We start from the raw sequence: 56387 nt of genomic DNA, 5'->3' as shown, positions 1-56387 counted from the left end.
CGTGGCGCATGGCCTGAAAGTGATGCAACGCGCCTTTCCGCTGCTCGACGAGGGCCGGCCGATCGAGCGCCGCGAGGTGCGCATCGATACGGCGTTTCCCGGCCCCGGCGGCCGCGACGCCATCGAATTCGTCACGCGCGCCCTGACGGACGACCGCTACACGGTTGACCGGTCGCTCGGTTGGGATGGCATCGAGGAAAGCCCCAAGGGCAAATACTACTTCCGCTTCACCTATCGGGGTACCGTCGTTGAGGTGACGATCCGTCCCGGCCATGTCCGCCCCGAGTTTATCACGCTGGCTCGCAAGGAGGACAGGACAGCCGAAGACGAGATACAGCTTGCCGCGTTGAAGCGCGAAATGGGTGATCGTCTGGTGCCACTCTCTCCCGAGGATGTCTATGACGCCAAGGTCAGCCGTGCCTGAGCACTGTTCCACCGAGGGCGGGCGTCGTGAATGGATGGGGGTGCTTGCCCGCGCCCCTATCGACCTCTTGAGATCGGCCTTCGACGGCAGCCGGCAGCGCCATGCGGCGCGCCGGTTTGTCGGACCGGAGGTCGGCCTTCTTCAGTTGTGTGCGAAAGCGCCCGTGACGGGAACGCCCTTCCATCTCGGCGAGGCGACCATGACGCGCTGCATCGTGGAGATCGACGGTCGGCGCGGTTATGCCGTGGTGCTCGGCCGCGATCCGGAGCGGGCTGAACTCGCCGCCTTCTTCGACGCGCTGCTGCAGGATCCGCAGTCGCACGCCCTGCTCGCATTGGAGCTGCTGCAGCCGGCCGAAGACGCCATCATGGCGCGGCGATGCCGCAAGGCCGAGGAGGCGCAGAAGACGGCGGCGCATTTCTTCACCGCGGCGAGACAAGGAAGTGCACCGTGAAAATCGAGATCGACCGGCGAGGCACGGATCGTATCCACGAGGACCAGCGCGTATTCCGCCGGCTTCTGGAAGCCTTCTCCTACCCCGGCAAAGTCGTGGTCCTTGCTGAAGGCAAGGCGGCGCACGCGGTCGTTCTGTCAACATTGGCCGACACTACGACACCGCTCTGGATCGACGAAAGCTTCGTGGATATTCGGGATCGCGCAATCGCGGCGCGGTGGCCGATGGTGGATAGAAAGTCCTGCACCTTTGCCCTCTGTCGTGGCGAGATGCTGGATCGGATCGATATCTTTCCGAAGGGAAGCCCGGCCGACCCGCATCTTTCCGCCACGGTCATTGCGGAGGTCACGGGCCTTTCGGGCGGTGCGGCGCTCAACCTTTCGGGGCCGGGAATCGGACCCGGGGGTCGGACCCTCGCCCCCCTTGGCCTGCCGGCGACGTTTCTCGCGCAATGGACGTGCAACAACGCTGCCTATCCGCTCGGCGTCGACCTCATCCTGACGGCGGGAGATTGGTGCGCCTGCCTTCCCCGTAGCGTGAGGCTGGAGATATCCGATGTACGTTCCCGTTAAGGGCGGCGAGGCCGCTATCGCTGCAAGTCTTGATGCGCTGGCGCGCAGGCGTCGGGGTGATCCCTCCGTGCCGGAGCTCACGGTTGCCCAGATAGGTGAGCAGATGCGCGGTGCAGTGGACAGGGTTATGACCGAAGGTGCGCTTTACGATCGGGACCTCGCAGCCCTTGCGCTTAAACAGGCACAGGGCGACGTGGCAGAGGCGACGTTCCTGCTGCGCGCCCATCGTGCGACCTTGCGGCGTATGGGCCATAGCGCGCCTATCGACTTTTCGGCCATCCGTCACGACCGGCATATCTCAGCCGCGGTGAAGGAACTGCCGGGCGGCCAGATTCTGGGGGCGACCTACGACTATACCCACCGGCTGCTCGATTTCTCGCTCATGGAGGAGGCGGCTTTTTTTCCTCTTCCCGAGGAGGTTGCGAGCACTCCATGCGCGCCTTCCTCATCCCGCTGCCGCGATCGCCTTCCCGGGGAGAGTCAGGAGCGGGAGGAGGCGCCGGTCGACATCACGCGGGTGCCGCTGCGTCCTCCCTACGGTGCATCCGAAACGCTCGGCCATCTGGTGCGGGGCGAGGAAGGCTTCTTGACGGGCATTGCCTATACGCGCCTTCGCACCGCCGGCGCGTCCCATCCCTATGTCGAGGAGCTTTCCGCAGGGGAAGTCGAGGTTTTCGTCGAGTTGGAGGAGCTCGGCCTCACCGTCTCTGTCGGCGATATCGAGGTGACGGCCTGCCGCATGGTGGCCCCGGTACTCGACGGGCGGCAATCGCATCTGTCCCCGGGCTTCGGCGTTGCCTTCGGCGCCAACGAGCGCAAGGCCGTGGCGATGGCGACAGTCGATCAGGCGATGAAATCTGGGCTCGACCCGGACCTGGTGCTGACGCATGGCGACGGGGTCGAGGCGAGCGGCTACGTCTCGCATCTCAAGCTGCCGCACTACTCCGATTTCCAGGCCGATCTCGAAACGATCCGGAGGCTTGCCGACGATGACTGAGACCTTCGCCTATCTCGATGAAGACAGCAAACGCTCCGTCCGTCGTACCATTCTGAAGGCACTAGCCGTTCCCGGTTACCAGGTGCCCTTCATCGCGCCGGAAATGCCGATCGCCTATGGTTGGGGTGTTGGCGGCATGGTCGTGACCGCAAGCCTCATCGGTGCAGACGACCGTCTGAAAGTGACCGACCACGGCTCCGACGAGACCGTGAATGCCGTCAATATCCGCGCCTTCTTCACGCGCACCGCCTTCGTTGCCACCACGACCCGGACCCGTGAGGCAACGCTGATCCAGGTCCGCCAGCGCGTGCCCGAGGCGATGCTCGCAGAGGGACAGGTCGTCGTCTACCAGGTGCCGCGGCCGGACCCGCTGCGCGCCTTCGTCAATTCAGCCGGCGAGGCGGCCCGCATGCACGCGGCATCTGACTACGGTCGGGTCTATACGCGGCTCTTCGAGGAGAGGGCGGGAAGCGGAAGCGTCGCCCAGCCCGGCTATGACTATCCCGTCATGGTGGAAGGTCGCTATCTGATGTCACCTTCTCCTATCCCCAAGCGCGACAATGTCCGCCTCGACAATTCACCGGCCATCCAGATCTTCGGCGCGGCACGCGAACGCCGACTCTATGCGCTGCCACCCTATACGCGCGTGGAAAGCATCGCCTTCGAGGACGTTCCCTTTAACACCAGTCATCCCTCGGACGGACGGCAATGCGTGATATGCGGGTGCGCCACGAGCCATCTCGACCACCTTCTCCTCAAGGACGACGGAACGAGCGAATGGGTCTGCTCCGACACGGAATGCTGTGCCGAGCGTGCGGAGGAAGCCGCCAGTGCCTGACCTACCGCAGCCCCTCCTGACGCTTGACCATATCTCCTTCGGCGGGCGCATCGTGCGAGGTGCTTCGCTTTCGCTCTATCCAGGCGAGGTTCTTTGTCTCGTTGGAAAATCCGGCGCGGGAAAGTCGACAATGCTGCGCACGGCGGCCGGATGCCTGCCTCCGACGAAGGGTCAGGTCCTGCTCTCCGTCGATGACGGGACGCCGCTGTCTCTCTACGATCTGCCGGAGCAGGCCCTCGTCCCGCTCCGCCGCCGGCGGTTCGGCTTCGTCGCACAGGATGCCCGCGAGACGCTCGACCTGGCCGCGAGCGCTGCCGCCAACATCGCCCAGACGCTCTTCGACAATGGCGAACGCCACTTCGGCCGGGCCTTGGAGGCTGCACGGCACTGGTTTGGGGCACTGGACCTTGATGAAGCGCGGATGCGGGACCTGCCAGGCGCCTTTTCCGGCGGCAAGCAGCAGCGGCTGCAAATCGCTCGCGCGCTCGTGCACGAGCCGGACATCCTGCTCCTGGACGAACCGACGACGGGCCTCGACACGTCCGCCCAGGCGCGGCTCCTGAGGCTCTTGTCCGAACTCCAGCGCCGGACGGGCGTGGCGATGCTGCTCGTGACCCACGACTTGCGCATAGCCCGACTCCTCGCGCACCGCGTCATCGTTCTGCACGAGGGGCGGATCGTCGAGGAAGCGCCGCCGGACCGATTGGTTGCCGATCCCTGCCATCCAGCAAGTCGCGATCTCGTCGCGTCGATGATTTGAGTGTTCGAATGACGATCCTGTGTGTCGAAGGCCTTGCGAAACGTTATGGCGACCGGACAATCGGCCCGGCGACCTTCACGCTGACGGCGGGCGAGGTGGGACTGGTCGTCGGCGGCTCGGGCTCGGGAAAATCGACGCTGCTGGACCTTATCTACGGTACTCGCGTGGCGAGCGCGGGCACGGCGATCCTGGATACCGGCGGGTGGCGGCGCGATCTTCTCACCCTTTCCGTGGTGGAACTGATCTCGATCAGGCGTTCGACCATTGGCTATTGCACGCAGTTTCTGACAGCTATTCCGGGCAAGTCCGGACTCGACCTTGCCCGAGAGATGGCCGCGCCCGGCACTTGCCTCACCGAAATAGAAGGGCTCTTTGAGCAGTTGGCGCTGCCGCCACATATCTGGGACCTGCCTGCCGTGACCTGGTCCGGTGGAGAGAAGCAACGTCTCAACATCGCGCTCGCCGCCTTGCGGCGACCGCGAATACTTCTACTCGATGAGCCCTTCGCCTCGCTCGATCGACCGCTGCACCCCCATCATTTGGTCTTTCCTATCGGACTTGGCGAGAGCGGGCACCGCGTCGCTCATCGGCGTGCACCAAACCGAGGACGGCATCCCAACGGCAAGGACAGCGATCTCACTGGATCTAACAAAAGGGTAGCGTCCGCGCACGTGGTGTAATTTCGGAGGCGCATTGAGGCGGAATCGGCGGTGGAGAATGAGCTGCCGTATTCGTTGAGCGCAAGGTGGGCACCGGGCCTGTCGGAGAAGGTGGAGTTGCAAGACTTCAACCAGCCGAAAGGAACCCCGATGACCGACGACAGATTAGCTCTTTCCGAGCTTGCCGCGAAGAGCGGCGACAGCGATTTCCTGCGGGCCATTGCCGAAAGCGTGCTGCAACTGATCATGGAGGCCGACGTGGATGGCCTGATCGGCGCTGGGCGCTATGAACGTGGCGATGGCCGCCAGACCTGGCGCAACGGCTACCGCGACCGCTCCCTCGACACCCGGCTCGGCACGCTCAACCTGAAGATACCGAAGATGCGGCAGGGAGCCTACTTTCCCGGCTTCCTGGAGCCAAGGAAGATGGTGGAGAAGGCACTGGTGGCCGTCATCCAGGAGGCCTGGATCAACGGCGTTTCGACGCGCAAGGTCGATGAGCTGGTGCAGGCCATGGGCATGACGGGGATTTCCAAATCCTCCGTTTCCAAGCGTCGGCAGCCGGGATACGGCCTTTCCGCTTCCGCGCGGCCGGGGCGACGAGTTTCATCATGGATCGCCGGCGCCTGATCCGCGCGGGATGCCGAAGCCGCGCGATATGTTCGACCCGTATGGGCATATCGATGAGATCAACGTGAAGACGCGGGATTTTCGATGATCGCTGCGAACCCTACATGGAGAGAGTGCTTTCGATTGGGCTTTGATAGACACGCCCCCTGCTTCGTTGTCCATCCGGACTGTTTTCTTTCCAGTTGCGGCGCTTTTTGCGCAAAGCTGATGCAAACTGCCATGGCGTAGGACTGTCTCGCCGTTGTTGTTGGGATCAATTGACGATGGGACTGTAAGGCCCGGTGTCTGTCAGCAACGTCCCCGCCCAAAAAAGACGGTTTCCGCCTTCGGCAAACCCTCCGTCTTTTTGTGTTCTCCGCCGTCCTTCGCTTCGCTGCGGCCCCGAAGGGTGCAGTCATCCTTTTCCGGTCCTTCCTGGCGTCCCTGTCAATTCGATCAAACAACGGAGACATACCAATGGCAGACCTGATCAACTTCATCCGCTTCAACGACAACGGCACTTTGGAAGGCAACATCGCCGCGCTGGACTTCGACTTCGACATCACCGGCGAAGAGCTCAACAGCACGAACCCGAAAGCGCCTGTCTACCGCTTGTATGGCGTGTCCCCGCGAGGCCGGAAGATCGAGGTTGGCGGCATCTGGCGTCAGACGAACCAGAACGGCGAAGAGTACCTGCAGCTGACTGCTGCGACCCCGAGCCGGGCCTTCCGTGCAAACCTCGGCAAATTTCCCGGCCAAGACGACGATGACCTGCTGACCGTGATCCCCTGGAGCTAAGGCTCCACCGGCGCGGCGGTATCCGCCGCGCCGGTTCTGGCAAATCCGGGCCGGCCCGAATAGTCCGCACTTGTGTCCCAGCTCTACTCAAATTAAGTATCATGCCTTGAGAAATGCCCGCCATTATCAAGTCAACGACCGACACCCGTGGGGGTGTCGTGGTTCATGACGGGCGTTGACGCATATAGAAGAAGCACTATGTGGGCTTTAATAGCTGTCGCGAGAGAATGACCAGAGACGAAATCATCAAAGGATTGGGCGCGCAACCGCATGACCCGTTTGTGTGGTTCGACGGACCACCTGTACTGGAGCAGATTCCGCCTGGTACAGTGGGCGTGAACTCGATCAAGATTGCGAGTGTCATCGAGAACCGGCCAAGCCGGTATGTGAATCTGTTGCCCATGTTGCGAATGAGCCTGATCGGGCTGATCTATGATCCGCAGCTCGATGGCGGCATCCTGCCTCTCCAAATGCTTGCCGACCGTCTTGGTGTCAGCCGGTTTACGATCCCGCGCAACTGCGTCGTGCTCGAGGAAATGGGGCTGTTCTATAAGGTCACGAAGAACGGCCGCTACGCTGTCGAGCCTGATACGGCGTTGGTCGTGTTTCATGACCTGTTCGTTCCGTTGCCAGCGAAACGGCTCCGCAAAGACGATTGAGGCACCCGATAACCGGGTCAAACATATAAAAAACAAGAGAATTATTCTTCTGGTTCTGGTAAAGTTGGCGTGGTCAATAGACCTACGCTGGATTTGTCGACCAAGAGCGAGAGTGGATAGCAGGACCGTGCCGGTTCAAGGGTTGAGAGATTCCAGGAAGACCGGCCTGACTGCAAAACCTCACCGATCTGAAGAAGGAAAAGACCATGGCGAGCACCCTTGAAAAGACGCGCATCTCCGATGCCGAAATGGAACAGCGACGCCGGCTGGTCGACAGCGCCGATCATTCCAATACCATGGAAGGCCTGAAGCGCGATCCTGCCACCGACCACATTTTCGAGGCTTTCATTCGCGGCGAGATCGAGGCCACCGACATCGTTCCGATGCTCAAAGAGTTCCGCGCCGCCAACGGATGACGAACTACGCTTACGAAAACGGCACCCTCAAGAACATCGATGGCTTGACCGATCCCGACAAGCTCTCTGCCGTTGAGGCGGAACGGGTCGCGGGCCGGCTGATCGAACTGCGTCTTGGGGGCGGGCCGCAGCCGACCTTTGATACGCGGCACCTGAAAGCGCTTCACCATCATCTTTTTCAGGACGTCTATGAATGGGCCGGGCGCACCCGAGACGAGCGGGTTCAGCTTTCTGATGGCACTGTCGCGACAATGCCGACCATGCAGAAGATCGACGGCGAGCAATTCGCGATCGGTCCGGCCATTTCCAGCGCACTGGACCGATTTTCCGAGGACCTGTGCGGTCAGAACTTCCTGCGCGGTTTCAATAGGGAGACGTTTGCCGACCAGGCCGCAGTTTACTTCAATCGGCTCAACTCGATTCATCCGTTTCGCGAGGGCAATGGCCGGACGCAGAGGGAGTTCATGATCGCGCTGGCGAGGAACGCCGGTCACGAACTGAACTTTGATGTCGTGTCGGCCGAGCGCATGGCGCAGGCCAGCATTGCCGGTCATGAACGCGGCGATGTCGATGCCTTCAAGCGAATGTTCCGCGAGATTTCTGATCCGGAACGTGTGCAGGCGCTGGAGAAGGCGCAGAAGTTCCTGACCTCGCAAGGCTTTGACTGGCAAAATCGCTATATGGCAACGACCGAGCCTGGCCGCCGCTATGATGGCGTTCTTGTCGGGGTTGGTGGGTCGGATTTCATGATGCATGACAAGAAGAATATTCTCGTCGGCAAGACAAAGGACCTGCCACGGCCGTTGCCCGAGCAAGGCCAGCATGTCGTGTTCGAAACGCCACAGAAGACCCCCGCGAACGCCCGAGAGAGTAGGGGGCGTGACGACGACTTTGGGCACGGCCTCGGCTAGAATCCCATCTTCGCGGTCTCGCGGCGTAGATTGCCGGTTGGACGCCGGATTCGGTCGCGGCCGTTGAGGCCGCGGTTCTCTTCTTTTTCTGCCGGGATAGCGAACGGCTCCTTGGTGAGCGTCAATGACGAACGGTTCCCCCATCAATTTTGCCGCTGCCCTGCGGGCAGTAACAAAATCGGCACCCCCATCCTCCGGCGCTGCCGGTCGCTTCGCGATCATTGACACTGCCCTGCGATCACCCGTGTCCGGTTTCCGTTAACAAAAGGAGACGGAAACATGACGACCATCGATCAGATCAATGAACTTCGCACCGAGCTGATGAACTGCGACTTCTCGAAGGGCGAGCGGCAGGATGCTGAAGCAGAACTTGAAAAGCTTGAAGCACTGGTAGCGGCAGAGGAGCGTCAGTTTGAGCAGGACATGGCGGCTTGGAACGCTGACCTCGAATGAGGCCAGTTTCAGGAAGGCTGTCAGCCTTCCTGTTCTCTGGCCGACACCCGAAAAGCCGAATATTTTGAGCGCGGAAGCTGCTATTGCGCGCGCTAGTTCAAAAAAGAAAGCTCAAAGCCAGGAAAACCATTGAACCGACAAATCGAGCATTGCTGAATGAACAGGTGACATGAGCAGGCTGTGACTTATAGTTTGCAATTTAGTCCAGTGTGACCTATAGTAGGCATATGGTCGAGTTAATCAAAACGGCAACATTTGATCACTGGCTTTCGAGCCTGAAGGATCGAACTGTGGCCGCAAAGGTCGCCGCTCGCCTCGTGCGACTTTCAATGGGCAATCCCGGTGATGTGCAGCCCGTGGGATCGGGGATTTCCGAGCTCCGAATTCACTACGGCAAGGGATATCGCGTTTACTATATGAGGCGCGGCGAGTTGATTATCGTTTTGCTTTGCGGTGGCGACAAGTCGACGCAGAAAAAGGACATCAAGGCCGCAAAAATGCTGGCCGACGAATGGAAGGATTGAAACTATGGCAAAGGAAGTTTTTAGCCGTTTCGATGCGGCCGATTACCTGAAAACCAACGAGGATATTGCCGCCTTCCTGGATGCCGCGATGGAAGAAGGGGGAGACGACCCTGAATATATCGCTGTCGTTCTTGGAACCATTGCGCGGGCGCGCAATATGAGCCAGTTGGCGCGTGACACCGGGCTTTCTCGGGAAGGTCTTTCACGCGCGCTTTCCGGCAACGGGAACCCGACAATGGCAACTTTGATGAAAGTGGCCAAAGCGCTCGATCTTAAAATTCAGGTTGTTCCAGCCGTGTCTGCAGGAGCAGCTTCGAGCGCTTCAGAACATCGAGCCGCTTCCTAAGTGTATTTCTGCCGACCTGCTGCGCGGAAGGCCGTTTGATGCCTGTTGATGGCGTGACCACCGTGCGTGAACCACGCGTCAGCCGCGGTAGCCGCGCTTGCGCTTGCTTTGCTCCAGAATGGCGAGTGCGTCATGGGCCTGTCCGGCCGAGGTGAACCAATCGAGCTTCAGTTGACCGCTGGTTCCGATCCGGCCCCAGCGGCGCACAAGGCACCAGTCTCCGAACAGGCCGCCCTCGATGCTGAGATGATAGAACCGCCACTTGTTCGTGGCCGGCTCGATGCGGCGCAGGAGCACTTCTGTCGGGAAAAGGTCAAACTGTCCCAGCATCTTCAGATCCCCGGCAATCGTTCATCGAACAGGTCGAGCGTGTCGCCTTCTACCATCGTTGTATTCCTGGGCGTGCCGACCGGCTCCATTCCCTTGAGAACGTCAATGGCCTGTTTCGGATAGTTTGCGTCACTGTCCGTCTGACCGGTCTCAGTATCGTCGTCAGTCGTGAAACCTTCAACTCGGCTGGCAGTGATAAGGTCGAGGGTCCATTGCGCTGGCGCTTGGGCATCGCGCGCATGGGGGAGGGTGGTATAGGGAACGCGCACCTTGTAGACGTCCTCGCCAATGCCGGTGACGAGGACATCGATACCGTTCTTGCGAGGCCCGAGTTGCGTCTCGAATTCGGAGCGCTCAATCGTGTTCTCGCGCCGCTCGTCGCGCACCCATTCCAACCCGTTTCCTCTCGGCTCACGACGATTATAGACCACTGTGGCCTGACCGACATCGCTTTCAAGTCGCTGAGCGGTCGGCCCCGAATTCACCTTGGCGATGATCTTCGTTCCGACGATCGACATCCACGCATCTGCGCGTTCGCGCCCATAGGTGTCACGGATCTGTGCGATATCCTGCACGCCGAGACAGACGCAAACACCTTTCGACCGTCCGATATCCAGCAGCGCCGAAAACCGGCTGATCTTCGGCAGCTGGGCAAACTCATCGACGAAAAACCAGATGCGACGGAGCTTGGCGTCGCCAAGTTCCGGATCGGACACGATGCCGGAGGCAATGGTAAGAAACGCACTGATCCAGCCGTCAGACTGGTCAGAAAACCGGCCGGACTTTTGCAGGATGACGGTGCGCCGATCTGTTTTGTAGAGCAGCCAGTCGCGCAACGAAAAACGTTCCAGACCTTCATAATTCGCCCAGGCCGTTGCAAGCAGACGCAGCGTGTTCGTATCAGCGGTGAGCGTCGAAAGCGTCGAGGCGACTTGTCGATAGTCAGCGTCCAGAAATCGAACTGCATCGGGATGATAGCGATGCGCGACCTCAAGAAGTTCAAGATGGTCACGGCGCGTCTCGGCTACCAGATCGGCCCACGTCCACCTTCCAGGGTTCTCATGCATAAGGCGTATGGTGCACGCGGCCAGCACGGCACGAGCCGAGTTGGAAAAGAACCGATCTCTTGATTCAGGGATCAGTCGCGTGGCCAGCTCAACGGCATCCTCTGCAATGCGCAGATCCTTGGCGATATCCCAAACATGGGAACGCCGATCCTGCGGAGCAATGATGATTGGCTGCACCTTGGAGCCATTTGGCTTGATCGTTGGAGGCAGCTTCTCGGTAAAGTCTCCCTTGATATCGAAGACGAGAACCTTGTCATGTCGCGCGATCGCGGAGACGATCAGCCCGATCATGGTCTGTGTCTTGCCGCCGCCAATGGAGCCAAAGATGATGAAGTGTCGCACCTCACGTTCGAGCGCCAGCCGCCATCCATTGAACCAGTGCAGGCCGTCTCTGCTGTCGATTTTTTCCGCCTTTGCGGCCCGCAGCAGTTCGGGCATTCCGGCGACAGTTCGGCCGGATTTGATCCATTTATCCGGCGGCATGAGGAAGGCAATATAGCCGCCGATCGAAATAGCAATGATGCCCGCCACAAGCGTGGCAGCCACCAACCATTGCAGTTTAACCAGATCGGCCGGGACGTAGCCAAGAGCCTGAGTAAAGCGACTGCGGCAAAGATCGGAGGACCAGAATTTGAGGCAGTCGATCGCCTGCGAAAACGATAGGCGGTAGGCCGATCCGCTCGTGGCGTTCCATGAACGAAGCGCAAAAAAATAAACCCAGACAAGTGCCGAAATGCCCACAAGGAAGAGACCGGCATAGAGCAGAATAGCAAATTCGGAACGTCTGGGTTTGGTGATCATTGGCGCAACGCCTCGCGACCCAGCTTGATCATTTGTTCGCGAAGTCGAGCGTCACCCTTTCTCCGATTTCCTGTCAGCAGAACGCCAAGAATGTAGGCGCGGTCCTCATCTCCGAGGTTTGCTTTGATGACCAGTCCACCAAGCTCGATCTTCTGGCGGGTGTCTTCGCTTCGTTCGCGCTTGCGCATTTTTCTATACTCGCTTTGCAGGTTGCTAAGCGTTCTGCGCAACGTCAGAAGGTCGCTGCTCATTCTTCCGCCCGGAACGAAAGGAGTGAACCATCTCGGCAAATGCCGCCTCAAGTTCATTCTCCGAAAGATCAAGGGTTTCGACGCCGGCCTTCATGGCGACTTGTCCAATCCTGAGCGCTTCCTTGTCTTCAGCTTCACGCAGCTGCTTTTGCAGAGTTCTGATCTGGTCACGGATCGCGGAAGGGGATTTGGCGCGGGCCATGTCTTTTCTCCTTTTCGGCATTGAACGGTGAGAAGATTGCAGAGATGTTCTGTGTTTGTAAACACCGATGATGCATCAAAATGGACCCATCAAGTGTTAGGTGGATCGGCGCAGCCGATGCCGCACTCCGTCATGCGAACAAAACGATGGTTTTGTTAAATGCGCACTTATACATTGTTTTCAACAATGTAAGATGGTAGGTCCGTTCCATGGCGATCTATCATTTGCGCGCTCATCAGATCTCTCGTGGTAAAGGGCAGAGTGCGGTTGCTGCGGCTGCATACCGCCACGCGACACATATGAACGTCGCGCGCTCCGGAGAGATTGCCGACTACAGTCGAAAGAAGGGCTGTATCCACAGTGAAGTCGTGTTGCCCGAAGGTGCGCCGCGGTGGATACATGCCTGGCATGATCGATATTCGCCACATGAGTTTGCCGAGCGTTTCTGGAACCGTGTAGAAGCCAGTGAACAGCGCGATGACGCCCAGCTCGCGCATGAGTTCGTCGTCGCACTGCCCGTTGAGTTGTCCGTAGAGCAGAATAAGGCTCTGGTTCGTGACTTTGTGCGCAATCAGTTTGCGGCGCGTGGGCAGGTCGCAGATTGGAATTATCACGACGCTACAGGCAATCCGCATGTTCACATCATGGTTTCGTTGCGGCCGCTGACCGAGACAGGCTTTGGGCCAAAACGGGTTCCGGTTCTTGATGGTGACGGTGAACCGGTCCGAAGGCCGCCAAAGGTGGAGGGTCAAAAAGGGGAAATCGTCTATCGCCACTTCGCGGGTTGGAAGGATCGGCTTCCCGAGATCCGCGCGGCGTGGTCACAGGAGGTCAATCGTCATTTGGTCGAGCATGGCTATGATGTGACGGTTGATCATCGCAGCTTTGAAGATCGGGACATTCCGCTGGAGCCGACGACGCATCGCGGTCCCGCCGTTGACGACATGGAGGCGCGCGGCATTCAGACCGAGATGGTGCAGCAGCACCAACAGGTCATGCATGAGAATTTCCGCAAGCTGGCGGAAGATCCTTCGCTTGTTTTGAAAATGATCACGGCGGAAAAGTCCGTGTTCGATGAGCGCGATGTTGCAAAGTTGATCCACCGGTATGCGTCAACGTCTGAAGAATTTACCGGGCTTTTCCTCCGGGTTGGCGCGCTCGAAAACCTTGTGACGCTTTCTCAGGAAATCCGCGACCCGTTCACGAACAAGCTTCTTGAACGGGAGAAGCTGACGACACGAGAAGTTCTGCAGATGGAAGCGAGTATGATTGACGGCGTCCGCCAGCGTGCGACGGATCAGTCTTTCGGCGCCCTACCGCGTCACGTTGACAAGGCGATCACGGACTTCTCGAAGTCGCATGGGTTTTCCCTTTCGGACGAACAGGCAATGGTTGTTCACGCCGTCGCTTCCGATCGCGGCGTATCGACGGTGGTCGGCTATGCGGGCGCGGGTAAGTCCACGGTGATGGATGTCGTGCGTCAGGTTTACGAAGGGCAGGGACGTCGTGTGGTTGGCGGTGCGCTTGCCGGCAAGGCGGCCGAGGGCTTGTCTGAATCGGCGGGTATCGAGAGCCGGACGCTCGCGTCCTGGCGAATGTCCTGGGAGCACGATAAACGCCGCCTTCAAAAAGGCGACGTGTTCGTTCTTGATGAAGCCGGAATGGTCTCATCAAACGACATGGCGATGTTGGTTGATGCGGTGAACGCTGCACAGGCCAAGCTTATTCTTGTCGGAGATGCGCGGCAGCTTCAGCCTATTCAGGCTGGCGCTGCGTTTCGCGCCATTGCCGATAATACCGGGTTTGTCGAACTGACGGAGGTGCGCCGTCAAAGCGAAACATGGATGCGGGACGCTTCCCTCGCATTCGGGCGCGGTGAGAGCCGCGCGGCGCTTGAAGCTTATGCAGACAACGGGCACATTCGTCTTCAGGGCCATCGTGACGATGCCATGTCCGAGTTGGTTGGTGCGTGGGGAGCTGATTGGCGCGCCGGCGCCGATACGCTGATGCTGGCGCACACCAAGGACGCGGTGTTCAGTCTGAATGAGCGGGCACGCCAGACCATCAAAGCCCACGGGGGGCTTCAAAACGAAGTGTCGTTTGACGCGGTGCGTGGCCCGCGCGCTTTCGCCGTTGGCGACCGGCTGTTGTTCCTGGAAAACAATCGTGACCTTGGCGTCAAGAACGGAATGCTGGCAACCGTTGAGAAAACGAATGACGGCATTCTTGACGTTCGGCTCGACAACGGCAGGACCGTTTCGGTCAACCATGAGCATTACAACAACGTTGATTATGGCTACGCGACGACGATCCATAAGTCGCAAGGGTCGACCGTCGATCGGGTGCATGTGCTTGCCACACAGATGATGGATGCCCAGCTTTCCTATGTCGCGCTTTCGCGTCATCGCGAGGCGGTCACGCTTTATGCCGGACGGAATGACTTTCCTGAAACCAGGGATTTGCTGGACACGCTGTCGCGCGATCGGCTCAAGGATTCTACGCTGGCCTATGAGCATACGCCCGACTATCAGCTCGAACGTGACGCGTTTGTGCGTCGGCGCGACCTTCCGGACATTGGCGAATTGCGCGGTCTTTGGCGTCGATCACTCGATGCCATGCGTTCGCGGTTCTCGGATGTTGCGGAACGGTTCAGGACTATTTCCGAACGGCTTTCGCTTGCGCGTCCGCAAGCGGTTGAAGTCTCGCCGAATGTCCCGCCTGCCGAAGGCGCCCGGCCTGTTGAAGCTGAAAGTGAAATCAGGCTTCCCGAATTGACGCCAGCGGTCAGTCAGGCGCTTTCGCGGCTTTCGGAAGTGGACCACAACACGAAAGGCTACAGCGGCAAACGGGGACGCTGGTTCCGCGCTGCCGAAACCGAGCTGACGCAGATGTCGTCATCGGTCGATCTGGTCATGTTCAATGACCAGATCGCAGCGCTCGTTTCCCCGGTGGAAGTTCGATCTCTTGGTCGCAATCCGGATGAGGATAAGCTTCAGTCGCTTGTCGCGCATCTTCCGCCATTGGCGCAGACCTTCATCAAGGAAAACTGGCAGCTGGTGCATGTCGGTCAGCTGGCCGCCGCCGACAAGAACCGCGTGGATGTCGCGTCCGTCATGGTCACGGAGCGGCGCGATGCTGGCCTTGAGGCCGATTATGAAAAAGAACGGGCACGTTATCGCCTTCCGGATGAACCGCTTATTCCGGCCGTGACGCAATGGTCCGTTTCGGTCGAAGCTGTAGCCCGTGATCCGGCCAATTACGCGGCGGTCACCAAGTCGCTGCGCCAAACCGCGCTTACGAACATGGGCAAGGTCTGGCGCGATCCTGCCCCGATCCTCGACAGATTGGCCGCTGCGGTAATGAGTGGCGGTGATGTCACTCAGGTACTGAGAGCGATGGATGAGAACCCGGTATCGCTAGGCGAGCTGCATGGTAAAACAAGCCTCCTGGGGCGTCCTGATGATGAGCGGAAAGCAGCACTTGCGGCGGTGATGCCGGCAACCAGTAGCGCTGATGCCTTTATCGGGTCTTTGAGGGTGAGCATTGCGGGTGCCGAAAAGTTGGAAAGGAAGCTGCGGAGCCAGATGGCCGAGCCGGTTGGCGGGCTGTCTCCGGCCGCCAGGGACGTCGTGGCGTCTCTGTCGAAAGCTTCTAACCTACCGGAAGGCTCTGACGAACGTCGCGCGCTTGAAAGGGCGGCGATCGAAGACAGTGAAGCGGTCGGTCAACTGCGGGGTCTAGCGCGTGAGATCAGGGCACGGTTTGGTGACAGCAGCGGTGTGCCGGACCGAGACATGATCGCGCGTGCTATGCCGGATCTTTCTCCAGAAGAAAGATCGGGTATCTATCATGATGCCCGCCAGGTCTGCGCTGCCTATGACAGGTGTGTCGAGATCGATCGGACACAACGGCGCGAAATTCGTCTTGAGCACGCGAAGTCGCAGTATCATTCGATTGGGAGATAAGCGCTCCAAAATCGGCAAGAATGGTGACTAATCGCCCTTTTGTTCTCTTGGATGTTGCATCAAGGCGGCCAGTGTGGTGAATTGCAGATGTAATACGCTGCATTTTCCGCACCGCAAGAGGTTTCCCCATGCGCATCGCGATCAGCCTGGCACTGGCTGTGCTCGCTGGCTGTACCAGCACAAGAGACATCCCGTCGGATTCCCCTACGATCAATTACATCGACAACCAAGTCCATCTCGTTCGAAGCGAATTGAACGACGCAGCGCTCTATCAAAATGTCCTGGAACCGCGCGCAACGAATACGGTTGAGGTGCGCAATCCGGAGATTGCCCAAGGTCCGCTTATGAAGATCGTTGATGCCGAATGGCAGGGAACATTGGATGAGCTGACAACGCGGGTTGCCAGCGAAGTGGACTATAGCGTGTCAGCGTCCGGGGAAAGGTCCGGCGCTCCGATTTTGATCTCGACCAATTTCTACAATCTGACGGCTTTGGGATTGCTTCGGGAAGCCTACGGACAGGCGAAGGGGCGGGCGCGCCTTGTGATCGATCAGGGCGCCAGACATATGACGATCTATTACGCTCGCCCTGAGCAAAGCCCGATCCCGCATCAGGAGGACCTCAAGCCGTGAGCCAGCCCCTTTCTCACCGTCGCCTTCGTGCCATGACGCTGACAGGCATTCTTATGGCCGCGCTTTTGTCTTCATGCGCAACAATGAAGGACGAAACCCCGGAACCGCCGCCCATCCCGCAGCTCGGCGGCCCTGACGACCTCACCAGTCCGAGATATGCGCCTTTGTCCTACAAGCAGTTTGCTTCCCGGGCCAAACGCGGAAAACTTGGCGGGACCGAGGTTGAGGAGCAACGCTATTCGGTCCTTCGGGACGCTGCCCTTGCCTATGGGGCACAAGCAGGATTTGAGCGGCGCAGCTGGGAGATCATGAACGATCTGGAGCGTGAATCGGTCAAGCTCTCTGAAACCTTCAATTTCAACCGGGTCGCGTTCAAGGCGCCGCGGGAAACAGGCTACGTGTTGCCGCCGGTGATCACCCGCGCAACGGCTGCGATCAACGTCACCGACAACGGCCGCAAGAGCGTTGCCGCCGACGAATACTACCGCATCGAGGAGCCCGGCCGACTGGTCGCCATTCTGCCGACCTGGCGCGACTATCTGGTGTTGCCGCTCGATACGCCGCGCGAGCCTGACGATCGGCTGTTGCCGCAGGATGCTGATGAAACGAAAATCTGGTCGCAATATCTCGATGAAGGCTGGGCGCAAGGTGTGCAACAGGCCGATGCCGCTTTACAGGAAAACATGAACCTGTTGCGGCGTGACTATCTCGGGATGGTCGAGTATCGCAAGGCAGTGGAAGCCGGCCTTATTACCAACCTCGTGCTGAAGTCGAGCGAGACCCGCGCGGCCGGCGACGTCAACGAGCTCTATATTGGCGAGCGCCGTGTCGAGATCGATGATGCCGCCCGGTTTGTTAAAAACCCGGCCCGATGGAAGCCAATCCAGAGACGTTTTCAGGTGGCGAAGTAATGCCGGCGGTTGATCTATCGAATTTGACCGAAGACGCCTATGACCCACAGGAGCCCTATGCTCGCGTCCTGAACCATGAGCCGTTGCGCTTTGACGGCGATATGGAGCCGTTTCAGCAGTTGCTGGTCGGGGCCTCGATCAAAGGGGCGTCGGACATCAGGATACAGACCGACAGTCGTATCCGGATCAAGATGCACGGCACGCAGCATTTTGCGACGGCAAAGCCACTGAACGCTTCCGAGGTCTTGAGTATCCTGAGCCATATGTGGCGGTCGGAAGATGCGTTCAGCATCCTGCGTCAAGGGCGGCCCCTGGACTTCTCGTTCGAGGTTCCGATTGATCGTCACCGGCGTCAGCGTTTCCGCGTAAACGCCAAGGGCGTGATGAAAGGGGCTGGCGACGGCATTTCCATGACGATGCGGCCGTTGCCGACAAAGACGCCAACGATCGATGACGTCGGCCTCGACAGTGAGGTGCGCCCGTACATGTCGCCTCAGCATGGCATTGTCGTGGTCGCCGGCGCGACCGGCCAGGGAAAGTCCACGACGCTTGCCGGGATCACGCGCTTTCATCTTGAAAACACGGCTGATCCGAAAGCGATCGTCGATCTGCAGGCGCCTATCGAGTTCACCTATTCAGACGTGCTGACGGATCACAGCGACTGTGCATCCTCCATCGAGCAGTCGGAAATCGGCGAAGGTCGCAACCTGCCATCTTTCGGCGACGGGGTGTGGGCGGCGCTGCGCTGTGCGCCTGATATTATTTCGCTGGGCGAGGCCCGAGACAAAGCCTCCCTCGAGGGTTGCCTGGAGGCCAGTCTGACCGGCCACTTGGTGTACACCACCACGCATGCCGGATCGGTGGCGGAGGGCTTGCGGCGCATGGTCGTGAACTTCCCGGCCGAAGAACGCGATGCGCGCGCGTTCGACCTGATCACGTCGCTCCAGCTCTTTGTCGTTCAGCACCTGGTCCGCACCAGCGACCATCGCGGCCGAGTACCATTGCGCGAGTATCTGCTGTTTGACGACTATGTGCGCGATCAGTTTGTCTCGGCGCCTATCGGGGACTGGCCGAAGGTCGTGAGCCGTCTGATGCAGGAGTCGGCCGACCGCGTTCTTGCCCGCTCCATGCATGATGCGGCCCAACAGAACGTCGATGAGGGCAAGGTTTCGTATGACGACGTCAGGCGATTGCTGCCGCGCCACTGACGGCCGCCGATCAGGAAGGAGGAAAATATGCAAATTCCAAAGTACCTTCGCCCCGTCCGGGATCAGAAGAACTATGAGGCCGGCGTCGGAGAACGTGCTGTTCGAAAGCTTGTCTATTGGCCAATCATCTTGCTTCTATGCTTGCCAGCCGCCGCCGTGATGGCGGCTGTTGCTCTATCCTTCGGCCTGTTGTTCTTGAAATTTCTGAACATCATTGAGACTGCTATTACAAATCATGACTGGCTTATGCTGTTTTTGATCGCTCTCGCCGCAGCGGCTATCCTGTCGCTATGGAAGCTCGCCTACGTGATCCATCGGTACTTCATTCTTTAATTGGCATTTGCAGAATGGGTGATGGTCCTCACTCTATTCAGATTCCATAGTTGGCCTGGTTTTGGAATGACCGGAATGGGGCCGTAACCTGACAGGCACCTTGTTGGAACGAACTCAGGAAAGCGGACGTTCCGCGTTGACAGGAGCGGCGTCATTTTCGGCCCTTAGCTGCCGTTCGTGTCCATCGCAGTGAAAGGCAGCACTGAGCCCAGAGTGACGAATGCTGCACGATGGGCGAATGTCGATTACCGACCTCATTACGCCGGCGTGCGCGTCATCTGTAAGCGACAAGCTGGCCCCATCTGGCCGAGTGGTCTGGCGTTGAGATAACAGTATCAGACATATTGAACTGCAGTGAGCTTCTATGTCTGCGCCTGGTCCTGAAACTAGAACTTTCCATATGATTGAAGCTGTCGCCGGCCGCTTCGAGGGTGCGCCTCGGCAGCTACGTCGACGCTGGTCTGATGATTTTAAGGCCCAAGCCGTGGCGGAGGCGCTCGAGCCAGGAGCAAATGTTTCGGCAATCTCGCGTCGACTGGACATCCATCCATCCCAGCTCTTTGGCTGGCGTCGTGCAGTCCTGAATGCCCGGGCGGGTTTGACGGAACCGACACGTCGTGAAGCTGCAGTGACAGAAGCCAGCGACACATTGATCGAAGTTGTCATCGGCGAGGCGGTCATACGTGCTCGGGCAGATGTCAGCGAAGCGCACTTGCGTCGGGTTATCCGTGCGGTGCGTTCGTCATGATCCCTGCGGGTGTGAAGGTCTTCCTTGCCAGCTATCCCGTCGACTTCCGCAAGGGACCGGACGGTTTGCTGTCTCTGGTGCGGGATGCCGGTAGCGATCCGTTCAACGGCGCGCTGTATGTCTTCCGGGCCAAACGTGCGGACAGGATTAAGATCGTCTGGTGGGACGGGTCCGGCGTGTGCCTTTACGCCAAGCGGCTGGAGAAAGCGCAGTTCTGCTGGCCCCGCATCGGCCATAACCGGATTCATCTCAACCATGCTCAGCTTCTGGCTCTCATCGATGGCATGGACTGGAAGCGGGTTCGATCTCGGCCTGTCAGGCCACCGGAGATCGTTGGATAAGGTCCTGCGGCGAAGTGAATCACCAGCCTGAAAAGGCAGGAAAACCGGTAAAAAGTGTGCTCTGGTAGCTCCATGACACCGCCCGCCCTCCAGCTTCCTGATGACATTGAAACGCTGAAAGCGTTTGCGCTTGCTATGGCAGAAAAGGCGGCGCGCGCCGACGCTCTGGAAGCCGAGGTTGCCAATCTCAAGGCGCAAAACGCCGATGCCGATGAGCGCATTGGGCCGCTGATGCAGATCCTGAAAGCGTTCGATCGTGCCCGCTTCGGTCGGCGATCGGAAAAGCTTGGCTTCCCCGCCGCCGACAACGAACAGCAGGCTTTCGTCTTCGAGGAAATCGAGACCGGCATTGCTGCGATCAAAGCCGGGCTCAACAAGGGCCACGAGCGTGCCGGTGGCAAGCGTCCGCCGCGGCCGCGCAAAGGCTTCGCCCCGCATCTGGAACGGGTCGAAGTGGTGATCGAGCCGGAAGAGCTGCCGGAGCATGCCGGCAGGCAGAAGGTGCTGATCGGCGAGGATGTCAGCGAGCGGCTGGATGTTGTGCCGGCGAAGTTCCGCGTCATCGTCACCCGCCGTCCGAAATATGCCTTCAGAAACGAGGACGGCGTCGTCCAGGCGCCGGCGCCGGCACACATCATCGAGAGCGGCATTCCGACAGAGGCGCTTCTGGCGCAGATTGCCGTCTCAAAGTATGCCGATGGCCTGCCGCTCTATCGACAGGAGGCGATCTACGCCCGCGACAAGGTCGAACTCGACCGCAGGCTGATGGCGCAATGGATGGGCAAGCTCGGCTTCGAGCTGGAAATCCTCGCCGATTACATCCTTGTCGAGATAAAGAAGGCCGAACGGGTCTTCGCCGACGAAACGACGTTGCCGACGCTTGCTCCAGGTTCGGGAGCAACGAAAACAGCATGGCTGTGGGCCTATGCCAGGGATGATCGTCCGTTCGGCGGCAGCGGCCCGCCGATGGTCGCCTACCGCTTCGAGGACAGTCGAGCCGGCGAATGCGTTGCCCGCCACCTGAATGGCTATCACGGCATTTTGCAGGTCGACGGTTATGCCGCCTACAACAAGCTCGCGAGATCTGACGGTGGCAATGGTGGCGTCACATTGGCTGGTTGATGGTCACACAGTCGGCGCAAGTTCTATGAGCTACATGTCGGGAAAAGCTCCGAGGTAGCAACGGCGACGGTCGAACGGATGGCAAAGCTCTGGCAGGTCGAGGAGGCCGCTCGAGGTCAAAGTCCCGACGCCCGCGTCGCGGTGCGTCAGCAAACCTCCGCCGTAATTGTCTCTGAGCTCTTCGATCTCTGGCACAAGACCCTGCCACGGATATCCGGAAAATCGAAGCTCGCCGAGGCGATCCGCTATGCGACCACGCGCCGCGCCATCTTTGAGCGCTTCCTGAGCGACGGCCGCATAGAGCTGGACTCCAACATCGTTGAACGGGCAATCCGGCCGCAGGCCATAACGCGGAAGAACGCGCTGTTTGCCGGCAGCGACGGCGGCGGAAGAAGCTGGGCGACGATCGCTACGCTGCTGCAGACGGCAAGAATGAACAATGTCGATCCGAATGCCTGGCTTACCCAGACCCTCGAGCGCATCGCCAACGGTTGGCCGAGCAGTGAAATCGACGCGCTTATGCCGTGGAATTACGACGCCTGAACGGCCTCGGCTTGCCGCTTACCGTCATCTCACGGATCAGATCATTTGTCTCTGGTCTCGTCGTTTGGTGCCGATATCGAAGGGCCAAAACAGTTCTTGATATTTCAAGGCCATCGATGGGTTTCGACACAAGGCCCATGTCCGAAGGAATAGCGGTGGCTGGCAGGATCACCGCACCTGACCCTTGCCGAGCAAGTTCAACTAGCCAATCCACGCGATTTGACCGATAGGCCGCGTAGAGTTCGTGACCATGATCCGCGCAGGTCGCATGCAAAGCATCCCGCATTTCGCAATTTAGTCGGTCAAGCATGTCAGTTTTAGCAAGAGTCGAAAGAGAAATCGCATCTAGTTCAGACAACGGGTGCGACTTTGACACCACTACCTTGTAGTCCTCATCATAGAGATGATCTATACGATAGAGGTCTTCGCTGACCTTCTCTGCTGTGACGACAACGTCAAATTCACCATCTCGCAACCCAGCAAGAAGCTCAGAAGATGACGCAACGATCAGTTCGATTTCGGCTTGCGGCAATCGCGTACGAGTACGCTCCAAAGCTGCCGAAATCCTGTTGTGGCCAATCGTTTCGCCGATACCGACAGAGATTGGAACCCGCTCCAAGCGCATATGACGGACCGCCTCGGCCTTAGCCTGTCGCGTCTCATCATGAACCGTCTGCAACCTTGGCTGCATGAGTTTTCCGAGTGCCGTAAGCCTGCATCCCGCACGGTCCCTGACAAACAGGTCACCTCCAAGCTCGTCTTCAAGTTTCTTGATCGCAGTCGTCAAGGAAGGTTGGGAGACATTGGAGGCACTGGCCGCATGGGTGAAGTTCCGGTGCTCGCAGACAGCGAGAAAATACCTGATCTGGTTCATTTCCATCGCCGCATTCTCCGTCACATTTCGGCTCAGGTCATCAAAACAACTTCTATAGCCCATGTCTATCAAAGAATAGAATTTCGGAATTGGAGCCCGGCGCATCCGGCATGGGACAAGAGTGCATCGAAACCAAACACGATGCACTTCAAATCAGGGGACGACCATGAAAACGCAAATCCTTCAGACATTCGCCGCACTGGCTCTGATCACAACTTCTGCAACTGCACAGGACAACCCAATGGAAAATCACACTGCCAGCTACATCGCCATGCCCGCCGCCGAAGGCCAGACCGGAGCCTTCGCGGAGTTTCTGGCTGGTGCCGCACCTATCGTGGGAGAAACAGAGCCGGGCACTGTATTTTGGTTTGCTCTGCAAGCCGACGATACGCTCGCAATCTTTGACATCTTCGTAGATGAAGAAGCACGCGACGCTCACTTCTCAGGAGCGGTTGCTGCGGCTTTGAACCAAAACGCCGACACGTTGGTCGACGGAGGATGGGACGACGGTGTTGTCGCGAATATCAACAACTCCGATGTCCTGTCGGCAAAAGCGCCGGTTGATCTCTACACGGCAACGACCGCAACTTACATCAAGCTCGAAGCTGCTCCAGGTAAAGGCCCCGAATTGGCAGCCTTGCTGACCGCCGCCGGCCCCATCGTCGCAGATACCGAACCCAAGACATTGTTCTGGGCGGCGCTGCAGATTGACGAGAACAACTTCGCCATCTTCGACATTTTTGCCGACAACTCTGGCCGCGAAGCGCACTTTGCCGGACAAGTCGCCGGACTCCTGAATGAAAAGGCTTCAGAATTGGTCTCAGGCGGATGGGACGACGGTGTGGTGGCAAACGTTCACAATTTCGACATCCTCGCTACCAAGTAATCTCGAGGTGACTTGAGAAAGAAGTGCCCGGTGAAACCCATCGGGCGCTTTGCTGTTTGAATTTAGATTCACGCCAAAGCGGCCGTTCGAGTAACCGCAGCGAAAGCCGCTCCGTCCGCTCTGCAGACCTTCATGTCATCCAAGCCGAACTTCCGCCCTCCTCCCTATCAGGACGTTGCTGCCGAGCGAGGCCAAGGGCTGCTTACGGGAGCTTGGTTCCAAATGGGGAACGACCGGAAAGGGGGCGCATATCCGCCGTGGTTAGTTCGTCGGCTTTCACCATCCTGATCAGCCCATGTGATTGGGCCTGCCGACGCAGACTCGGCTCCTTATTGCTTTTGCCTGAAGCGGGATGGGACACTGCCTGTTGCACGGCGAAACATTGCAGCGAATGAGGCGGAACTGTCATAGCCGAGGTCGAATGCAATGTGGGTCACCTGGTCACCTGCGGATAGCCGGGAAATGGCTGCCAGCACACAGGCCCTGCTACGCCACTCCACGAAGCTTAGGCCTATGCCTGCGCGAAATACCCGGGTGAAATTGCGTCTGCTCATATTCAGGGCTGCACACCAGTCGTCTAGTTTTGCATGGACATTCGGCGCGGCGCTGAAAGCCAGGCAGTGGCTCCGCAACGGTCCCACAGGCGGCAATGGAAGCGTCAGCGGAACGATAGGTTGCCCGGCAATTTCCAGCAATACCAGTTCAGACATAAGTCTTCGCTTGCTCTCCTCAGTCCCGGTTGTCGCCGCAAGCGCATCAAGCAGGGCTCTGAGAAGCGTCCCCACCTCGAGAACAACGCAATGGCGAGGCATCTGAGGCAAGAGCGCGGGCTTCAGGTAGAGACTGCGCATATTCACCTCGCCGACCATTGTGACTTCGTGTGGTGTCTCAGCCGGGATCCAGAGCGCAGCATCGGGCGGCATCATCCACAGGCCAGACTGCGTCGTCACGATCGCGGTTCCGGTGAGTCCATAGAGGAGTTGCGAGCGCTCATGACGATGCTCTTCCAGATGGCTGCCACCGGCATATCGCCGTCCGAGGGCAATAATGTCCTCTGGTCCGGTGATGTCTTCGGTCATGGCTCACTCGCGATGTTTTTTGGCTCATCATAGATATCATACCGAACGGGCGCGGGCAAGAACACCGGGAACCAACGGGAGTTTCCAATGTCCAGTCAAACGACGGCTTCTGTGCGGGAGCATGGTGAAGGCCGTTTCCGGCTTTCCGGCATCGCCGCCTCGCACTTTCTCAACGATCTGATGCAGGCCTTGCTGATCGCAAGCTATCCGCTGTTACGCACGGAGCTTTCCCTCGACTTTCTGCAGATCGGCATACTCAGTCTGACTTATCAGGTCACGGCTTCGGTGCTGCAACCGATCGTCGGCACATTGACGGATCGTCGTGCGCAGCGATGGAGCCTCGCTTTCGGAATGGCGCTGAGCGGCGTTGGCATCCTGATGCTCGGCTTGGCCGGGAGTTACACGCATCTCCTGATTTCCAGCCTGTTTCTCGGTCTCGGGTCTGCGGTCTTTCATCCCGAAGCGGCTCGGCTTGCGCGCAAATGGGCACGCGAAAAAGTTGGCTGGGGCCAATCACTGTTCCAGCTCGGTGGCAGTCTCGGCACCATGGCGGGACCATTGCTGACAGCGGCGATCATACTACCCTATGGTCAGGGATCGATCACCTGGTTCCTGCTCGTTGCCTTGATCGGCGTATTTCTGACTGTGCGGATCACTGCAGCAGAACCGGAGCAGACAGCTCATGCGGCGAGGCAATCGTCCGGCGACTCGGTTGGTCGACAAACGTCACCCGCTGCGCGATCGGCAGGCCAACTCACGCTCCTGTTTGTTCTCGTCTGCGCGAAATACATCTATATCGCCTGCTTCAGTAGCTTCCTGGTTTTCTATTTGGAGGCGACACTTGGCTTTCCAGCTTCGAAAGGGCTTATCGTCCTGTTTGGCTTTCATGCGGCCGTTGCTGGAGGGGGGCTCGTTGGAGGCGCCTTCAGCGACCGGCTCGGAACCGCGCGCGTCATAGCCTTTTCGTTTTGGGGGGCTGCGCCCTTCGCACTGGCTTTTCCCTATTTGGGGCAGGTCGGGGCGATAGCGGCGGCAATCACGGCGGCTGCGGTCATCGCCTCGGCCTTTCCCGCGATCATTGTTCACGCCCAAAGTCTGGTGCCAGCACGTATAGGAATGATCTCCGGGCTTTTCTACGGCACGGCGTTCGGTGTCGGAGGCCTTGCCTCTGCCGTATTCGGCTGGCTGGCAGACGCTACCAGCGTCCACACCATCTTCGTCTGGTCTGCCTGGCTGCCACTGGCCGGTGTCCTGACGGTTCTCCTCCGCAACTCCAAGCCGACGCGAAGTGACGTCTGTGGGTTTCCTGGCCGCAAGAGCAAGCATTGCCCCAATTAATGTCGGCCTATCCGCGTTCGCCAAATCCAGTCTCATGACCGAATAGGCGGCGCGAAGCCGCCTTCAGAGCGTCCGCTGTGCTCCAGGTATATGATTCATTCTGATGGACTGCTTCAGGTCTTAATCAGATATGAACCGACAACCCGTTCACTGAAGTCCCTGAACGGTTGACCGCTTCGCTTTATGTGAGCTGAATGCTTTTCTGGAAACCGTCAAAAGGGCTTACCATCAATGCTATGTACCTCGCCACATTGATCATCGCGAGATGCACAACCGTCGAAACTTCAACCCGTTACGACAATAGCAAGACGACCAGCTCACTCCGGACACACGAAGCGCGCAGCCCTTTCTGCGCGAAGCGCTTCCTTGAACAGTTCGAAAGCCGTCGTGCCGTGCCGATCAGGATAATAGAGGTGGTATCCGGAAAACGGCTCGCACCAGGGCTCCAGCAGACGGGCAAGACGGCCATCGGCAACCGGCGCCGCCACCAGATCCTCCACGATGTAGAGGATGCCGAAACCCTCGAGAGCAGCAGCAACCAGCAGGTCGCCGTCGTTGAAGACCGGCCCGCGACCTGGCTTGACCGTCACCGCGCGGCCGTCGCGATCGAATGACCAGGGCGACAGCCTGCCATGCGCGTCGGCGTAGGCGATACAGCGATGGGCGGTGAGATCGGCCGGCTCCATCGGCGCCGGATGATCACGCAGATAGCTGGGGGCTGCCACCACCGCGACACGCAGCGGAGGCCCGACCGCGAGCGCGATCATGTCCTTCTCTAGCCGTTCGCCGAGCCGGATGCCGGCATCATAGCGGCCCGCCACGACATCGGTCATATCGTCCTCCACGCTCACCGCCACCTCGATGCCCGGGTGGCGACGCATGAAGGCGGGAAGCATTGGCCACAAAACCGTGCCCGCGGCGTGTTTGCCCGTCGTGATCCGGACAGTGCCGATCGCGGCCCCGCGTGCTTGGGTTAGCGCCTCAAGCTCGTCGTCCAGCCCGGCAATAGCCGGTGACAGGGTGGCGAGCAGGCGCTCGCCGGCGGCGGTGGGGGCAACGCTGCGCGTTGTGCGGGTGAGCAGGCGAAAGCCGAGCTGGTCCTCCAGCCGCTTCATGGTCTGGCTCAATGCAGACTGGGTGACGCCGAGCCGTTGCGCGGCTCGGGTGAAACTGCGGTCGGAGGCAATCGCCGCGAAGATGGCGAGGTCGCCGAACTGGTCCGGACGCATTGATAATTCCTGCTACTGGGGCCTATTACTCATTAGGCTGTTACACTGATCCATTAGCATAGCTACATAATCGACAACAGTACAACAGCAAGGAGACGACGATGTCAAAGGTTTGGTTGGTGACCGGGGCGAACCGGGGACTTGGACGCGAGATCGCGCGCGCGGCACTTGATGCCGGCGAAACGGTGGTGGCGACGGCGCGTTCCGCCGATGCGGTGCGCGGTGCCTTCGGGGAACACGATCGTCTACACGCCCTCGCGCTCGATATCACCGACGCCGAGGTCGCCAACGCGGCGGCCGACGAGACCGCGGAGCGGTTCGGCGCGATCGACGTGCTGGTCAACAATGCCGGTTATGCCGAGCTGGGTTTCTTCGAGACCTTTACCGACGAAGCGGTGCGGCGGCAGTTCGAGGTCAACCTGTTCGGCACGATGAACGTGGCGCGCGCGGTCGCCCCCCACATGCGTCAGCGCCGCGCTGGCCTCATCATCACCATCTCGTCCGTCAGCGGGCTGGTCTCCAATGGCGGTGGCGCGGTCTATTCGGCGTCGAAATTCGCGGTCGAGGGATGGATGGAAGGTTTTGCGCAGGAACTGGCGCCGCTGGGCGTCCGCTCGCTGCTGGTCGAGCCGGGTATGCTGCGCACCGACTTCATGGACGGGAAATCGGCGCGCTTCGGCAGCATCGACATTCCGGACTATGCCGAGGCGATCGCGCAGTATCGCGCGTTCGTCGACGGCGCAAACGGCAACCAGCCGGGTGATCCGAAGCTGCTGGCCGCGCGGATCGTGGCGCTTGCGTTGCAGGACGAGGCGCCATCGCGGTTCGTGTTCGGAGATGACGCCCGACAGTGGGCCAACGCAAAGGTCGATCAGTTGCGGCAGGAGATCGCCCGGTCGGCCGAGTGCGATTGATGCGGCACTTGGACGAAACCGCGGCGCGGGCGATCGAGGTTGCCTTCGCCTGCACGTCGGCGGAGCGTTACGCCCGGGAACCCAAGACGGCGTCGCGCCACTTCGTGCGGGGCCGCTAAGCCACTTTCGTCCCATGATCCCGGTTTTGTACGATCCTTGCGACCTCCGCGTTGTGGTGCGTTCCCCATTCGCATAGCGGTGCGAGTAGCTGGGCCAAGCTTCGGCCAAATTCGGTCAATTCATATTCTACGTGCGGCGGCACTTTTTGGAAATCGATGCGGCGAAGGACGCCGTCGTCCGTCAACTCCTTCAGATGCTGGATCAGCATCTTTTCGCTCACATTGGTGATGAGCCTGCGCAATTGACCGGTGCGTTTCGGGCCGCCGGCGAGATGATAGACGATAAGCGGCTTCCACTTTCCGCCGAGGATGGCCAGCACCGCTTCCAGGCCGCATTGGAAATGCGTCTCGCTCATTGTGATCTCCCAAATTAGATACTTACAAAATAGTGGGTACTGGAACGAAAGTCTGCAACGTCTTAACTGGGTCGGACGATGATGTCGACGCCCAACGCGTACGATGATCGCCGCGCCAACATAGCGGGATGCAGATTTACAGGAGGCCACCATGAAATTCCGATTTATAGGAGCGGGCGTGGTCGCGCAGACGATCGCGCGCCACCTGCTGCAATTCGGTCACGAGGTCCTGCTTAGCAACAGCCGCGGGCCTGACACGCTGGCCGATGTTGTCAGCCGTCTGGGTCGGGGGGCGTCCGCAGGCGCGCCGCAACAGGCCGCCGATCAGGACGTGGTGGTGCTGAGCGTCGCGTGGGCCCGCGTTCCTGAAGCGCTCGCTGCGATCCCGGACTGGTCCGGCCGCACCCTGATCGATGCCACAAACCGGATCAATCCCGACAATCCGGGAGATCTCGGCGACCTCTCGGGCCCCACATCGAGCGAGATCGTTGCCGAACAGGCGGCGGGCGCCAGCGTGATCAAGGCGTTCAACACAATTCCCATGCAGTGGATCGCTGACGCTTCGCCCGAAAAACCGAAAACCGTCCTGTTCATCTCGGGCGACGATGCCAGCGCGAAAACAGCGCTGGGCGACGTGCTCGAACAGGTCGGCTTCGCCGCTGTCGATCTCGGCACCCTAGCGATCGGCGGCAGGCAACAGCAGATCGGTGGTCCCCTGGCGGGTCTCAACCTGACCCTCAAAGATCGGTTCGTGCTATGAGAGCGCTTGGTTATGAAAAAGCCCATGCTCTCGATGCCTATGGGATCGAGGAGATGGACGTCGCCGAGCCGGAGCTGCGGGATGCCGATCTCCTGGTCGAGATCCGAGCGGTCGGGGTCAATCCGGGCGAAGCCCTGATCAGAAGCACGCGCAGCGCAGATCCGGGTGGGCGCGTCATTCTGGGCTGGGAATTTTCCGGCGTGGTGCTTCAGGTCGGGCCGATGGCAACAGGTTTCTCCGTCGGTGATCGCGTGATGGGCACCGGCGACGTTACTCGCGATGGATGCTGGGCAGAGCGCCTTGCCGTCGACCACCGTGTCGTCGCCAGGATCCCCGATCGGCTTGCTTTCGTCGATGCCGCTTCCTTGCCCATCGGCGGCCTGACGGCATGGGAGGCGGTGTTTCGCGATCGCGATACGCTGCCGTCCGGCGTTGACAGCGTGCTCGTTATCGGAGGCGCCGGCGGTGTGGGTTCCATGGCGATCCAGTTGCTGAAAGCCAGGACCGACGCATTTGTCATTGCCACCGCTTCACGGCAGGAATCCAAGGATTGGTGCGCAGCGATGGGGGCCGACCTTGTGGTCAATCACCGCCAGGACCTAACAGCCCAGCTCGATACCGCAGGGATCGAGCAAGTGGATATGGTGTTCTCGACGGCGGGAACCGCTCGAAACCTGAGCCAGATCGCCGGGCTATTGCGGCCCTTCGGGCACCTGACGGCCATCGATATCGCTCCGCCGTCCGACGTAAGCCCGATCGTGTCGAAATCCATATCGCTTCACACCGAAATGGTGTTCGCGAGGGTGATCAACGGCTTCGATCCGCAAAGCCAGAGCGCAGTTCTCGCCGAGATCGCCAGGCGCGTTGTCTTCGGTGAAATGCGCCCGATCGCTGCGGTGAGGCTCGATGGCCTTACAGCACAGAACATGAGGATCGCACACGAAAAACTCGAGAGCAGACGAACGATCGGAAAAATCGTGATCGTCGTCTGATCGATCCTATGCACGACTGTACGCGCAACGCAACCGCGCCGCACAAACCGCATCAACCGAAAGGAAAATCCATTGACCAGGATCCTCGTCACCGGCGCGACCGGCAATATCGGCCGCATGACCCTGCAACATCTTCTGAAACGCGTGCTCGCCAGCGATCTGGTCGGCCTTGCCCGTGATCCGGCCAAGGCGGCGGATCTTGCCGCCAAGGGGATAGAGATTCGCCAGGGCGACTATTTCGATCAAGAGGGGCTGGCACGCGCCTTCGAGGGAATCGACAAGGTCATGCTCGTGTCCGCCACAGCCTTTACCGATCGCAATACCCAGCACGACAACGTCATCAAAGCTGCAAGGCAGGCCGGCGTCGGGCATGTCGTCTTCATGCCGATCATCCGAAAGGCGGGTTCCGACTTCCACATGCCGCAAATCACCGAAGAGGACCGCTTCGTCGAGGAGCGCCTGAAAGCGTCCGGCCTAGTCTACACGCTGGTGCGTCATCCGCCATTTCTCGAGAATATTGAAAGCTATTCAGGCGGAGCACCCCTTGAGAAAGGCGTCCTTGCGCCTGCCGGGACGGGCAAGGCGGCTTACGCCAGCCGTGAGGATCTGGCAGAAGCGCATGCCGTGGTGCTGAGCGAAGGCGGGCATGCGTACAAGGACTACGCGCTCTGCGGCGGTCCGGCCGTGTCCTTCGCCGACATTGCGCAGATTCTCTCCGAGATCAGCGGCAAGGCCTTACCGTTCAACGTCCTTTCGGACCAGGACTACATCGCGCAGTTGATGTCGCTGGGCCTGCCCGAACCGGCTGCCGCTTTCGTGTTGAAGTGGGTGCAGGGCGTCAACGCCGGGGAATGGGACAGTGAGAGCGGGGATCTGGAAAAACTCCTTGGCCGCAAGCCGGTGACGCCGGCCGAATACCTGCGCGCAGGCCATACTCCCCGCCACCTTGAAACCGAAAACTAGTCCGGGAGAAAGCCAACGGTTTATGGATGTCGCGACTGGCGGGGTCCCGGAATTGCCAATGTCAGTTGCTAGCTGACCGATCCAACCAAATGAGGAGGTTCAGGAATGACATCGAATGTCATCGACCAGGTCGCCTTGGCTCTGTTTGCCAGCGATGGAATGAAGATCGCCGCCCCCGGCACCACAATTCAGCAATCCTGGGACAGGACGCCTGAAAAACATGCGCTCTACCGCGAGCGGGCGCTCGTGTTCCTGAAGGTGATGGGCGAACAGATGTCGGGGCTCGCCGATGCCGAAATCGCAAAACGTGATTAGCGAGAACGGCAGCGACCTGCAACGCATGCCTTCCCCCGTTTTCCAGCGGGTGATTGGCCTTCTGAATGCGCCGAAGCTGAGAAAGGAAAGAAATGAAAGTTCGCAGATTTGAACCCGCCGAGGCCGTTTTCGAACGCTCGCCCGGACAGGAGGCCGACATTTTTGCCGCCAACCTGGCGGATCAAGAGCAAGGAGGTCCGATCACGGTCGGATATGGCCGGTACGGGCCCGACCAGGTCCTGGAGACCGATATCGTCGTCGATGACGTCATGGTGGTCCTGAAAGGCAGGGTTTCGGTCGAAGCCGACGGCGAGACCATGACCGCGGCCCCCGGCAAAATTATCTATATGCCGAAGGGGAATGCCGTGATCATTCGCTCCCACGCGGAAGGCGCGCTGACCGCCTATGTCACCTATCCTCACTGGTCGGAAGCGGAATAGCATATATTGCGAATGAGGCCGGAGGCACGCTCCGGCCTTGGTCTGGTTGGAAACGACCTCTGCTAGCATCTGACCGAAGGTCACATCGTCTCCGAGACGCGGCCGCCAAGTGAAAGCAGCTGGCTAGCGCGCGGGGCCGTCCGCATTCCGAAACTCGTTCAAAACGAAATCGACATCCTTGTCGCCCCGGCCGGACAGGTTGACCAGGATAGTTTCCGAGGGCGGGCGGCGCTTTGCCAAATTGATCGCGAATGCCAGCGCGTGGCAACTCTCGAGCGCCGGTATGATGCCTTCCGATTTTGCGATGCGGAAGAAGGTGGCAATCACCTCTTCGTTCGAGATGGCCGTAACCTTCAAGTGGCCTTCCTCATGCAGCATCGCGATCTCCGGTCCGACCCCGGGATAGACGAGACCCGATGCGACGGAGGTCACGTTCGAAGGCGTCCCGTCTTCCTGCTGCAAAACGAGGGACTGTGCACCATGGAGCTTGCCGGGCGTTCCGAAGGAGAGTGTGGCGGCATGTTTGCCGGTCTCATTTGACGTACCAAGCGGTTCCACGGCATGGAGCGTAACGGCTGGATCGTCGAGGAAGCCTGAATAGAGGCCCATTGCGTTCGATCCACCCGCGACGCAGGCCACGACATGGTCGGGCAACTGCCCTTCGCTCAGAGACAGGAACTGACTACGCGCCTCTCGTCCCACGACTGACTGGAAATCGCGCACGATCATGGGAAAGGGGTGCGGCCCTATCGCCGAACCGATCGCGTAGAGGGCGTGCTCATGCTGCTCGATATAGGCGCTGAACGCGGCGTCGCTCGCCTCTTTCAGGGCGGACTGCCCAGCGCTTGCCGCGACCACCCGCGCGCCGAGGAGGCGCATGCGCCCGACGTTCGAGGCCTGCTTCGCCATGTCGACTTCGCCCATATGGATCTCGCAATCGAGACCGAAATAGGCGGCGGCAGAGGCCAGTGCGACCCCGTGCTGTCCCGCTCCCGTTTCAGCAATCAGCTTGCGCTTGCCCATCCTGTGGGCAAGCAGCGCGAACCCCACGCAGTGATTGATCTTGTGCGCACCCGTGTGGTTCAGGTCCTCGCGCTTAATGTAGATGCGCGCGCCGCCGACTTCCGCCGTGGTGGTCTTGAGAAAATGGACCGGCGTCGGGCGCCCCTGCAAACCGACCCGCACCGTATCGAGGTCATGCTGAAAGTCCGGCGTGTCTCGCAGCGACAGATAGGTTGATGTGAGTTCTTCAAGGGCCGGCCACACTTCCGGCGGATAATGATTGCCGCCAAACTGCCCAAAGTGCCCGGTGGCATCAGGGAATTTCATCAAATACGAAAGCTCATCTTGCTGCATCTCGGGAACCTCGGCGTTTGCGTGCCGACGTTACGCAACCCATCGCTTGGCGTATTGAACAGGATTTGCATAACGTGTTGGCTGCGGTCGGGCGCCGCTTTGGCAGTTCAATCCTGTCGGGGCGCCTGGTTGGTGCAAGCGCCGGCCTATCGTCGATATTTGCCAAGAGCGCGCGAGAATGCGCCGGGTGGCATGCCGTAGACCTTCTTGAATTCACGTGTGAAGTGGGCCTGATCGCTGAAATCCAGCATGAGCGCGACCTCACTGAGCGGAACGCCCTCGGTCATGAATTCCCTGGCCTTCGCCACCCGCACCTGGCGCATATAGGTCTGGGGGGCCATGCCCACCGCACTGCTGAAAGTCCGGACGAGATGGCTCTTGTGCACCCCCATTTCATGCGCGAGATCCTCGGTCCGCATCGCGCGTGTGCAGTTCCTCCGGATCAGCATGCAAGCCCTCTGCACGAGCGCCCCGACGCCTTCTTCCGCGGAATTTGTCGAAAAAACACACGCTGAAAGCATGCGTCGAAGCGAAACCTCGATGACTTTATCCTCAACCCTTGGAGCTTCCAGGACATCGACAAGCTCCCTTGTCGCCGAGCCCTTCCTGAGGAGGGACGTCCGGATGCTGAGAGGACCATCGCTGCGATCGATCGAAAGACACCGGACGAGGAACGCCTTGGATGGGTATAACGTGTCGTACTCCGCATCATCCTCACAGCAACGCGCCGCGTGAACCTCAAACGGATTGAAAAAGAAGACATCGCCCGCGCGGGCGGTCCCGCTCCATCGGGCCGATCTGATCTCAGCCGAGCCCCGCTTGATCGCCACGATCGAGTACGTGCTGTGGAAATGGGGATCAAAACGACTTGCGGTCGCGTGAACGCGCAACAGCTCAGGTTGCTTCTCGGCAGAGCTTTGGGATTTAAGCTGCGTCATCGAAAGCGTCCGGCTGGCGCCAAGTTCCAGAAGAAGAACTGAATTGATGCGGCGGATGCCCCCGCTTGGCAAGCCCTATTTCGGTCATTCGGCGCGGTGACATCTTCGTCCCAAAGCCCTCCCGAGGACGCTTTGCCGCCACATATGTGGCGCGCCCGCAATCTTTTGTCATCAAAGAAAACACTGACCCGCCGCGCCCTAGGTCACTGTGGGCCGACCTCCCAGGTTGTGCCGGTTCCCCCGGTACGTTTGTGTTTCATCGGAGCTTTGATGACAGATGGTAAAACGAGAACATTTCACTGCCACGGCAGCCGGGTTGACGGGCGTCGTTTCCCTGATCGGACTTGCGGACGGAACCTATGCGGCAGATTTCGCCGTCCGGGATGACCCGCCGCCCGCTATTTCCGGCCCGCAACCGCTCGAAAAAGATGCATTCGAATCCCGCTGGGAAGTCATCCTCGGCGGCGGCGTAACCTTCGAACCCGAGTATGAGGGCGGCGACAAGATGAAAATCGGGGGTATCCCGATCGTGTCGATCGGCTATGCCAACTGGCTTCAGCTTGATCCCGGCGGCCTGGCTGCCACCGTCTACAAGGATGGCGGCTTCACCGTCGATGCCCGTCTCGGCTATGAACCCGGACGTTCGGAAAAAGACGGAGCCCTGCTCAAGGGCCTTGGCGATGTCGACTACGGCATCACCACGGGGCTCCGGGCCGGTTATGAATGGGGAGCCTGGGAGATCTATGGCGCGCTCGACAAGACCATCCGCGGCAGCGAGGGGTTAAAGGGTGAGATTGGCGTAAACTACGGCTGGCATATGGGTGACAAGCTCGTTGTCGCGACCGGTGTCGCGGCGACGATTGCCGACAAGAATTATATGGACAGCTATTTCAGCATCAACGCCGCCCAGTCCGCAGCCTCCGGCCTGCCGCAGTACAAGGCGAAAGCCGGCCTGCAGCGCGTCGACTTCGACGTTTCCGCCACCTATTTCTTTGACGAACACTGGCTGATGCAGGCCGCCGCCGGTGTCGGGGTGCTTGTCGGCGATGCCGCCGACAGCCCGATCGTGAAACGCAAGGTGCAGCCGCAGGTCTCGCTTTCGCTTGGTTACAAGTTCTGATCACGCAGACCGCGGCGTTTGTTCATTATTGCGTTTCAACACGACAGCGAGCCCCTGCGGTTCGTTGTCGGGAAACGAGACCGCGCAGCCATGGTCGCGGACGTTGACTTCCACACAGGGTCCGCCGTCGCTCGGCGCGCGCATGAAAGATGCGCAACCGGCTCCCCATCTCGGCTGGAGCGCTTTATTGGGCCGCCCCAATGCATCCTTCGACGGGGATGACAAGCAGGGTCAATTCCGCCTGCCCTGCCCGGCCCACCGGCACGCGCGCAACGGGAAGGGGATCTTCTGGCAGGCACGAAAGGCCGCTGCCCTTTTTCGCCCACGCTTCCTCGCTGGCGACGATCACAAGGCCCCGCCTGCCGGCAAGACGCGGATCCGACCGTGTTGCAAATCCCCGCTTGTCCCTTCCCAGAACAAGCACGGGCGCGATTTCCCCCACCGCGAAATCCAGCTTGCCGGCCTCCGCCCAGTCCAGTCCCGCGACAGCAGGCCCATCCGGCCTGCCGACCCTGAGAGGCGTGAGGACCTTTGCCACCGGAGACCAGTCGATAAGGTCCTCGGTCGGATCATGCAGGGCGGGCACATTCAGCCGATGAAGCGCTCCCGAGCCGCCCAACGCGACTGCCGTTACCAAGAGCGTGAGCGTCAGGAGTGAGATCGTGATCGCATAGTGAATGGCCGGCCGGATGCGGCCGCTCAGCCTGGCGCCCAGCAATGGAAAGACGAACAGCCACCCCGGCATCGGCCAATGCGGGAACCCGGCACCGCTCCAGAGCGCCTGGAGCGTGGTGTAGCCGATGGCCGGAACGGCAAGGGCCACGCAAAACAGCTCTCTTTCCGTTCGCCCCTTTCGAAAGGCGTGAAGGGCCGACTGGACGAGCGGAATGGCGATCCAGGGGCCGAGCCAGACGATCTGCCCGAGAACCATGCGGGCAAAGGCAGAAGGCGCAAATTGCGGGCTGCCTCGCCCGGTCTGGAAACGCAACGACGCCCAATCATGCTGAACATTCCAGATCAGCACGGGCATAATAGCAATCAGACCCACGAAGCACGCGACATATGGACCCGCCGTTAACAACTGCCGCCGATGCCGTGTTGCGATCACGAAGAAGACGAGGCCGGCGAGTGTGAAGAGCGCGGAGTATTTAGCGAGACCCGCAAGGCCGAACAGCCCGCCCGCGAGGATCCACCAGATTATCGTGGGCTCTTTCTCCCCAGGGGACGGGAAAATGATCCTCACCATGACCTGAGCGCCGCACGCCAGAAAGAACATCAGAGGACCATCGGGCACGATCCAGGCGCCGGCAGAGACAAGAAAGAACAGCGAAAGGTTGAGGAACAGGACGGAAAACACCGCCGCCACGCCACCGAAGAGACGCTCGGTCAAGCAGAAGATTGACCACGAGGTCGCCGAAAACATCAGGACTGTGGGAATGCGGATCGCCCAGCCTGTTCCGAAGAGAACGCTGGCCGCGTGGGCGATCCAATAGTGCAGAGGCGGGTGGTCGAAATACGACAGCGCGAGAAACCGCGACTGGCCGATCGTATAGCTTTCGTCGATGCCAAAGCCGAGCGCATAGGCCCACACCAGTCGCACTAGCGTGAAGGCAAGCACGATCGCGACAGCAATTCGTCGCGGCGATGCGGAGAGCTCTCTGGATAGCGTTTGGACAAAAAAGGGGGAGTCGACCTGTTGTCTCTCGACGGCACGGACGTCCGCGTTGCCATTGTCCGGCTGAGCTGGCGTTGCCATCATGTAGGACTCCGGCGGAGAGGGAGAAAACCGGCTGTCATAGCGCGCCCGAACGATTCCAGACGAGCGCCTGCGTCACCAGATAGTTCCAAAGGCCGCTGACGAAGGCGCCGGCAAGACCCGCGACCCACCAGGGGCCGGCCACTGTGAACAGCGCCGTCGCGATACCGACATTGACCACCGCTCCAATGCCGCATACCGCGATATATAACAGCAATCCCTGGAAGAAGCCTCGGCCGCGCAACTGTTGGTCATAATAGGTCAACAGGTTGTTGCCGGAAAAATTGACGATCATGGTGATGATGGTCGCTATCGCCTGAGCGGCCGCGAAATTCACGCCTGCCACAAGAACCAGGATGAGCAGCGCCATGTGCACGCCCAGTCCGGCGGCTCCGATCAAGAGAAAGGACACCAGCCTGAGGGAGATCAGCCCTCTCGTTGCCTTGGTGAAAAGTAGCCCCAGGAATTGAAGAGCGACACGACGATCCATCTTGCTGTGTCCGGCCGAACGGGTGGCGAAGCGGTAGGGCAGTTCGGCTATACGGACATCCGGTTCCGCATTTGAAAGGATATCAAAAAGGATCTTGAACCCTCCGTTGCTCAGCCGGGGTGCCACCGCTTCGACCAGATCACGGCGCGTCGCGAAGAAGCCGCTCATCGGGTCGGTTGTCCGCGCCGTGATCAGACGTTGGGCAAGGAAAGTCCCGACCCTGGACATCGCGCTCCTGAATGGCGAGAGCGCCGTTTCCTCACCGGGCGCGCTGTATCGGGTGGCGATGGCGAGATCATTTCCGTCGCGTATGGCGGCGACCATATCCGGCAGGAGCCGGTGGTCGTGCTGGAGATCGGCATCCATGACCGCGACGATCTCGCCCTGCGCGGACAATATGCCCTCGATGCACGCACCAGAAAGCCCGCGTCGGCCGACGCGGCGAATGCAGCGTATCCGCGGCTCATAATGGCCTATGTCGCGCAGCACCTCCACGGTGCGATCGGCAGAATCGTCATCCACGAATATCACCTCCCAGTTCAGGCCGTTGAGGGTTGCGATCAGGTGGCCGACAAGCTTGCCGACATTATCCCGCTCGTTGAATGTCGGTATGATCACCGAAACGTCCGGAGCTGAGAGAAGCCGTTCTGTTTGGGCCCGAGCGGCTTGAAGGAACATTTCCATATGCTGACATCCTTGTTTGATTTGACGCGACCGTTCCACGCCGCCGCCGCTGGACGCGCCAACAACTCTTGCTGATCCGCAGGTTCGAATGTGCCTTGGGGAATTCCAGCGTTGCTCCGTCGCCATCACGCGCCGGTCTTCAGCCCCATTTTTCCGTGGAGCCAGAACATCAGCCAGCAGACGAGCAGCCATCCGAGCACGGCATCCGACAGAAAGTGAGCGCCCATGACGACGCGGTTCAGGGCAACGATGATGGAGAGCGGAACGATCACCGCAGCGGCGTATTTGCGGTAGGCGTCCGGCACGAACACCAGAACGGCCATGAACGCGGCCGCCGATGCCGCTTCCCCGGACGGGAAGGAGCAGCTGCTCTCGCACATCGATGCGAACTGCCATGCCGGCGTGAAATCCATCGCGCCGCCAAACTCGATCACATGCTGGGGCCTGGCCCGGCCGAAGAAGAACTTGAAGGCGTGGACCATGATGGCCGAACCCAGCGCGTAGGTGAGCAAAACGAAGAGGGCGCGCTTCGACGTCAAAGGCGCCGAACGCCTGACTGGTCTCGTCACCATCACGACGATCATCACGGGCACAACAAGGTAGGGAAGCATGCGATTGGCATCGCGGATCAGCACCAGCATTCCTTGGTCGGAAAGATAGAAGTGCGTACCGTCGGTGAAGAGCCGCGAAACGCCGAGGTCGATCTGCGGAAACATGACGAACAGCATGCTCGAGAGGAGGACCAGCTTTCCAAACACATGCGATGGCTGCAAAGGGGCGGAACGTCCTTGCGGAGGCCAACTGCCGTCAGCCATTCCATCAATGGGCCTGAGCGCAACGATCTTTGGCGAGGGAAGCCGGTTAACGTCCCTCGACGCTGAACTTGAAGTATGCACGAGGACCATCCTCTCAATAACTGGTTGTTGAACAGATTTTCATGCGGGGCTTGCGTCCGTTCGCCCTGCGCCGTGGGGCGACATGGCGACTGCAAGTCTCCCGTGCTCGCCGATGGCCAAGTCCGGACAGGCGGTTTCAATGCCTATCTTGTGCCACGACCCGGACCGCCGGGATGTTTGCTTGTGTGAAGTTTTGTGTCGGAGAATTTGAAAGCCGGGGGTTCTGAAACAAATCTTAATATTGCTTCAGCCAACGCGCATGCTGCGCCGTGCTATTCAAAAGCAGACAAAGTGCCATATGACGGTGAAGGAGCCGGAGCTTGTCGGACGCCTCTCGAATTCTGATCGTCGAGGACGACACACAGATCGCCGCGATGCTGCGCGATAGCCTTATCGAAAGCGGAATGATCGCGGAGATCGCCCGGGACGGCATCGCGATGGATGCACGCATGCGCGCATCCAGTTACGACCTGGTGATCCTCGATGTCATGCTGCCCGGCGAAAGCGGCCTCAGCCTCTGTCGGCGGCTGCGGGTCGCAACGAATATTCCGATCGTCATGCTGACGGCGGCCGATGCTGAAATTGACAGGATCGTCGGCCTCGAGATCGGCGCCGACGACTATGTCACCAAACCGTTCAGTGTGCGGGAGCTTATCGCCAGGATACGCGGCCTGCTGCGGCGCGCCGCCTTGCCTGCGCTGAAAGAGCCGAGACAAAAGCAATTGCGTTTTGACGGATGGCTCGTCGATCCCATTCGACGGCAACTCTTCGATCCGACCAACGCCCGCGTTGGCCTGACGACGCATGAGTTCGATATCCTGCTCGCCTTTTGCCGAAACCCGGGCCGCGTTCTGACGCGGGAGGAGCTCCTGGGCGTCACCCATGCCGGTCTGGCCGGCCCGATCGAGCGCAGCATCGATGTTCACATCAGCCGATTGCGGCAGAAGATCGAACATGATGTCCGCGACCCCGTCGTGATCAAGACCATACGTCTGGGCGGTTACATGTTTACCGCGACTGTCGAGGAACTATGAGGCTGAAGCGTTTCCTCCCCAACACGATTAGAGGCCAGATCACGCTCATCATCATCGTGGCGCTGATCGTGGTCACCATTGTCGGCAGGGTATTGGAGCAATGGGCACGGGATGTCGCGCCCGACATGGAAGATATCGTCACGCGCGTGGATACGATGGCGACCCTCCTGAAAGCGTCACCGCCGGACACGCGCGAAGCCATCCTGTCGGCATCGCGCGAGGCCGGATGGGATTTCTCGCTGGAGCCATTTTCGGTGAGCGAGAGTTTCACCGGACCGTCGGAACCGGAGGGCGTGCTGGCCATGGCCATCGACCTGCTGTTTCCGACCGATCACCTTCGCCCGCCGGTCGGCGGCTGGCGCACCTTCTGGAACGGGGAGAGAGTGATTGCGGCAAAGGTTGACGACGACACGCTTCTCATCCTTTCCGGCTTTCCGGATACCATCCTGAACAGCGCCATCCTCAACGAGGGGCCATATTACTCCGTCGCGATCGTCGTTCTGATCGCGTTCTTCTTCATCTTTGCCATTCGCGTCATCACCGAGCCGATCCAGCGGATTTCCGAAGCGGCCATGCATGCGGACATCGCCAACACTTCGGAGATTTTCGAAGAGCGCGGACCTGTCGAGATCGTGACGCTTGCCCATGCGCTCAATGCGATGCGAAGCCGGATACGGGTGATGGTCGAATCGAGAACACGCATGCTGCGCGGCATCGGTCATGATCTTCGAACCCCGTTGACCCGGTTGCGGCTGCGCGCCGACCGCATGGAGGAAGGACCCGTGCGCGATGGGCTGCTGTCCGACATCATGCGCATCGACGGTCTCCTGAACGAGGTCCTGAAATATCTCAGGGATGATTATGCCACCGAGCCGATACAGCGTGCCGATATTGCAAGCCTGCTGCAGACCGTTTGCGCGGAGTTCAGCGATGTCGGTTTTCCGGTCCGGTTCGAGGGCCCCAACCGGATGGTCATCGACTGCAAGCCAATGGCCATCATGCGCGCGGTCACCAACCTCTGCGACAACAGCGTCAAGTTCGCGACGGATGTCACCGTCAGTCTCAGAGACTGCAAGGCGGGCTGCGAGATCCGTGTCACCGATAACGGTCCCGGCATTCCGGAACATCTGAGAGAGCGGGTTTTCGAGCCGTTCTTCAAGGGCGATGAGGCGCGGTCCCATAAAAATGCACGAGAGGACAAGGAAGATTTCGGCCTCGGGCTCTCCATTGTCGCCGATATCGTCCACGCCCATCGCGGCGCCATCTCTCTTTCGGACAACACGCCGAACGGCCTGATTTTTCAAATCCTGATCCCGATCCGTGGCGACTCCGGGATCGCGAGCGAGGCGAAGTGACCTGCCCGCCGCTATTGGCCGGGACGAGCCAAACCCATCAATGTAAACATTGGAGCTGAAGCACATGAAGTCGATCGCGAAACCTCTTATGTCCCTTTCAACGGGACGCCGCACCTTTCTGAGCGGCGCGACAATCCTCGGCGTTGGCGCTGGGCTGTCGGCGCCTGCCATTATCTCCCGCGCTGCCGCGGCGGAGCCGTCGGTCATCGCGGATCGTGACCGGGACCTGCCGTTTATCGCCACGGAAGAGACCTACACCACCGACGAACTCATTGCGCTGAACGCGATCAACGACGAGCACGTCGCGTATCTGAAGGAAACCGGCCTCGACGAAATCGGCGCTGGCCGCATCGCAGCCATGGATGCGGCCGGGCTCAACGTTCAAATCCTGTCCGCGCATACGCCGGGCGTGCAGGATGTCCCCGGCCAGGAAGGCATTGATTTTGCGGTTCGCCTGAACAAGATGATCGCCGATGGTCCGATGAAGGCCTATCCGGGGCGGTTCCAGGCCTATGCAACCCTGCCGCTGCAGAACCCGGAAGCTTCAGCGGACGAACTGGAACGCGCCGTTCGGGAAGATGGCTTTGTCGGCGCCATGACCAATGGATTCATCGGCGAAAAATTTCTCGACCATCCCGATTTCGAGCCCCTTCTGGCGCGCGCCGAAGCGCTTGGCGTACCCATTTACCTGCACCCAGGTTTCCCGCCGGAAGCCGTCTTCAATATCTACTACCATACTGTGCGGCCGGGCTATGACCAGGAGTTCCAGAATTACATTTTCAGCGGTTCGGGATATGGGTGGCACCAGGAGGTGCTTACGCAATGCCTTCGGCTCGTCCTGACGGGCGTGTTCGACAGATACCCCAAGCTGCAGATGATCATTGGCCACATGGGAGAGGGTCTTCCATTCTACTACGAGCGGATCGTGGGCGATATGAGCGAGTCGACCCAAGACGCGCTGAACAAGCCCCTCGGGCAATATTTCAGCGACAATTTCTGGTACACGACCAGCGCATTCTTCCAGGACGAACTGCTTCATCTCTTGCTGAGATACATCAGCGTGGACCGGGTGATGTTCGGGATCGATTACCCGTTTGCAGACATGAAGCAGGGAACCGACTGGTTCCGGGCCGTGGACCTGCCACGCGAAGCCAAGGAAAAAATCGCTTACCGGAATGCGGCAAAGCTGTTCGGCATAAAGGTTTAAAACTATATTTCTTGCGACGTGACCTCTGCAAGAAAGCGGAGAAGGTTCTCGCTAACTCGCGCCGACTGCTCTTGGGGCGCCCAGTGCCCGCAGCCATCAAGGAAAATTGGTTCGCGTAGCTGTGGCGCGAGGTCTTTTTGTGCCTCGACCATCTGTCGCATACCCGACATAGAGAGTCCGGTATCGCGAGAGCCGACCATATAAAGGGCGGGCACCTGGACCGGAAGACCAGCAAATGCCGCGTGCAGCGCCCAATTCCGGTCCAAGTTGCGATAGAGGTTCAGCCCACCCCGAAAGCCGCTCTGAACATAATCTGAAACGAAAACAGCGAGGTCCTCATCGGATAGCCATGACGGGGCTCGCTCCGGCATCGGAAGAGAAGAGAGCAAGCCACTTTCTTGTGAAACCATCCCGAATGGATTGGGCGTCCCGTCTCCCTCGATGCGGGGGCCTGCTCCGTCCGATGCTGCATGGTAGATCTTGAGCAGCGTTCGGCGGATATCGGCTTCGAACTCCTTCTCTGCAACGCCCTCGTTCTGGAAATAGAGCGTGTAGAAAAGAGCATCCTCGGTCTGCGGAAATATCTGTGTCGGCGCCACCGGAGGCTGGCTCATGATCGGCACGCCGACAGCAGCGACCGCACGAAATCGGTCCGGGCGCAACAGCGCGGCCTGCCAAGCAAGCGTTGCGCCCCAGTCATTGCCAACGATAACCGCCTTGGCCGCGCCAAGCGCGTCCAGCAAGGCAACAACATCGGCGACGAGGTGCTGAAGCGCATATGCCTCCGTATCGGCGGGGGCCGACGTTCCCCCGATACCCCGCAAGTCAGGCGCAACAGCGCGGTATCCCGCCTCTGCAAGATCAAAAAGCTGGTGGCGCCACGCATAGGCCGATTCCGGAAAGCCGTGGCAGAGCAGGACAAGCGACCCCTCGCCATGGTCGGCAACCCGCATCCGGAGGCCATTGGCCTCGACATCTCGGTAATTTAGCTTGGTCATCTCGTTGTCTCCGTAAGGGCAACCCTTGCTCGCCTGCTCCCGATGAAAGACAGAATGGCTGGGGCCGCGAGCACTTTGATGGCTTGACCACGGTTCACCGTGGCGCTCCAATATGTGACATGCGAGGTAACATATACACGGCAAAGCCGTATAATGTAATTCCTGATGCTACATTTAAGGATATTTGCGTGACGCCTGACCTCAGACTTCCCCGTGTTCTGCACGCACTGATTCATCTGTCGCTCCGGGAGCGGGTAATGTCATCGGCCGAGATCGCGAAGATGTTGTCGATCAATGCAGTCGTGGTCCGGCGCATGCTGGCCGGCTTACGTGAGAACGGGCTGATCGAAACTACAAGGGGACGAAGTGGCGGCTGGTGTGTGACAAGATCACTAGACTCCATATCCGTTGCCGAGGTTTTCGAGGCGCTTGGTCGCCCTGGCTGGTCCACCTCTTCGGGGCCACGCGACCACCCAGGTTGCCCGGTGGAGAGCGCCGTGAACAGCGCGTTTGCCAAAATCGATTCCGACGCAGCACGTGCAGTCTTGGCGCGATACAACTCTATGAGCCTGGGCGACATCGCACGGATGGCCGCAGACGCCGAATGACGGTTCTGTTCGCATAATAGACGATCTACAGCGTGGGTTATTCACTCAAGGCCCAACTACTCAGTGCCGACATCTTTGTCGCCAACCTGGCGGATCAACGTCATGGGGGCGGCTACGGACAGGTTAGGACGGCATGGCTGCAAGCAAGCGTTGGAGACCGATATCGTCGTCGATGACGTCGTTGGGGTCCCGGAAGATAATCAAGAGGTTGGCGCAGAATTCGGCTTTTGTCACGAAACGTCTTGACAGATTAATATGTGTTAATTTATTTCCGAACGGTCGGAAATAAATTAGAAGCCATATGCCACGCCCCCGCAAACATGATCAGGACGATATCCTCAACGCCGTCGAACGCGTGATCGCCCGCGATGGCGTGCTGAGTCTCGGCGCCGTTGCCAAAGAGGCCGGCGTTTCCAAGGCGACTGTGCTGTACGAGCACACCAGCAAACGGGATCTTCTGGCTGCCCTCGTCACGCGAACGATCAAGGCTGACAACGCGTTCAATACGAGTTGCGAAGCAGAGTTCGCCGGGCAGCCGGATGCGCCGCTGCTCGGCAGAATCGAAGCCGCCAAGAGGACGCCGTGGGACGATGGAGGCAACGCCGCAGTCCTTGGGCTGGTCTCTGCGTTGATGCAGGATGAAGCGCTTCGTAGCGAGTTTCGGTCAAACCAGGAAAATTTACGCGCGGAACTGATAGAGGCCGCTGCGGATGCCCGCACGACGCGGCTGGCTTGGCTTGCTCTCGAAGGATTCAAGTTCCAGCAACACATGGGACTGGTTGCGTGGAGCGAAACCGAACGCGCTGAAATTCTCGATGACATAAGAACGCTCGCCCAAAAAGGCACCCCTCTCGGGGAGGACGCAAATGACTGAACGGCACATCTTTATCACCGGCGCGAGCGGCTATGTGGGGCGAAACCTAATTCGACACTTCATAGGCGCCGGGCACCGAGTGACGGGGCTCGCCCGCAGCGATAGCGGTGCGGCGGTAGTCTCCAAATTGGGGGCCACTTCGGTTCGAGGTGATATGCTGCGCGATAACCTCTCACCCCTCATGGTCGGAGCAACAGAACTTGTCCATGCGGCCGCTAACCTTGACCATGGACCCGGCCGGGTCGCTCATGCAGACAACGCCCATGGCACTGCCGCCGTCATCGCCGCCGCCTCTACTGCGGGCATCCAGCGTCTTGTGCACATCAGTTCGGATTCAGTGCTGCAGGGCGGCCACCCCCTGTGCAACGTCAACGAGAGACGTCCCATCCCTATACATCATGCTGGCGCTTATTCCGCCGGCAAAGCCGAAGCGGAGAAGGCCGCGCTCAGCGGGAGCAGTGACGCTATGGCCGTGATTGTCCTTCGACCCCGCATGATCTGGGGGCGAGACGACACCACAGCCCTGCCCACGCTTGCAGCCATGGTGCGAAGCGGACAGTTTGCCTGGATCTCCGGCGGAAAGTACCTTTCCTCCACGACGCATGTGGCCAACCTCTGTCATGCGGTCGATCTGGCACTTGCCAATGGGCGGGGCGGTGAAGTCTATCATATCTGCGATGGCCCGGCCCGGCCGTTTAGGGATACCGTGACAGGTCTGCTCGCGACGCAGGGGATTTCGCCCCCTGACAAATCAGTACCGCGCTTCTTGCTGCGCATGCTGGCGCGAGTGGGCGATGGCTTTTATCGCTTGTCCGGAGGTCGTCTGCGCGGGCCTCTGAGCTTTCAGGAATATGCGACGAGTGCTGTTGAGATCACGCTCGATATCTCCAAAGCGGAACACGAACTCGACTATCTGCCAATCGTCGGCTGGGAGGAAGGACTGGAAGAGCTAGAGGCACGAACAACGCGAAGCAACTTTCAGGCTTCGCCTCGAATGAAAAACTCGGAGCTTATGTCTGAAAGTTAGCCATGGCTTCCGGACAGCGTGATCGAGCGCCCAGAGCCGCAGTCCCGGCTTAGCTCTCAAGGCTGTCTCGATCTCCCAGGGTGCTCTCCGAGGGCCGAGCTATGCTAGACTGATCGCGATCGCGAGCGCGTGGCAACTCTCGAGCGTCAGTATGTTCCCCAGCTTCGATATGGGGAAGAAGGTGGCAAACGCCTTTTCGTTCGAGATGGCTGCAAACCTAACGGGCATCCAACCCATCAGTGGCAATCAACACCTCAGTAGGTCAATCCATCTCGCAACATCAAATGGTGGCTTCAGGCAAGGACGCACGACTGGCCCTAGCCGCATTCGAAAGGCCTTGGAAAGAAGATTGGCGTACTGAGCGCGCTTGAATCCACTCGGAAGGAGGCCCCGGTGGGCTCCCCGCAAGACGACATCAATACCTGTGTTCACCAAGCTGGGCAATCGTCAACTGCAATTGTGGTTGCACTCGTCCGAGGAGGATTCCCAAATCCAAGCGCAAGGTAAGTGAAAATGACGAAATCGGAACCTTAATCGTTGAATCGTCGGCTTTTTCAATTATTCGCAATGCAATCTCGCAACCGCAGCCATTGACCGCTTTCCACTCTTATGGGGCTTCGCTCGGCGTGCAACGAACGGCTGCTTTCAGTATAAGGTCAAGTGAGGATGAACGACCGAAATGGGGGCGCTTTTCCGCCATTCTTCTCCTAGCTTTTCAGTGTCCAGTAGTCGTCGACAGATAGCATATGCAATCGGAAAGCTCAGGGATTGACGCGGCGGCGCAGCCGGCACTCCTGATATGCGCCTAGCATGATCAGATCAGTCGCTGAAAACTAGAAACGCCCGGCTGATCTAGTCGGCCGTTCTCAAAGGACACTTGACCACCGTCAGTTTTGCTTTGGCGTTTGAGCCGGAACTGCCGTCGAGCGCCTTTCGACAAATTCTGCAACAGCTTGACGCATTAGTGCGTGTGGGGTGCTGTCCAGTCGATTGGCCAAGGCGTTCAGTCTCTCGCGCGTATCGACATCCAACCGAACTGAAACGGGCGAGTTGGTGCCAACCATTTCCTGTCCTTCCTTACTCATTTGTTTTAGGGGCCTTACTTGCAATTCTTCTAGTAAAGCCGCCGCCTGCCGAACTCGTCAGGCTGCCCATTGAACCGGCTGTTCCACCAGCGGCAACATTGGCCCGCATGGCTGCATGCGTGTCGAGATCGCTGACGGCATCCGGCTCGATCAGTCGGAACACTTTGCCAGGAAATTCGGCGATCAAGGCAAAAGAGCGTTCCAGCATGACGACATATGCGAAGAGCATAAACACCATGATGGCCAAGATGCCGATGAACCAGGTGATTTGGGTGTAGCTGTCACCAGACAGAGCCTGCGCTGCGGTGATAGCGTAGTAAAAGCCCCCGTTGAGAAGCGTTCCTCCAATCCGGAAGATGATCATGCCCACAAGAAGCCCGAAGAGCATAAGCACCGGTGTTGCCGTCAGCGCCAGCAACATGACGTATCCGCGCCTGGCCTGCCGACCGCCCAGACCTTCGCCTTCCATCGACAAGTGAGCGATCGCCCACAGTGGTGCGGCGAAGATCATCTCCACGACCAAAAGGAAGAAGGCCGTCACGCCGATGACCCAAATCACTGTCGGGATCATTGGCAGCACAAACGCCATGAAGTAGCCGGCAACCGAGATTCCGCTCAAAACCCAGCCGAGGAAGCCGGCGAACGCGATCACGGACTGTCCGAGAAAAGGAACCGCTGCCAGTACCGCAAGCGAAATCATGATGACGCCGCTATAGAACGCCAGCTGATTGCCGACGGCGATCAGGCCCACCATAGGGTCGCCGTCATTGGCAGCCGGGTTCAGAAAGTCGAAGGCTTCGTACAGATTGCCGGCAGACACCATATAGGATGTCATGTCGGCCGTTGAATCCGCAAAGGCTGCGCGCTCGTTGGTAAAGGCGCGAACATCGCTTCGGGCGACGCTCTCGTTCCACCATTCGACGACACCATTGTAGGTGCCGGCGAAACTCTCAAGGAATTTCGTGACGTCTCCCTGGGCTGAACCGAACAGATACCAGTTGGCGTCGTCATACTGCGAGGCAATTGACTCACCGACACGTCCTTTCGGATTGGCCGTTGCCCCGATCGCGCCACCGGGGGTCGTCTGCGGAATTCCTCCGGCCACGGCTGATGTGTCTGCGGTAAAGCGGCTGATCAGCTGATAGTAGTAGCCCGCTTGCAGCCATCCGCCATCCTTTAGGCTGGCCGACAGGTCGACGTTCTGCTCTTTGTCGCCGATGCCGTTGATGTTGATCGTTTCTGTTTCGGCCGCCGCGGATTGCACATCCTTTTGAAGTTTGTCTGTTGCAATATAGTCCTTGAGGATGTTGGCATGGAGCTCGCGCCATTCCGCAAGGTCATCTGCAAGGCCCCTATATTCGGGCAAAGGCTGCCGTTGAGAAACGGCCAAGGCGACCGAATCCGCCATCGGCGCATAGTTGTTGGTGATCTGAGTAACTGCGTCGCGCATGGCTTTTGCATAATCGGCGTATGTTTTGTCCGACGAGGCAGCGACCCTTTGAAAACCTTTGGTTTCTGAAGGAAGCGTGATCGTGCCGCACGCACCCCGATAGTTGGGCATGTCATAGGAGAGCGCTAAGCTGCCGCTGGCGGTTGTCCGCCAGTTTTTGGTAATGCCGGCAATGTCGGCCCCGCCCTTTGCAGCCTCAGCGTTGTAGACAGCCCGGCACATTTCCATGCGCCAAACAGCCTGAATGAACTGACCGTCCTTTTGGGACATGTCCGTGCCAACGATCGGCATATGGTCGTTGAAGACGAGATCCACGCTTTTCTGCCAAAAATACGATGCTGTGCCCGTACCAAACTGCACCAGATAGGCGGCTGCGTGCTGAACGCCATTGTACCCCGTCGCAGGGATAGGAATGAGCAGCGCTGCTGCGACCAATGTGCGGATCGGCGCCCACAGCGATGAATGACGTCGGCCGAGGACCTCGCCGTGGTGCGCCGATTCCATCGTCCCGATAATAATGTTGTAGGCCAACAGGATCGCACCGAGGGCGAAGAACAGAATATTGAAGTCCGAGATCAGCACCGAGATCAGGGTTTTGTCGTTCGGTCCGGGAAAAAGCGGACCAAAAATCATGTTCAGATAGGTGTTCGTCCGTTCGTCGCCGCCGCCGGACAGAATGTCCACGACATCGATTTCCTGTGCGAACGCGCCGGAACTGGTAAAGATGAAGGCCAGGGGCAGACCTTTGAAAAATCGCCGCAAGGTTCAATCCTTCCTGATTATCTGCATGTCGTAAGGAAGACGGTGCTGGAGGTAGTCCGCAAAGGGGCCGAAACGGCCCTGTCGGATTTGCCAGTAGGCAAAGTCAGCTTTCATGGCCTTGGCCGCTAACAAAAGTGCCAAAACGATGAGTGCTATGAGCGTGAAAATGCTGAAAATGCCGAAGGCAAACAGGGCCGGGATCGCAGCGAGACAAAGAAACGGGATGATCGTGTAAACCGTTCGCTCCCGTAGCCAGGCGCGGGCATCGTCGTCGATTTCCTTTTGGCTCATTCCAGATATCTGGGCCTTGAAGCGGGAGATGCCGCCGTCTTCGTCCGTCTTGAAGAACCTGTCACGCGAATAGCGCTTCGGTCGCATCGTGCTGGAGATAATATCCCATGCCGCCATGCCGACCGAAAACCCGGACGTGACGATGAAGGCAAGCTGGTGCATGCCGCCGCGTCGGGCAAGCCAGCCAGTCTTGTGCGGATCATCCTGTCGGTTCCGCCGTCTTTTCATCAGTCATTCACCGGGATCACGGTTGTCCTGCTGTCACGATCGTCAAGCTGAAGAGCGAGCAATGCAGACAGGGCGGCCGCCTGTCGCCGTTCGAGTCCGAAACGTTCCCAGGAGACGTAGAGCTGCAGCGCATTGGTCAGAAGGTTTTCGCGCTCAACGGCCTCTGGTGACATCTTGGCAACCGCCTGATGCCATTCCGGATTCGGGAAGCGACTTTCAACGAAGATATCCAAAGCCTGAAGCTTCGAAACCTTGTCTCCGATTTTATAGGGGTAGTTGGTCGGTGCAGCCTTTTTGGCCCAATCGGCGAGCTCACTGCTGCCGGTCGGCGCGCTCAGGTCGCCAAGGTAGGAGAGAATGGCGTGGGAGGCCGACCGGCGTGTCGCGTCGACCTGGCGTGCCGCCATCTGTGCCTTGCCGGCCGGCGTTTTCGCTTCGCCTTCCGTAATTGGCTTTGCCGGGATCGGGTCAACCATATTGTTGACCATGCGCGCATATGCCTGAGCGACCTTGCCTTCGGAGGTGTCCAGTGTCTGTGCATCAGTCAGGAAACGAACGTCAGATGTCGGATCTTTGAACCCGCCAATGTCCTCCAGCTCGTCCCGGTCTTTGATAATCGCATTGGCGATCGCAAGCCCTCCCTGGGACACGGCCTGTCCCTCAGCACCGTTGCCACGCGAGCGATTGCGCGACAGGTTGGAGACGTCAGTCCCGCCGACGCCATAGGAAGCAGTTCCGCCGCCAAATTGCATCAGCCCGGAAAGGTCGAAGCAGGCCGAGGCTGCCGGATCGTAGCGACCGCCCTCAGCCTGGCCGCGGGCGTCCTGACGCGCCCGCAGCGTGTCATTCAACTGTGCTGCATCCTCGATGCGCTTTTGCGCCTCGACGGATCGATTGGAATAGGCACTCAGCTGTGCGACCCCTTTCAGGATAGTATCCGCAATCTGCTGACCGACATCCGTCGTATGGTCGTTGACGTCCTGGATTGTCTTGTTGCTGTATTGGGCAACGATGTTGCGCACGCCACCGCAGGAGCATGCGGCTTCAGCCGTCTTCGCCAGTCCGACACTCGCAACCGATACCAACAAGCCATAAATCAGGTGTTTCATCACTGTCCTCCGGTGCCATAGAGCTTCTGATAGGTATCGCGCAGCAACGAATTCGCGCCAGCATCTCTCACGCCCGCGTCGCCGCCATAGTCGCCGCCCTGTGACAGACCCATGTTGACGGACCGGAAGTCGAGTACGTCACTGGAACCGCCGGCAAAGCTGTCTACCGAGATGCCGTCGAAGGACGGCAGCTGAAGCGCCGATGTCAGGGGCTCCGTGGCCTTGTCCCAGGCTTCTTGTGCAAAGGAGCAGATTTGTTGTTCTGCGTTGGACAATGCAGAATCGAACAGGCCCTGCACGTCAGGAACCTGAATGGCGATATCCAGGTCCAGATTCATAAGGTTGTCCAGGCAACCAAGGCCATCAACGGGCTTCGGCTGTTGAAGCGCCGCTTCCTTTCGTGCCACCTCAGTGTCGATGCCTGCGCGGATTGCGTCGGTCAAACTGATTTTGACGGTGTCAGTACATGCGCCGCTTTGGCCGCCGAGCATGGAATCGAATAGCTGTTCGATCTGGTCGGTTCCTTCTGCGGCATGGGTCAATCCCGCGTGCAGCATCAGGGCAGGTGCAAAATACAATACAAGCGTCTTCATAGCGTTTTCTTTTCTCCCTGATATGGCGGCACTTCCTGAATGAGAACGGGCCGCTTTGATCCAAAGCCGGGAAAGTCGCTGGTCGCGCCATACATTCCCCCGACGGAATAGCTGTTCGTGTATCCGAAGCCGTCGTATGAATTGCCGTTGATGGATGCCATGCGCTTCAGGATGAGATCCTGCAGCTGCGCATAGGATGACAGACCATTGGCCGCGAGATAGCTCTCGGGTAACGCGTTGGGATCAAAACCGCTTGCGACCCAATCATTCAGGGCGCCGGAGCCAAGAAAATGCGCCGCGTCCAGAAGGCTTTCCTGTGTGATCTGCACGCCATTAACTGTCTGACCCACAAGCCCGCGTGTTTGGGAACTCATTGAATTCCAGTTGCTGATAGTCAGCTCGTTCACGGCACGCTCTTGCAGTGCCTTGCCGGCTTCGGAATACCGGAGATCGTCGAGCGAAGAGACGCCGGCTGCGCGGGCCTTGTCTGTGAAGGTGTAGTTAGACCAGTTGCCACCAGATCCCTGGGTATATCCGAGCGTGGCCCACGTACCGGCCGTGATCTGGTACTTGCCGAGCGCGGTGCCCTTCTCGTTGATGATCGAGTAGCTGTCGCCTCCCTCATGTCCCTTGAGAGCATCCAGGTATCCCGCATGTGCCGCGACCGATGCCAGGCCGAGCGAAAAAGCGGATAAGCACAAGACAACCTGTTTCATAGCGGCTTCTCCCGACCAGCCTCCAGGACAGGCATAAGCCCGATTGTCTTGACCCGTTCACCACTGCCGACGCTGTAGACGCCGACGCCGTCATCGATCGACAATTCAATCAGGCGGTAGCCTTCCTCGTCGCGATCTGGTTCCAGAGCGAAATCTTGCGTATAGGTCCGGAAGTTGGCGATCGCCTTGTTATCGCCGTCGAGGACAATCAGTGGGCAAGGACCGTTGCCGCAATAGTAAAGGGAGCGCGCTGTAATGACGGTTTCGTCGCCGCTCTTCAGGTCCACGTCAAATGCGAGAAACTCAGGCGGCTCAACGCCCTCGGGAGGTGCCGATCTAGCATTCAGGACGCCATAGGCGGCGCGCTTCTCATCTTCCGTGGCAACGCGGGACTCGTAAACATCACCTAGTACCTGGGGCGAGTAGGACGTGCTGAACCATTTCCAAACACGACCGTCGTCACCATGGATGGAGCGAATGCCATCCATGCCGACGTCTCCAATACCAACCGCATCGCCACGGCCCCGCCAGACTTCAAGCCACATTGCGTCCGGCTCGCTGTAATAAAGAGCAACAACGCCGCAGTTTGGATCGCATTTGCGGTTGTCGCCGAGGCGCACCACCATCTGGTCATAGCTTTCGGTCGGCTCTTCCAGCCAGACGCGCTCGGCCTCGACCATGCGATAGAAGCGCCCATACATCTTGCGAGCGACCTGTGTCGCATCCGCATCCACATCGTTGAAGGTGATGTATGTGGTCGCTACATCCGTATCTTGCGCGACAGCTGCCGATGACGACAACAGAAGCGCCAAGGCTGCGTTTCGAAAACTCATGCTACTGCCTCCTTCACAATTTGATCTGCGAGATCGCGGATGACATCGCCTCTCTTGCCCTCGTCAACGGCAACACCCCGATCTTCCAACTCACCGAGCCGGCGTTCGATCGTTGCCTTTGCGGACCCGTCGGGAAACCGGGCGGCCAGAATGGTGCGCGCGCGCTTCGAACCGAGACGGTCATAGAGCATGGACCGTAAGGCCGTGTCCTCGGATGTCGTGGACAGCGCCCATAGCTCGATTGGGCCGAGCTCATTGATCAGATATTGGGTGTAAACACCGCTCTTAAGGGTCAGATAAGCCATGACCGGAGCGCCCTCGCCTGGGACGGGGCCATGGAGCGTTCGGAGGATCGATCGAGCAGAGGCTGAAAGATTGTAGGTTTCGGAGACCTCTGAAATCGCGCTTTCGGTCGGCACGTTGCAAAACCAAATATTGGTGACGAGCTTCTGAATGGCCTCATCGAAGTCATCCATCAGCTGCGATGCCAAGGCGATCTGGACACCCGCTTTCCGGCACACTCGAACGTCATTGATGACCTGCTGGCGAATACCGAGCCCACCAGTCATGTGGTACTCGTCAAAGCACAGTCGTTTGTGCATCTGACGGTTATTTTTCCAACGGCGCAGATGGTAGTCGATGTAGACTTGCGGCGCCTTCAGGCCCCGCAACTCGTCTTCGTCCAACCAGAAGTCAGAGGTGACGGCATGGTGGGCCAGCATATACATGATGGCAGTATGTCGTTTTGCTTGCGGCCCGACCGTCGCGGTCACGTCCGACAGATCAAAGGCTATGATGCGCGCGCCCGAGACATCGAAACGCGTCGGGCGAGCGAGGATGGGGAAGTCCTTGGTCGCGGAGCTGACCATGCGCTGAAATGCTTTAAGCACCGGCTCCTGGGTGCGCGTCACCATTTCTCGGAAGGGTTCTCGAACTGTCTCGGAATTCGATACCAAGATGAGATCGGACAGCGTCGGAACAGCAAAGCGCTGCGCCAGTGCCGCCTCATGCCGTCGACCGTTTTCCATCAGAACGTCGGTTACCTCCCACCAGGTCGAGGACTGGTCGGCGACATAGCCGACCTCACCGAGAGCGGCGTCGACTTCATAACTTTCCGATGGGACGTATTTCTTCGGGTCGCGGTCATCCGAAAACCGCTCATAAGCTTCGTTGATGCAGCTTGCCGCCAGCGCGGAAATGCCGTCATAGGCCGATTCAGCCCCGTCCGGCGTGCATAGCAAGGTCACAAGATTGACGAGGTATCCGCGCTCGTGAGCTAGAGGAAACCGCAATGCGAGTTGGGTGTCGAACGGATTGACCGAATACTGTTCTTCCATCCGAAGCCGGTGATAGACGATCTCGTGACGCCGGTTCGCCGGCAGGCTGTCACGCAGGAGCGAAATCAATCCGGCCGAGGACGGGCCGACATCGATGATCGAAATGCGTGGCAACAATCCGCTACCATCATCGGACTGGCCACTTTGCGGCGACAGCGCCACGCCAAGGTTCATCGAGTTCAGCAGGACTGATTTGCCCGAGCCCGGCGTTCCGACGATAACGTCGACCCATGAGGTCTGCTTGGATGATCCCGGCTGATAGGGCCACAGCTTTCCGTCCGAAGTTCTGAACAGCACGGCACCATGGTCCCAGCATTTCGCCGGACGCGAAATCGGGCTCATCGCCAGTGCATGCGACAGGCTCGCTGCCATGGGCGGCGCCGTCGATGCGCAGTTCATCGCAAGCGCTGACGACATGACGTTTTCAACGGGATCTCCGATCAGCGCGTCGGTTTGCGCCGATCCCCAGCGCTCGACAGCTCGCCGTAGATTGGCAACCTGTCTCATGAGCACGTCCTTGTCCGTTTTTGGTGCCCAGGCCGCAAAGGAGACGCGAAAGCGAACTGCCGTATCGTCGATGCCGTCGGCTTCCCGCAAGGCATCGAACGCCTGTACGATACGCCGGTTGCGCGACGGCGCGGTCCAGGTGAACAGCCGCGCATATTGTTCTTTAAAGATCTGTCCTTGATAGCCGCCTGCTTCAGTCAGCATCGAGGTGCGCCAGGAAATCCTGTCTTTGCTGTCGAGAACCCGCCGCACAAGATCGTTGAACGAAACAACGATTTCAGGCGGCAGGGACAAATCAAATCCAGAGAAGACGCTGTTGCCGATTTCAACTGTCGACTGATCGATGATCGTCGCGCTTTCGGTCAGCAACTGGCGAGAAAGCGCCGGCCATGTAAGATTGGATATGTCGCCCTTCTTCAGCTCCGCCTCCGTCGACGGCATTTTCTTCCGCATCATGTCTCCTGGAAGAACAGGCTTCCAGCTTGGTGATGCATGCAGAAACTCGGGATAGAGAATGCCTCTTGCGGCTGTGATGGCGGTGCGGGCATCCAAACGCTCCATTTCGATGCCGACCAGTGCAAATTCGCGCAAAAGCGCATCCGAGACCGACCTATGACGTGTTCTGAGTGCCTCCAGAGCAGCATCGGGCCATTGCGATTGTCGCATCGATGGCGCGCCTGAGAGGTTTTCCCTTCTCGCGGCCTGTCCCGCCTTGATCTCGTTTTTGGTCAGGTTGGACGGGCGCGACCACACCGCCAGATAGGAGCGTTCCCCGGTTAGCTTTCGCGGCAAAATTCTGCGGCGCTCGTCGATCAGGTCGTCAACGTCAAGTCCGCTGTCTTGAGCAACACGGCCAATTGAGCTTAGCACCATGTCGATTTCGGATGCGCCGAGATCCGGCGAATGGCCGAACCAGAATTGCAGGGCGCAGCCTGGAGAGGCGAAATAGGGTGTGATGGTGCGTCGCAGTTGTTCGACAGTCTGCGACACTTCC

The 56387-nt window shown here is 59.3% G+C and carries 58 protein-coding genes and 2 pseudogenes (2 of these 60 only partly in view); 38 read left to right on the top strand and 22 right to left on the bottom strand.

Translation table 11 applies throughout. From position 1 onward, the window contains the following. From HQ843_RS28440 to HQ843_RS28370, 15 genes and pseudogenes are all read left to right on the top strand, one after another. On the top strand, positions 1–424 hold the 3' portion of the coding sequence (locus tag HQ843_RS28440; RefSeq protein WP_106313149.1) for a hypothetical protein. 92 nt of this gene lie to the left of the window's left edge; the window shows 424 of its 516 coding nt (coding positions 93–516); its start codon lies beyond the left edge, outside the window; its stop codon occupies positions 422–424. Then, the gene (gene phnG, locus HQ843_RS28435; protein WP_180902372.1) at positions 399–878 is read left to right on the top strand and encodes a phosphonate C-P lyase system protein PhnG; all 480 of its coding nucleotides are present in this window, start codon (positions 399–401) and stop codon (positions 876–878) included. The genes HQ843_RS28440 and phnG overlap by 26 nt, the downstream gene beginning before the upstream one ends. After that, complete coding sequence (gene phnH / locus HQ843_RS28430) at positions 875–1450, top strand: phosphonate C-P lyase system protein PhnH (RefSeq protein ID WP_180902373.1); 576 nt, start codon at positions 875–877, stop codon at positions 1448–1450. Before phnG ends, phnH begins: the two co-directional genes overlap by 4 nt. Next, on the top strand, positions 1434–2447 hold the full coding sequence (locus HQ843_RS28425) for a carbon-phosphorus lyase complex subunit PhnI (RefSeq protein WP_180902374.1): 1014 nt from the start codon (positions 1434–1436) through the stop codon (positions 2445–2447). The genes phnH and HQ843_RS28425 overlap by 17 nt, the downstream gene beginning before the upstream one ends. After that, positions 2440–3285 carry an alpha-D-ribose 1-methylphosphonate 5-phosphate C-P-lyase PhnJ gene (locus HQ843_RS28420; RefSeq protein ID WP_180902375.1) on the top strand — a complete coding sequence of 282 codons (846 nt, stop codon included), beginning with the start codon at positions 2440–2442 and terminating at the stop codon, positions 3283–3285. The genes HQ843_RS28425 and HQ843_RS28420 overlap by 8 nt, the downstream gene beginning before the upstream one ends. After that, positions 3251–4045, top strand: coding sequence for an ATP-binding cassette domain-containing protein (locus HQ843_RS28415; protein ID WP_371824628.1), 795 nt, complete (start codon positions 3251–3253; stop codon positions 4043–4045). Before HQ843_RS28420 ends, HQ843_RS28415 begins: the two co-directional genes overlap by 35 nt. Positions 4046–4053: 8 nt before the next feature. Further along, on the top strand, positions 4054–4725 hold the full coding sequence (locus HQ843_RS28410; protein ID WP_180903588.1) for an ATP-binding cassette domain-containing protein: 672 nt from the start codon (positions 4054–4056) through the stop codon (positions 4723–4725). Between the two features lie 129 nt (positions 4726–4854). Beyond that, positions 4855–5256 (top strand): annotated as a pseudogene (locus tag HQ843_RS28405) (transposase); the annotation flags it as partial. Between the two features lie 534 nt (positions 5257–5790). Next, positions 5791–6111, top strand: a complete 321-nt coding sequence (locus HQ843_RS28400) for a DUF736 domain-containing protein (protein ID WP_180902377.1) — start codon at positions 5791–5793, stop codon at positions 6109–6111. Positions 6112–6338: 227 nt separating this feature from the next. Continuing rightward, complete coding sequence (locus HQ843_RS28395; RefSeq protein ID WP_132313747.1) at positions 6339–6770, top strand: hypothetical protein; 432 nt, start codon at positions 6339–6341, stop codon at positions 6768–6770. Positions 6771–6976: 206 nt separating this feature from the next. After that, a complete protein-coding gene (locus HQ843_RS28390) occupies positions 6977–7186 on the top strand; it encodes an antitoxin VbhA family protein (RefSeq protein ID WP_180902378.1) in 210 nt (69 codons plus the stop codon). A 44-nt stretch (positions 7187–7230) separates the two neighbouring features. Beyond that, positions 7231–8097, top strand: a complete 867-nt coding sequence (locus HQ843_RS28385; protein WP_180902379.1) for a Fic/DOC family protein — start codon at positions 7231–7233, stop codon at positions 8095–8097. Positions 8098–8376: 279 nt separating this feature from the next. Next, positions 8377–8550 (top strand): hypothetical protein, encoded by a 174-nt coding sequence (locus tag HQ843_RS28380; RefSeq protein WP_180902380.1) that lies wholly within the window; start codon positions 8377–8379, stop codon positions 8548–8550. Between the two features lie 227 nt (positions 8551–8777). Then, positions 8778–9074 (top strand): type II toxin-antitoxin system RelE/ParE family toxin, encoded by a 297-nt coding sequence (locus HQ843_RS28375; protein WP_180902553.1) that lies wholly within the window; start codon positions 8778–8780, stop codon positions 9072–9074. A gap of 4 nt (positions 9075–9078) precedes the next feature. Next, the gene (locus HQ843_RS28370; protein ID WP_180902381.1) at positions 9079–9420 is read left to right on the top strand and encodes an addiction module antidote protein; all 342 of its coding nucleotides are present in this window, start codon (positions 9079–9081) and stop codon (positions 9418–9420) included. A gap of 78 nt (positions 9421–9498) precedes the next feature. Here the strand turns inward: HQ843_RS28370 and HQ843_RS28365 are convergent, their stop codons facing one another. The 4 genes from HQ843_RS28365 to HQ843_RS28350 are packed head-to-tail and all read right to left on the bottom strand — an operon-like array spanning position 9499 to position 12071. After that, positions 9499–9750, bottom strand: coding sequence for a WGR domain-containing protein (locus HQ843_RS28365; RefSeq protein ID WP_180902382.1), 252 nt, complete (start codon positions 9748–9750; stop codon positions 9499–9501). 2 nt (positions 9751–9752) lie between these two features. Beyond that, complete coding sequence (locus HQ843_RS28360; protein ID WP_180902383.1) at positions 9753–11618, bottom strand: type IV secretion system DNA-binding domain-containing protein; 1866 nt, start codon at positions 11616–11618, stop codon at positions 9753–9755. Next, entirely contained in the window at positions 11615–11869 is a 255-nt protein-coding gene (locus tag HQ843_RS28355) for a conjugal transfer protein TraD (RefSeq protein ID WP_371822218.1), read from the bottom strand. The genes HQ843_RS28360 and HQ843_RS28355 overlap by 4 nt, the downstream gene beginning before the upstream one ends. After that, on the bottom strand, positions 11832–12071 hold the full coding sequence (locus HQ843_RS28350) for a TraC family protein (protein ID WP_180902384.1): 240 nt from the start codon (positions 12069–12071) through the stop codon (positions 11832–11834). Before HQ843_RS28350 ends, HQ843_RS28355 begins: the two co-directional genes overlap by 38 nt. 209 nt (positions 12072–12280) lie before the next feature. On the opposite strand from HQ843_RS28350, the gene traA reads away from it, so the two are divergent. From traA to tnpC, 8 genes and pseudogenes are all read left to right on the top strand, one after another. Further along, positions 12281–16036, top strand: coding sequence for a Ti-type conjugative transfer relaxase TraA (gene traA, locus HQ843_RS28345; protein ID WP_180902385.1), 3756 nt, complete (start codon positions 12281–12283; stop codon positions 16034–16036). A 128-nt stretch (positions 16037–16164) separates the two neighbouring features. Beyond that, a complete protein-coding gene (locus HQ843_RS28340; protein WP_180902386.1) occupies positions 16165–16668 on the top strand; it encodes a DotD/TraH family lipoprotein in 504 nt (167 codons plus the stop codon). Positions 16669–16700: 32 nt separating this feature from the next. Next, entirely contained in the window at positions 16701–17579 is an 879-nt protein-coding gene (locus HQ843_RS28335; protein ID WP_180902387.1) for a type IV secretory system conjugative DNA transfer family protein, read from the top strand. Then, a complete protein-coding gene (locus tag HQ843_RS28330; RefSeq protein WP_180902388.1) occupies positions 17579–18787 on the top strand; it encodes a type IV pilus twitching motility protein PilT in 1209 nt (402 codons plus the stop codon). Before HQ843_RS28335 ends, HQ843_RS28330 begins: the two co-directional genes overlap by 1 nt. Positions 18788–18814: 27 nt before the next feature. Continuing rightward, positions 18815–19120 carry a hypothetical protein gene (locus tag HQ843_RS28325; RefSeq protein WP_180902389.1) on the top strand — a complete coding sequence of 102 codons (306 nt, stop codon included), beginning with the start codon at positions 18815–18817 and terminating at the stop codon, positions 19118–19120. A 400-nt stretch (positions 19121–19520) separates the two neighbouring features. After that, a complete protein-coding gene (locus HQ843_RS28320) occupies positions 19521–19868 on the top strand; it encodes a transposase (RefSeq protein ID WP_246710506.1) in 348 nt (115 codons plus the stop codon). After that, a complete protein-coding gene (gene tnpB, locus HQ843_RS28315; protein WP_180902391.1) occupies positions 19865–20209 on the top strand; it encodes an IS66 family insertion sequence element accessory protein TnpB in 345 nt (114 codons plus the stop codon). Before HQ843_RS28320 ends, tnpB begins: the two co-directional genes overlap by 4 nt. A 72-nt stretch (positions 20210–20281) precedes the next feature. Continuing rightward, positions 20282–21874: pseudogene (gene tnpC, locus HQ843_RS28310) on the top strand (IS66 family transposase). On the opposite strand, the gene HQ843_RS28305 reads toward tnpC, so the two are convergent. Continuing rightward, positions 21849–22754, bottom strand: coding sequence for a LysR family transcriptional regulator (locus HQ843_RS28305; RefSeq protein ID WP_180902392.1), 906 nt, complete (start codon positions 22752–22754; stop codon positions 21849–21851). The pseudogene tnpC and the gene HQ843_RS28305 sit on opposite strands and share 26 nt — an antisense overlap. A 160-nt stretch (positions 22755–22914) precedes the next feature. Between HQ843_RS28305 and HQ843_RS28300 the strand changes: the two genes are divergently transcribed. Beyond that, positions 22915–23634 carry a putative quinol monooxygenase gene (locus HQ843_RS28300; protein WP_180902393.1) on the top strand — a complete coding sequence of 240 codons (720 nt, stop codon included), beginning with the start codon at positions 22915–22917 and terminating at the stop codon, positions 23632–23634. Positions 23635–23963: 329 nt separating this feature from the next. On the opposite strand, the gene HQ843_RS28295 is transcribed toward HQ843_RS28300, so the two are convergent. Next, the gene (locus HQ843_RS28295) at positions 23964–24713 is read right to left on the bottom strand and encodes an AraC family transcriptional regulator (protein ID WP_180902394.1); all 750 of its coding nucleotides are present in this window, start codon (positions 24711–24713) and stop codon (positions 23964–23966) included. An 87-nt stretch (positions 24714–24800) separates the two neighbouring features. On the opposite strand from HQ843_RS28295, the gene HQ843_RS28290 reads away from it, so the two are divergent. Further along, positions 24801–26051 carry an MFS transporter gene (locus HQ843_RS28290; RefSeq protein ID WP_180902395.1) on the top strand — a complete coding sequence of 417 codons (1251 nt, stop codon included), beginning with the start codon at positions 24801–24803 and terminating at the stop codon, positions 26049–26051. Between the two features lie 317 nt (positions 26052–26368). On the opposite strand, the gene HQ843_RS28285 is transcribed toward HQ843_RS28290, so the two are convergent. Then, positions 26369–27280 carry a LysR family transcriptional regulator gene (locus HQ843_RS28285; RefSeq protein ID WP_180902396.1) on the bottom strand — a complete coding sequence of 304 codons (912 nt, stop codon included), beginning with the start codon at positions 27278–27280 and terminating at the stop codon, positions 26369–26371. A gap of 101 nt (positions 27281–27381) precedes the next feature. Here HQ843_RS28285 and HQ843_RS28280 point away from each other — a divergent pair, with 101 nt between their 5' ends. Then, positions 27382–28194: an SDR family NAD(P)-dependent oxidoreductase gene (locus HQ843_RS28280; protein WP_180902397.1), complete on the top strand. Its 813-nt coding sequence runs from the start codon at positions 27382–27384 to the stop codon at positions 28192–28194. Between the two features lie 115 nt (positions 28195–28309). On the opposite strand, the gene HQ843_RS28275 is transcribed toward HQ843_RS28280, so the two are convergent. Then, positions 28310–28669 (bottom strand): winged helix-turn-helix transcriptional regulator, encoded by a 360-nt coding sequence (locus tag HQ843_RS28275; protein WP_180902398.1) that lies wholly within the window; start codon positions 28667–28669, stop codon positions 28310–28312. 151 nt (positions 28670–28820) lie between these two features. Here HQ843_RS28275 and HQ843_RS28270 point away from each other — a divergent pair, with 151 nt between their 5' ends. From HQ843_RS28270 to HQ843_RS28250, 5 genes are all read left to right on the top strand, one after another. Continuing rightward, complete coding sequence (locus tag HQ843_RS28270; RefSeq protein ID WP_180902399.1) at positions 28821–29429, top strand: NADPH-dependent F420 reductase; 609 nt, start codon at positions 28821–28823, stop codon at positions 29427–29429. Then, positions 29426–30421, top strand: coding sequence for a zinc-binding alcohol dehydrogenase family protein (locus HQ843_RS28265; RefSeq protein WP_180902400.1), 996 nt, complete (start codon positions 29426–29428; stop codon positions 30419–30421). Before HQ843_RS28270 ends, HQ843_RS28265 begins: the two co-directional genes overlap by 4 nt. A gap of 72 nt (positions 30422–30493) precedes the next feature. Continuing rightward, positions 30494–31384, top strand: coding sequence for an SDR family oxidoreductase (locus HQ843_RS28260; RefSeq protein ID WP_180902401.1), 891 nt, complete (start codon positions 30494–30496; stop codon positions 31382–31384). Positions 31385–31489: 105 nt separating this feature from the next. Beyond that, a complete protein-coding gene (locus HQ843_RS28255; RefSeq protein ID WP_180902402.1) occupies positions 31490–31699 on the top strand; it encodes a hypothetical protein in 210 nt (69 codons plus the stop codon). 92 nt (positions 31700–31791) lie between these two features. After that, positions 31792–32139, top strand: a complete 348-nt coding sequence (locus HQ843_RS28250) for an ethanolamine utilization protein (RefSeq protein WP_180902403.1) — start codon at positions 31792–31794, stop codon at positions 32137–32139. Between the two features lie 123 nt (positions 32140–32262). Here the strand turns inward: HQ843_RS28250 and trpB are convergent, their stop codons facing one another. Then, complete coding sequence (gene trpB, locus HQ843_RS28245) at positions 32263–33495, bottom strand: tryptophan synthase subunit beta (protein ID WP_180902404.1); 1233 nt, start codon at positions 33493–33495, stop codon at positions 32263–32265. A 146-nt stretch (positions 33496–33641) separates the two neighbouring features. Then, the gene (locus HQ843_RS28240; RefSeq protein WP_180902405.1) at positions 33642–34433 is read right to left on the bottom strand and encodes an AraC family transcriptional regulator; all 792 of its coding nucleotides are present in this window, start codon (positions 34431–34433) and stop codon (positions 33642–33644) included. A 277-nt stretch (positions 34434–34710) separates the two neighbouring features. On the opposite strand from HQ843_RS28240, the gene HQ843_RS28235 reads away from it, so the two are divergent. Continuing rightward, positions 34711–35553 carry a MipA/OmpV family protein gene (locus HQ843_RS28235; protein ID WP_180902406.1) on the top strand — a complete coding sequence of 281 codons (843 nt, stop codon included), beginning with the start codon at positions 34711–34713 and terminating at the stop codon, positions 35551–35553. Between the two features lie 184 nt (positions 35554–35737). On the opposite strand, the gene HQ843_RS28230 is transcribed toward HQ843_RS28235, so the two are convergent. Genes HQ843_RS28230 through HQ843_RS28220 form a run of 3 tightly spaced genes read right to left on the bottom strand, consistent with a single transcriptional unit; the run spans position 35738 to position 39241 of the window. Then, a complete protein-coding gene (locus tag HQ843_RS28230; RefSeq protein WP_180902407.1) occupies positions 35738–37312 on the bottom strand; it encodes a glycosyltransferase family 39 protein in 1575 nt (524 codons plus the stop codon). Between the two features lie 34 nt (positions 37313–37346). Next, on the bottom strand, positions 37347–38675 hold the full coding sequence (locus HQ843_RS28225) for a glycosyltransferase (RefSeq protein ID WP_246710504.1): 1329 nt from the start codon (positions 38673–38675) through the stop codon (positions 37347–37349). Next, entirely contained in the window at positions 38609–39241 is a 633-nt protein-coding gene (locus tag HQ843_RS28220; protein WP_180902408.1) for a phosphatase PAP2 family protein, read from the bottom strand. The genes HQ843_RS28225 and HQ843_RS28220 overlap by 67 nt, the downstream gene beginning before the upstream one ends. Before the next feature lie 458 nt (positions 39242–39699). Between HQ843_RS28220 and HQ843_RS28215 the strand changes: the two genes are divergently transcribed. The 3 genes from HQ843_RS28215 to HQ843_RS28205 all read left to right on the top strand — a co-directional run bounded on the left by HQ843_RS28215 (position 39700) and on the right by HQ843_RS28205 (position 42975). Further along, positions 39700–40413, top strand: a complete 714-nt coding sequence (locus HQ843_RS28215; protein ID WP_180902409.1) for a response regulator transcription factor — start codon at positions 39700–39702, stop codon at positions 40411–40413. Beyond that, entirely contained in the window at positions 40410–41768 is a 1359-nt protein-coding gene (locus HQ843_RS28210) for an ATP-binding protein (RefSeq protein ID WP_180902410.1), read from the top strand. Before HQ843_RS28215 ends, HQ843_RS28210 begins: the two co-directional genes overlap by 4 nt. A gap of 64 nt (positions 41769–41832) precedes the next feature. Beyond that, entirely contained in the window at positions 41833–42975 is a 1143-nt protein-coding gene (locus tag HQ843_RS28205; RefSeq protein WP_180902411.1) for an amidohydrolase family protein, read from the top strand. 2 nt (positions 42976–42977) lie between these two features. Here HQ843_RS28205 and HQ843_RS28200 read toward each other — a convergent pair whose 3' ends face one another. Next, positions 42978–43973: an alpha/beta fold hydrolase gene (locus tag HQ843_RS28200; protein ID WP_180902412.1), complete on the bottom strand. Its 996-nt coding sequence runs from the start codon at positions 43971–43973 to the stop codon at positions 42978–42980. Between the two features lie 119 nt (positions 43974–44092). On the opposite strand from HQ843_RS28200, the gene HQ843_RS28195 reads away from it, so the two are divergent. The 3 genes from HQ843_RS28195 to HQ843_RS28185 all read left to right on the top strand — a co-directional run bounded on the left by HQ843_RS28195 (position 44093) and on the right by HQ843_RS28185 (position 46482). After that, entirely contained in the window at positions 44093–44581 is a 489-nt protein-coding gene (locus HQ843_RS28195) for an RrF2 family transcriptional regulator (protein ID WP_256432971.1), read from the top strand. A 301-nt stretch (positions 44582–44882) separates the two neighbouring features. After that, positions 44883–45455 (top strand): TetR/AcrR family transcriptional regulator, encoded by a 573-nt coding sequence (locus tag HQ843_RS28190; RefSeq protein ID WP_180902414.1) that lies wholly within the window; start codon positions 44883–44885, stop codon positions 45453–45455. Further along, positions 45448–46482, top strand: coding sequence for an NAD-dependent epimerase/dehydratase family protein (locus HQ843_RS28185; RefSeq protein WP_180902415.1), 1035 nt, complete (start codon positions 45448–45450; stop codon positions 46480–46482). The genes HQ843_RS28190 and HQ843_RS28185 overlap by 8 nt, the downstream gene beginning before the upstream one ends. A gap of 887 nt (positions 46483–47369) precedes the next feature. Here HQ843_RS28185 and HQ843_RS30155 read toward each other — a convergent pair. The 8 genes from HQ843_RS30155 to HQ843_RS28145 form a co-directional block, all read right to left on the bottom strand. After that, positions 47370–47546 carry a CopG family ribbon-helix-helix protein gene (locus HQ843_RS30155; RefSeq protein ID WP_180902416.1) on the bottom strand — a complete coding sequence of 59 codons (177 nt, stop codon included), beginning with the start codon at positions 47544–47546 and terminating at the stop codon, positions 47370–47372. A 13-nt stretch (positions 47547–47559) separates the two neighbouring features. Further along, entirely contained in the window at positions 47560–49779 is a 2220-nt protein-coding gene (locus tag HQ843_RS28175; RefSeq protein ID WP_180902417.1) for a DotA/TraY family protein, read from the bottom strand. A gap of 3 nt (positions 49780–49782) precedes the next feature. Continuing rightward, positions 49783–50232: a hypothetical protein gene (locus tag HQ843_RS28170; protein WP_180902418.1), complete on the bottom strand. Its 450-nt coding sequence runs from the start codon at positions 50230–50232 to the stop codon at positions 49783–49785. A gap of 65 nt (positions 50233–50297) precedes the next feature. Beyond that, positions 50298–51407, bottom strand: a complete 1110-nt coding sequence (locus HQ843_RS28165) for a hypothetical protein (RefSeq protein WP_180902419.1) — start codon at positions 51405–51407, stop codon at positions 50298–50300. Beyond that, positions 51407–52000, bottom strand: a complete 594-nt coding sequence (locus tag HQ843_RS28160) for a hypothetical protein (protein ID WP_180902420.1) — start codon at positions 51998–52000, stop codon at positions 51407–51409. Before HQ843_RS28160 ends, HQ843_RS28165 begins: the two co-directional genes overlap by 1 nt. Then, positions 51997–52716 (bottom strand): hypothetical protein, encoded by a 720-nt coding sequence (locus HQ843_RS28155; RefSeq protein ID WP_180902421.1) that lies wholly within the window; start codon positions 52714–52716, stop codon positions 51997–51999. The genes HQ843_RS28160 and HQ843_RS28155 overlap by 4 nt, the downstream gene beginning before the upstream one ends. Further along, the gene (locus HQ843_RS28150; RefSeq protein WP_180902422.1) at positions 52713–53549 is read right to left on the bottom strand and encodes a hypothetical protein; all 837 of its coding nucleotides are present in this window, start codon (positions 53547–53549) and stop codon (positions 52713–52715) included. Before HQ843_RS28150 ends, HQ843_RS28155 begins: the two co-directional genes overlap by 4 nt. Further along, on the bottom strand, positions 53546–56387 hold the 3' portion of the coding sequence (locus HQ843_RS28145; RefSeq protein WP_180902423.1) for a hypothetical protein. The gene runs 185 nt beyond the window's last position; only the last 2842 of its 3027 coding nucleotides appear in the window; its start codon lies beyond the right edge, outside the window; the stop codon is at positions 53546–53548. The genes HQ843_RS28150 and HQ843_RS28145 overlap by 4 nt, the downstream gene beginning before the upstream one ends.

The organism is Martelella sp. NC20 (assembly GCF_013459645.1).
In the GTDB taxonomy this organism is placed as follows: Bacteria; Pseudomonadota; Alphaproteobacteria; order Rhizobiales; family Rhizobiaceae; genus Martelella.
Note: the sequence above shows the minus strand (reverse complement) of the source record. Positions and strands in the feature narration are given on the sequence as shown.

Bases quoted from the DNA above. Each gene is read 5' to 3' on its own strand.
- HQ843_RS28425 (WP_180902374.1), top strand. From the start codon at position 1,434: ATGTACGTTCCCGTTAAGGGCGGCGAGGCCGCTATCGCTGCAAGTCTT.
- HQ843_RS28420 (WP_180902375.1), top strand. From the start codon at position 2,440: ATGACTGAGACCTTCGCCTATCTCGATGAAGACAGCAAACGCTCCGTC.
- HQ843_RS28165 (WP_180902419.1), bottom strand. From the start codon at position 51,407: ATGAAACACCTGATTTATGGCTTGTTGGTATCGGTTGCGAGTGTCGGA.
- HQ843_RS28170 (WP_180902418.1), bottom strand. From the start codon at position 50,232: ATGCACCAGCTTGCCTTCATCGTCACGTCCGGGTTTTCGGTCGGCATG.
- HQ843_RS30155 (WP_180902416.1), bottom strand. From the start codon at position 47,546: ATGGTTGGCACCAACTCGCCCGTTTCAGTTCGGTTGGATGTCGATACG.
- HQ843_RS28205 (WP_180902411.1), top strand. From the start codon at position 41,833: ATGAAGTCGATCGCGAAACCTCTTATGTCCCTTTCAACGGGACGCCGC.
- HQ843_RS28275 (WP_180902398.1), bottom strand. From the start codon at position 28,669: ATGAGCGAGACGCATTTCCAATGCGGCCTGGAAGCGGTGCTGGCCATC.
- HQ843_RS28400 (WP_180902377.1), top strand. From the start codon at position 5,791: ATGGCAGACCTGATCAACTTCATCCGCTTCAACGACAACGGCACTTTG.
- HQ843_RS28390 (WP_180902378.1), top strand. From the start codon at position 6,977: ATGGCGAGCACCCTTGAAAAGACGCGCATCTCCGATGCCGAAATGGAA.
- HQ843_RS28350 (WP_180902384.1), bottom strand. From the start codon at position 12,071: ATGGCCCGCGCCAAATCCCCTTCCGCGATCCGTGACCAGATCAGAACT.
- tnpB (WP_180902391.1), top strand. From the start codon at position 19,865: ATGATCCCTGCGGGTGTGAAGGTCTTCCTTGCCAGCTATCCCGTCGAC.
- HQ843_RS28285 (WP_180902396.1), bottom strand. From the start codon at position 27,280: ATGCGTCCGGACCAGTTCGGCGACCTCGCCATCTTCGCGGCGATTGCC.
- HQ843_RS28410 (WP_180903588.1), top strand. From the start codon at position 4,054: ATGACGATCCTGTGTGTCGAAGGCCTTGCGAAACGTTATGGCGACCGG.
- HQ843_RS28375 (WP_180902553.1), top strand. From the start codon at position 8,778: ATGGTCGAGTTAATCAAAACGGCAACATTTGATCACTGGCTTTCGAGC.
- HQ843_RS28185 (WP_180902415.1), top strand. From the start codon at position 45,448: ATGACTGAACGGCACATCTTTATCACCGGCGCGAGCGGCTATGTGGGG.
- HQ843_RS28265 (WP_180902400.1), top strand. From the start codon at position 29,426: ATGAGAGCGCTTGGTTATGAAAAAGCCCATGCTCTCGATGCCTATGGG.
- HQ843_RS28360 (WP_180902383.1), bottom strand. From the start codon at position 11,618: ATGATCACCAAACCCAGACGTTCCGAATTTGCTATTCTGCTCTATGCC.
- HQ843_RS28320 (WP_246710506.1), top strand. From the start codon at position 19,521: ATGATTGAAGCTGTCGCCGGCCGCTTCGAGGGTGCGCCTCGGCAGCTA.
- HQ843_RS28240 (WP_180902405.1), bottom strand. From the start codon at position 34,433: ATGACGCAGCTTAAATCCCAAAGCTCTGCCGAGAAGCAACCTGAGCTG.
- HQ843_RS28355 (WP_371822218.1), bottom strand. From the start codon at position 11,869: ATGAGCAGCGACCTTCTGACGTTGCGCAGAACGCTTAGCAACCTGCAA.
- HQ843_RS28235 (WP_180902406.1), top strand. From the start codon at position 34,711: ATGGTAAAACGAGAACATTTCACTGCCACGGCAGCCGGGTTGACGGGC.
- HQ843_RS28340 (WP_180902386.1), top strand. From the start codon at position 16,165: ATGCGCATCGCGATCAGCCTGGCACTGGCTGTGCTCGCTGGCTGTACC.
- HQ843_RS28210 (WP_180902410.1), top strand. From the start codon at position 40,410: ATGAGGCTGAAGCGTTTCCTCCCCAACACGATTAGAGGCCAGATCACG.
- HQ843_RS28150 (WP_180902422.1), bottom strand. From the start codon at position 53,549: ATGAGTTTTCGAAACGCAGCCTTGGCGCTTCTGTTGTCGTCATCGGCA.
- HQ843_RS28335 (WP_180902387.1), top strand. From the start codon at position 16,701: ATGACGCTGACAGGCATTCTTATGGCCGCGCTTTTGTCTTCATGCGCA.
- HQ843_RS28270 (WP_180902399.1), top strand. From the start codon at position 28,821: ATGAAATTCCGATTTATAGGAGCGGGCGTGGTCGCGCAGACGATCGCG.
- HQ843_RS28370 (WP_180902381.1), top strand. From the start codon at position 9,079: ATGGCAAAGGAAGTTTTTAGCCGTTTCGATGCGGCCGATTACCTGAAA.
- traA (WP_180902385.1), top strand. From the start codon at position 12,281: ATGGCGATCTATCATTTGCGCGCTCATCAGATCTCTCGTGGTAAAGGG.
- HQ843_RS28155 (WP_180902421.1), bottom strand. From the start codon at position 52,716: ATGAAACAGGTTGTCTTGTGCTTATCCGCTTTTTCGCTCGGCCTGGCA.
- HQ843_RS28200 (WP_180902412.1), bottom strand. From the start codon at position 43,973: ATGACCAAGCTAAATTACCGAGATGTCGAGGCCAATGGCCTCCGGATG.
- HQ843_RS28195 (WP_256432971.1), top strand. From the start codon at position 44,093: ATGCGAGGTAACATATACACGGCAAAGCCGTATAATGTAATTCCTGAT.
- HQ843_RS28395 (WP_132313747.1), top strand. From the start codon at position 6,339: ATGACCAGAGACGAAATCATCAAAGGATTGGGCGCGCAACCGCATGAC.
- HQ843_RS28305 (WP_180902392.1), bottom strand. From the start codon at position 22,754: ATGGAAATGAACCAGATCAGGTATTTTCTCGCTGTCTGCGAGCACCGG.
- HQ843_RS28190 (WP_180902414.1), top strand. From the start codon at position 44,883: ATGCCACGCCCCCGCAAACATGATCAGGACGATATCCTCAACGCCGTC.
- HQ843_RS28160 (WP_180902420.1), bottom strand. From the start codon at position 52,000: ATGAAGACGCTTGTATTGTATTTTGCACCTGCCCTGATGCTGCACGCG.
- HQ843_RS28330 (WP_180902388.1), top strand. From the start codon at position 17,579: ATGCCGGCGGTTGATCTATCGAATTTGACCGAAGACGCCTATGACCCA.
- HQ843_RS28290 (WP_180902395.1), top strand. From the start codon at position 24,801: ATGTCCAGTCAAACGACGGCTTCTGTGCGGGAGCATGGTGAAGGCCGT.
- phnG (WP_180902372.1), top strand. From the start codon at position 399: ATGACGCCAAGGTCAGCCGTGCCTGAGCACTGTTCCACCGAGGGCGGG.
- HQ843_RS28325 (WP_180902389.1), top strand. From the start codon at position 18,815: ATGCAAATTCCAAAGTACCTTCGCCCCGTCCGGGATCAGAAGAACTAT.
- HQ843_RS28365 (WP_180902382.1), bottom strand. From the start codon at position 9,750: ATGCTGGGACAGTTTGACCTTTTCCCGACAGAAGTGCTCCTGCGCCGC.
- HQ843_RS28250 (WP_180902403.1), top strand. From the start codon at position 31,792: ATGAAAGTTCGCAGATTTGAACCCGCCGAGGCCGTTTTCGAACGCTCG.
- HQ843_RS28230 (WP_180902407.1), bottom strand. From the start codon at position 37,312: ATGATGGCAACGCCAGCTCAGCCGGACAATGGCAACGCGGACGTCCGT.
- HQ843_RS28255 (WP_180902402.1), top strand. From the start codon at position 31,490: ATGACATCGAATGTCATCGACCAGGTCGCCTTGGCTCTGTTTGCCAGC.
- HQ843_RS28380 (WP_180902380.1), top strand. From the start codon at position 8,377: ATGACGACCATCGATCAGATCAATGAACTTCGCACCGAGCTGATGAAC.
- HQ843_RS28295 (WP_180902394.1), bottom strand. From the start codon at position 24,713: ATGACCGAAGACATCACCGGACCAGAGGACATTATTGCCCTCGGACGG.
- HQ843_RS28300 (WP_180902393.1), top strand. From the start codon at position 22,915: ATGAAAACGCAAATCCTTCAGACATTCGCCGCACTGGCTCTGATCACA.
- HQ843_RS28225 (WP_246710504.1), bottom strand. From the start codon at position 38,675: ATGGCTGCTCGTCTGCTGGCTGATGTTCTGGCTCCACGGAAAAATGGG.
- trpB (WP_180902404.1), bottom strand. From the start codon at position 33,495: ATGCAGCAAGATGAGCTTTCGTATTTGATGAAATTCCCTGATGCCACC.
- HQ843_RS28280 (WP_180902397.1), top strand. From the start codon at position 27,382: ATGTCAAAGGTTTGGTTGGTGACCGGGGCGAACCGGGGACTTGGACGC.